The organism is Leifsonia sp. NPDC058292 (genome assembly GCF_042880955.1).
Taxonomy (GTDB): domain Bacteria; phylum Actinomycetota; class Actinomycetes; order Actinomycetales; family Microbacteriaceae; genus Leifsonia.
Genome location: NZ_JBHVYL010000010.1, coordinates 1 through 54,866 on the forward strand (window position 1 = coordinate 1; position 54,866 = coordinate 54,866).

General features: G+C 68.4%; 59 protein-coding genes (1 of these 59 running past the window's edge). 44 read left to right on the forward strand and 15 right to left on the reverse strand.

What is annotated here, in order from left to right; translation table 11 throughout:
* Positions 1–102: 102 nt before the first annotated feature.
* Entirely contained in the window at positions 103–1,959 is a 1,857-nt protein-coding gene (locus ACFVWR_RS07835) for an ABC transporter substrate-binding protein (RefSeq protein WP_387209772.1), read from the reverse strand.
* Positions 1,960–2,279: 320 nt separating this feature from the next.
* Between ACFVWR_RS07835 and ACFVWR_RS07840 the strand changes: the two genes are divergently transcribed.
* A complete protein-coding gene (locus tag ACFVWR_RS07840) occupies positions 2,280–3,398 on the forward strand; it encodes a peptidase C39 family protein (RefSeq protein WP_387209774.1) in 1,119 nt (372 codons plus the stop codon).
* Positions 3,399–3,427: 29 nt separating this feature from the next.
* Here ACFVWR_RS07840 and ACFVWR_RS07845 read toward each other — a convergent pair whose 3' ends face one another.
* Positions 3,428–4,561 carry a M20/M25/M40 family metallo-hydrolase gene (locus ACFVWR_RS07845; protein WP_387209776.1) on the reverse strand — a complete coding sequence of 378 codons (1,134 nt, stop codon included), beginning with the start codon at positions 4,559–4,561 and terminating at the stop codon, positions 3,428–3,430.
* Between the two features lie 108 nt (positions 4,562–4,669).
* On the opposite strand from ACFVWR_RS07845, the gene ACFVWR_RS07850 reads away from it, so the two are divergent.
* The 7 genes from ACFVWR_RS07850 (at position 4,670) to ACFVWR_RS07880 (ending at position 12,580) form a co-directional block, all read left to right on the forward strand.
* Positions 4,670–5,509 carry a GNAT family N-acetyltransferase gene (locus ACFVWR_RS07850; protein WP_387209778.1) on the forward strand — a complete coding sequence of 280 codons (840 nt, stop codon included), beginning with the start codon at positions 4,670–4,672 and terminating at the stop codon, positions 5,507–5,509.
* Complete coding sequence (gene menC / locus ACFVWR_RS07855) at positions 5,506–6,630, forward strand: o-succinylbenzoate synthase (RefSeq protein ID WP_387209780.1); 1,125 nt, start codon at positions 5,506–5,508, stop codon at positions 6,628–6,630. Before ACFVWR_RS07850 ends, menC begins: the two co-directional genes overlap by 4 nt.
* Positions 6,631–6,644: 14 nt before the next feature.
* The gene (locus tag ACFVWR_RS07860; RefSeq protein WP_387209782.1) at positions 6,645–7,526 is read left to right on the forward strand and encodes an aminotransferase class IV; all 882 of its coding nucleotides are present in this window, start codon (positions 6,645–6,647) and stop codon (positions 7,524–7,526) included.
* A 4-nt stretch (positions 7,527–7,530) separates the two neighbouring features.
* A complete protein-coding gene (locus ACFVWR_RS07865) occupies positions 7,531–9,381 on the forward strand; it encodes a membrane dipeptidase (protein WP_387209784.1) in 1,851 nt (616 codons plus the stop codon).
* Entirely contained in the window at positions 9,378–10,907 is a 1,530-nt protein-coding gene (locus ACFVWR_RS07870) for a serine hydrolase domain-containing protein (RefSeq protein ID WP_387209786.1), read from the forward strand. The genes ACFVWR_RS07865 and ACFVWR_RS07870 overlap by 4 nt, the downstream gene beginning before the upstream one ends.
* A gap of 11 nt (positions 10,908–10,918) precedes the next feature.
* Complete coding sequence (locus ACFVWR_RS07875) at positions 10,919–11,980, forward strand: P1 family peptidase (RefSeq protein ID WP_387209788.1); 1,062 nt, start codon at positions 10,919–10,921, stop codon at positions 11,978–11,980.
* Between the two features lie 87 nt (positions 11,981–12,067).
* Positions 12,068–12,580, forward strand: coding sequence for a hypothetical protein (locus tag ACFVWR_RS07880; RefSeq protein WP_387209790.1), 513 nt, complete (start codon positions 12,068–12,070; stop codon positions 12,578–12,580).
* Here ACFVWR_RS07880 and ACFVWR_RS07885 read toward each other — a convergent pair.
* Positions 12,564–13,235, reverse strand: coding sequence for a Pr6Pr family membrane protein (locus tag ACFVWR_RS07885; protein WP_387209792.1), 672 nt, complete (start codon positions 13,233–13,235; stop codon positions 12,564–12,566). The two genes, ACFVWR_RS07880 and ACFVWR_RS07885, sit on opposite strands and share 17 nt — an antisense overlap.
* 125 nt (positions 13,236–13,360) lie before the next feature.
* On the opposite strand from ACFVWR_RS07885, the gene ACFVWR_RS07890 reads away from it, so the two are divergent.
* Together ACFVWR_RS07890 and ACFVWR_RS07895 are read left to right on the forward strand one after the other, a co-directional pair.
* Positions 13,361–13,966: an HdeD family acid-resistance protein gene (locus tag ACFVWR_RS07890; RefSeq protein ID WP_387209794.1), complete on the forward strand. Its 606-nt coding sequence runs from the start codon at positions 13,361–13,363 to the stop codon at positions 13,964–13,966.
* A complete protein-coding gene (locus tag ACFVWR_RS07895; protein WP_387209796.1) occupies positions 13,963–14,265 on the forward strand; it encodes a hypothetical protein in 303 nt (100 codons plus the stop codon). The genes ACFVWR_RS07890 and ACFVWR_RS07895 overlap by 4 nt, the downstream gene beginning before the upstream one ends.
* A 42-nt stretch (positions 14,266–14,307) precedes the next feature.
* On the opposite strand, the gene purB is transcribed toward ACFVWR_RS07895, so the two are convergent.
* Both purB and ACFVWR_RS07905 read right to left on the reverse strand, forming a co-directional pair.
* A complete protein-coding gene (purB, locus tag ACFVWR_RS07900) occupies positions 14,308–15,687 on the reverse strand; it encodes an adenylosuccinate lyase (RefSeq protein ID WP_387209798.1) in 1,380 nt (459 codons plus the stop codon).
* Positions 15,688–15,740: 53 nt separating this feature from the next.
* The gene (locus ACFVWR_RS07905) at positions 15,741–16,130 is read right to left on the reverse strand and encodes a phage holin family protein (RefSeq protein ID WP_387209800.1); all 390 of its coding nucleotides are present in this window, start codon (positions 16,128–16,130) and stop codon (positions 15,741–15,743) included.
* 178 nt (positions 16,131–16,308) lie between these two features.
* On the opposite strand from ACFVWR_RS07905, the gene ACFVWR_RS07910 reads away from it, so the two are divergent.
* From ACFVWR_RS07910 to ACFVWR_RS07930, 5 genes are all read left to right on the forward strand, one after another.
* Positions 16,309–17,346 (forward strand): Fic family protein, encoded by a 1,038-nt coding sequence (locus ACFVWR_RS07910; protein ID WP_387209802.1) that lies wholly within the window; start codon positions 16,309–16,311, stop codon positions 17,344–17,346.
* Positions 17,347–17,397: 51 nt separating this feature from the next.
* Entirely contained in the window at positions 17,398–18,507 is a 1,110-nt protein-coding gene (locus ACFVWR_RS07915) for a histidinol-phosphate transaminase (protein ID WP_387209804.1), read from the forward strand.
* A 4-nt stretch (positions 18,508–18,511) separates the two neighbouring features.
* On the forward strand, positions 18,512–19,648 hold the full coding sequence (gene pdhA / locus ACFVWR_RS07920; RefSeq protein ID WP_387209806.1) for a pyruvate dehydrogenase (acetyl-transferring) E1 component subunit alpha: 1,137 nt from the start codon (positions 18,512–18,514) through the stop codon (positions 19,646–19,648).
* A 380-nt stretch (positions 19,649–20,028) separates the two neighbouring features.
* Complete coding sequence (locus ACFVWR_RS07925) at positions 20,029–20,994, forward strand: alpha-ketoacid dehydrogenase subunit beta (RefSeq protein WP_387209968.1); 966 nt, start codon at positions 20,029–20,031, stop codon at positions 20,992–20,994.
* A 34-nt stretch (positions 20,995–21,028) separates the two neighbouring features.
* Entirely contained in the window at positions 21,029–22,474 is a 1,446-nt protein-coding gene (locus tag ACFVWR_RS07930) for a dihydrolipoamide acetyltransferase family protein (protein ID WP_387209808.1), read from the forward strand.
* Between the two features lie 29 nt (positions 22,475–22,503).
* Here the strand turns inward: ACFVWR_RS07930 and ACFVWR_RS07935 are convergent, their stop codons facing one another.
* On the reverse strand, positions 22,504–23,682 hold the full coding sequence (locus ACFVWR_RS07935; protein WP_387209810.1) for a low temperature requirement protein A: 1,179 nt from the start codon (positions 23,680–23,682) through the stop codon (positions 22,504–22,506).
* A 44-nt stretch (positions 23,683–23,726) separates the two neighbouring features.
* Between ACFVWR_RS07935 and ACFVWR_RS07940 the strand changes: the two genes are divergently transcribed.
* The 10 genes from ACFVWR_RS07940 (at position 23,727) to ACFVWR_RS07985 (ending at position 30,935) form a co-directional block, all read left to right on the forward strand.
* Complete coding sequence (locus ACFVWR_RS07940) at positions 23,727–24,149, forward strand: GNAT family N-acetyltransferase (RefSeq protein WP_387209812.1); 423 nt, start codon at positions 23,727–23,729, stop codon at positions 24,147–24,149.
* 199 nt (positions 24,150–24,348) lie between these two features.
* Positions 24,349–25,263, forward strand: coding sequence for a metal ABC transporter solute-binding protein, Zn/Mn family (locus ACFVWR_RS07945; protein WP_387209814.1), 915 nt, complete (start codon positions 24,349–24,351; stop codon positions 25,261–25,263).
* Between the two features lie 59 nt (positions 25,264–25,322).
* Positions 25,323–26,138, forward strand: coding sequence for a metal ABC transporter ATP-binding protein (locus ACFVWR_RS07950; RefSeq protein WP_387209970.1), 816 nt, complete (start codon positions 25,323–25,325; stop codon positions 26,136–26,138).
* Positions 26,139–26,140: 2 nt separating this feature from the next.
* Positions 26,141–27,028 (forward strand): metal ABC transporter permease, encoded by an 888-nt coding sequence (locus tag ACFVWR_RS07955; protein ID WP_387209972.1) that lies wholly within the window; start codon positions 26,141–26,143, stop codon positions 27,026–27,028.
* A 9-nt stretch (positions 27,029–27,037) separates the two neighbouring features.
* Positions 27,038–27,430, forward strand: coding sequence for a Fur family transcriptional regulator (locus ACFVWR_RS07960; protein WP_387209816.1), 393 nt, complete (start codon positions 27,038–27,040; stop codon positions 27,428–27,430).
* Between the two features lie 187 nt (positions 27,431–27,617).
* Complete coding sequence (rpmB, locus tag ACFVWR_RS07965) at positions 27,618–27,854, forward strand: 50S ribosomal protein L28 (protein ID WP_055857759.1); 237 nt, start codon at positions 27,618–27,620, stop codon at positions 27,852–27,854.
* Positions 27,854–28,021 carry a 50S ribosomal protein L33 gene (gene rpmG / locus ACFVWR_RS07970; RefSeq protein ID WP_085367414.1) on the forward strand — a complete coding sequence of 56 codons (168 nt, stop codon included), beginning with the start codon at positions 27,854–27,856 and terminating at the stop codon, positions 28,019–28,021. Before rpmB ends, rpmG begins: the two co-directional genes overlap by 1 nt.
* Positions 28,022–28,025: 4 nt before the next feature.
* Positions 28,026–28,331: a 30S ribosomal protein S14 gene (rpsN, locus tag ACFVWR_RS07975; RefSeq protein ID WP_387209819.1), complete on the forward strand. Its 306-nt coding sequence runs from the start codon at positions 28,026–28,028 to the stop codon at positions 28,329–28,331.
* Positions 28,332–28,568: 237 nt separating this feature from the next.
* Positions 28,569–28,856, forward strand: a complete 288-nt coding sequence (locus ACFVWR_RS07980) for an HU family DNA-binding protein (RefSeq protein ID WP_387209821.1) — start codon at positions 28,569–28,571, stop codon at positions 28,854–28,856.
* 165 nt (positions 28,857–29,021) lie between these two features.
* Positions 29,022–30,935: a cytochrome c oxidase assembly protein gene (locus ACFVWR_RS07985; protein WP_387209974.1), complete on the forward strand. Its 1,914-nt coding sequence runs from the start codon at positions 29,022–29,024 to the stop codon at positions 30,933–30,935.
* Positions 30,936–30,988: 53 nt separating this feature from the next.
* Here ACFVWR_RS07985 and ACFVWR_RS07990 read toward each other — a convergent pair whose 3' ends face one another.
* Positions 30,989–32,062 (reverse strand): hypothetical protein, encoded by a 1,074-nt coding sequence (locus ACFVWR_RS07990; protein WP_387209823.1) that lies wholly within the window; start codon positions 32,060–32,062, stop codon positions 30,989–30,991.
* Between the two features lie 91 nt (positions 32,063–32,153).
* On the opposite strand from ACFVWR_RS07990, the gene ACFVWR_RS07995 reads away from it, so the two are divergent.
* Positions 32,154–33,440, forward strand: a complete 1,287-nt coding sequence (locus ACFVWR_RS07995) for an ATP-dependent RecD-like DNA helicase (RefSeq protein ID WP_387209825.1) — start codon at positions 32,154–32,156, stop codon at positions 33,438–33,440.
* 20 nt (positions 33,441–33,460) lie between these two features.
* Positions 33,461–33,820, forward strand: a complete 360-nt coding sequence (locus ACFVWR_RS08000; RefSeq protein WP_387209827.1) for an FHA domain-containing protein — start codon at positions 33,461–33,463, stop codon at positions 33,818–33,820.
* A 12-nt stretch (positions 33,821–33,832) separates the two neighbouring features.
* Here ACFVWR_RS08000 and ACFVWR_RS08005 read toward each other — a convergent pair whose 3' ends face one another.
* The 4 genes from ACFVWR_RS08005 to ACFVWR_RS08020 all read right to left on the reverse strand — a co-directional run bounded on the left by ACFVWR_RS08005 (position 33,833) and on the right by ACFVWR_RS08020 (position 36,029).
* Entirely contained in the window at positions 33,833–34,480 is a 648-nt protein-coding gene (locus tag ACFVWR_RS08005) for a heme oxygenase (biliverdin-producing) (RefSeq protein ID WP_387209829.1), read from the reverse strand.
* Positions 34,481–34,595: 115 nt separating this feature from the next.
* Positions 34,596–35,177, reverse strand: a complete 582-nt coding sequence (locus ACFVWR_RS08010) for a hypothetical protein (RefSeq protein WP_387209831.1) — start codon at positions 35,175–35,177, stop codon at positions 34,596–34,598.
* A gap of 37 nt (positions 35,178–35,214) precedes the next feature.
* Positions 35,215–35,628, reverse strand: coding sequence for a DUF4383 domain-containing protein (locus ACFVWR_RS08015; protein ID WP_387209833.1), 414 nt, complete (start codon positions 35,626–35,628; stop codon positions 35,215–35,217).
* Positions 35,629–35,732: 104 nt separating this feature from the next.
* Positions 35,733–36,029, reverse strand: coding sequence for a DUF2470 domain-containing protein (locus ACFVWR_RS08020; protein WP_387209835.1), 297 nt, complete (start codon positions 36,027–36,029; stop codon positions 35,733–35,735).
* Positions 36,030–36,116: 87 nt separating this feature from the next.
* On the opposite strand from ACFVWR_RS08020, the gene ACFVWR_RS08025 reads away from it, so the two are divergent.
* Entirely contained in the window at positions 36,117–37,400 is a 1,284-nt protein-coding gene (locus tag ACFVWR_RS08025) for a serine hydrolase domain-containing protein (RefSeq protein WP_387209837.1), read from the forward strand.
* A gap of 606 nt (positions 37,401–38,006) precedes the next feature.
* Here ACFVWR_RS08025 and fliW read toward each other — a convergent pair.
* From fliW to flgN, 4 genes are read right to left on the reverse strand one after another with little or no spacing between them, the layout of a single operon-like run.
* Positions 38,007–38,387, reverse strand: a complete 381-nt coding sequence (gene fliW / locus ACFVWR_RS08030) for a flagellar assembly protein FliW (RefSeq protein WP_387209839.1) — start codon at positions 38,385–38,387, stop codon at positions 38,007–38,009.
* Entirely contained in the window at positions 38,384–39,268 is an 885-nt protein-coding gene (gene flgL, locus ACFVWR_RS08035) for a flagellar hook-associated protein FlgL (protein ID WP_387209841.1), read from the reverse strand. Before flgL ends, fliW begins: the two co-directional genes overlap by 4 nt.
* A gap of 3 nt (positions 39,269–39,271) precedes the next feature.
* Positions 39,272–40,696, reverse strand: coding sequence for a flagellar hook-associated protein FlgK (gene flgK / locus ACFVWR_RS08040; protein WP_387209843.1), 1,425 nt, complete (start codon positions 40,694–40,696; stop codon positions 39,272–39,274).
* A gap of 12 nt (positions 40,697–40,708) precedes the next feature.
* Positions 40,709–41,200: a flagellar export chaperone FlgN gene (gene flgN / locus ACFVWR_RS08045; RefSeq protein ID WP_387209846.1), complete on the reverse strand. Its 492-nt coding sequence runs from the start codon at positions 41,198–41,200 to the stop codon at positions 40,709–40,711.
* Between the two features lie 391 nt (positions 41,201–41,591).
* Between flgN and ACFVWR_RS08050 the strand changes: the two genes are divergently transcribed.
* The 16 genes from ACFVWR_RS08050 to ACFVWR_RS08125 form a co-directional block, all read left to right on the forward strand.
* Positions 41,592–42,404 carry a sigma-70 family RNA polymerase sigma factor gene (locus ACFVWR_RS08050; RefSeq protein ID WP_387209848.1) on the forward strand — a complete coding sequence of 271 codons (813 nt, stop codon included), beginning with the start codon at positions 41,592–41,594 and terminating at the stop codon, positions 42,402–42,404.
* Between the two features lie 93 nt (positions 42,405–42,497).
* Positions 42,498–43,331 carry a flagellin gene (locus ACFVWR_RS08055; RefSeq protein ID WP_387209850.1) on the forward strand — a complete coding sequence of 278 codons (834 nt, stop codon included), beginning with the start codon at positions 42,498–42,500 and terminating at the stop codon, positions 43,329–43,331.
* A gap of 103 nt (positions 43,332–43,434) precedes the next feature.
* Entirely contained in the window at positions 43,435–44,820 is a 1,386-nt protein-coding gene (gene fliD / locus ACFVWR_RS08060) for a flagellar filament capping protein FliD (protein ID WP_387209852.1), read from the forward strand.
* The gene (fliS, locus tag ACFVWR_RS08065; protein WP_387209854.1) at positions 44,817–45,293 is read left to right on the forward strand and encodes a flagellar export chaperone FliS; all 477 of its coding nucleotides are present in this window, start codon (positions 44,817–44,819) and stop codon (positions 45,291–45,293) included. Before fliD ends, fliS begins: the two co-directional genes overlap by 4 nt.
* Positions 45,283–45,594 (forward strand): hypothetical protein, encoded by a 312-nt coding sequence (locus ACFVWR_RS08070; protein WP_387209856.1) that lies wholly within the window; start codon positions 45,283–45,285, stop codon positions 45,592–45,594. The genes fliS and ACFVWR_RS08070 overlap by 11 nt, the downstream gene beginning before the upstream one ends.
* 422 nt (positions 45,595–46,016) lie before the next feature.
* The gene (locus tag ACFVWR_RS08075; protein WP_387209976.1) at positions 46,017–46,358 is read left to right on the forward strand and encodes a flagellar basal body rod protein FlgB; all 342 of its coding nucleotides are present in this window, start codon (positions 46,017–46,019) and stop codon (positions 46,356–46,358) included.
* Positions 46,358–46,750 carry a flagellar basal body rod protein FlgC gene (locus ACFVWR_RS08080; protein WP_387209858.1) on the forward strand — a complete coding sequence of 131 codons (393 nt, stop codon included), beginning with the start codon at positions 46,358–46,360 and terminating at the stop codon, positions 46,748–46,750. Before ACFVWR_RS08075 ends, ACFVWR_RS08080 begins: the two co-directional genes overlap by 1 nt.
* Positions 46,750–47,064: a flagellar hook-basal body complex protein FliE gene (fliE, locus tag ACFVWR_RS08085; protein WP_387209860.1), complete on the forward strand. Its 315-nt coding sequence runs from the start codon at positions 46,750–46,752 to the stop codon at positions 47,062–47,064. The genes ACFVWR_RS08080 and fliE overlap by 1 nt, the downstream gene beginning before the upstream one ends.
* Positions 47,064–48,662: a flagellar basal-body MS-ring/collar protein FliF gene (gene fliF, locus ACFVWR_RS08090; protein WP_387209862.1), complete on the forward strand. Its 1,599-nt coding sequence runs from the start codon at positions 47,064–47,066 to the stop codon at positions 48,660–48,662. The genes fliE and fliF overlap by 1 nt, the downstream gene beginning before the upstream one ends.
* Entirely contained in the window at positions 48,659–49,678 is a 1,020-nt protein-coding gene (gene fliG / locus ACFVWR_RS08095) for a flagellar motor switch protein FliG (protein ID WP_387209864.1), read from the forward strand. The genes fliF and fliG overlap by 4 nt, the downstream gene beginning before the upstream one ends.
* Positions 49,668–50,264: a FliH/SctL family protein gene (locus tag ACFVWR_RS08100; protein WP_387209866.1), complete on the forward strand. Its 597-nt coding sequence runs from the start codon at positions 49,668–49,670 to the stop codon at positions 50,262–50,264. Before fliG ends, ACFVWR_RS08100 begins: the two co-directional genes overlap by 11 nt.
* Positions 50,261–51,667 (forward strand): FliI/YscN family ATPase, encoded by a 1,407-nt coding sequence (locus tag ACFVWR_RS08105; RefSeq protein WP_387209868.1) that lies wholly within the window; start codon positions 50,261–50,263, stop codon positions 51,665–51,667. Before ACFVWR_RS08100 ends, ACFVWR_RS08105 begins: the two co-directional genes overlap by 4 nt.
* Entirely contained in the window at positions 51,667–52,101 is a 435-nt protein-coding gene (locus tag ACFVWR_RS08110) for a hypothetical protein (protein WP_387209870.1), read from the forward strand. The genes ACFVWR_RS08105 and ACFVWR_RS08110 overlap by 1 nt, the downstream gene beginning before the upstream one ends.
* Positions 52,098–52,871 carry a C40 family peptidase gene (locus tag ACFVWR_RS08115; protein WP_387209872.1) on the forward strand — a complete coding sequence of 258 codons (774 nt, stop codon included), beginning with the start codon at positions 52,098–52,100 and terminating at the stop codon, positions 52,869–52,871. Before ACFVWR_RS08110 ends, ACFVWR_RS08115 begins: the two co-directional genes overlap by 4 nt.
* Positions 52,868–54,424, forward strand: a complete 1,557-nt coding sequence (locus ACFVWR_RS08120; RefSeq protein WP_387209874.1) for a flagellar hook-length control protein FliK — start codon at positions 52,868–52,870, stop codon at positions 54,422–54,424. Before ACFVWR_RS08115 ends, ACFVWR_RS08120 begins: the two co-directional genes overlap by 4 nt.
* Positions 54,425–54,470: 46 nt before the next feature.
* A protein-coding gene (locus ACFVWR_RS08125) for a flagellar hook capping FlgD N-terminal domain-containing protein (protein ID WP_387209978.1) crosses the window boundary here: on the forward strand, positions 54,471–54,866 show its 5' portion. 48 nt of this gene lie beyond the right edge of the window; 396 of the gene's 444 nt are visible here — the first part of the coding sequence; the start codon lies at positions 54,471–54,473; its stop codon lies beyond the right edge, outside the window.

Here is a 54,866-nt window from a genome sequence, read left to right on the forward strand (position 1 = left end):
CCCGCCGGGGTCCCGGTTTTTGTGTTGCACAACGCCCTACTCTTCGGGGTGGCGGGGTAACAAGGGGGGCCGGGGGTCTCCCCCCCGCGGCCACCTCAGTGATCACTCGACGTCGACGCTCTTGCGTCGGCGCACCACGAAGAAGATGATCGCACCGATCACGATGACGAGGATCACACCCCCCGTGACCAGGAGCCCGACGTTGGGCCCGGCATCGCTGCTCTTGCTGTCGCCGGCGGGGGCCACATCAATGAAGCCCCAGTAGCCGGACTGGTTCGCGATGATCCCGCCCTTCGACGGCATCATCTCGAAGCCGGTGAAGCGATCGGAGCGGTAGGCCTCCAGGCCGTTGGCGTACCAGTAGACGATCTGGGCGGTGTCGGTGAAGTTGAGCTCGAGCATCTTCTGCACGATGGCCTCACGCTTCTTCGCGTCCGTCTCGGTCTGCTGCTCCTTGTAGAGCTTGTCGTACTCCGGGTTGCACCAGCCGTCCTGCGAGGTCGCGCCGGTGCCGTCGGTCTTCGTCGGCAGGCTCGAGCAGGTGTTGATGCTGAGCTGGTAGTCGGGGTCGGGCCCGACGCTCCAGCCGCTGAAGTAGATGTCGTAGTTGCCCTTCAGCGTGTCGGCGTTGATCGTGTCCGTGTCGGTGGAGACGAGCTGGATGTCGATGCCGATCGCCTTCATCCACGGCTGGAAGTACTGCGCCGCGGTCTGCACGGTCGGGTCGGTCGAGTCGACGAAGAGCCGCAGAGACAGTCGCTGGCCGTCTTTGACGCGGATGCCGTCGGCTCCGGCCTTCCAGCCGTCGTCTTCGAGCTTCTGCTTGGCCTTCTCCGGGTTGTAGGCGAGAGCCTTCACTGCCGCCGAATCGGCCGGGAGCGTCCACTGCGGGTACGACGACGGGATGAAGCTGGTTCCCGGCTCGCCGAGGCCGTTCAGCACCTTCGACAGCAACGTCTTCGTGTCGGTGCCCATGCGGATCGCCTGGCGCACCTCGACGTCTTGCAGAGCGGGGTTCCCGTTGCCGAACGGCTGGCCGTCGACCGTCTTCAGTCCCGAGTTGAAGCTGAACGACGAGAAGCGGCGTCCGATGCCGGAGTGCTCGGTGATGCCCTCGGCGCCCTTCAGCGCCTGGAACTGCGTGGGCGTGAGGCCGGTCACGAAGTCGACGTCACCGGAGCGCAGGGCCTGCACCTGGGCATCCGAGTTCGTGTAGTAGACGTACTGGATCTTGTCGATCTTCGGGGCGCCCCGCCAGAAAGTCGGGTTCGCCTTCATGGTGATGAACTGGTTCGCCTTGTAGCTCTCGAGCAGGAACGGCCCCGATCCCACGACATCCTTGTCGTTGGAGTATTTCGCCGGGTCGGAGATCTTCTCCCAGACGTGCTGGGGAAGAATCGGAACCTCGATGCCCGGGTTCGGCGCCTGGGGTGCCTTCAGGTCGATGATCACGGTCTTCTTGTCGGGCGCCTGCACGTCCGCGAAGTTGGCGACGAAGTTGCCGTTCGCCACGGCGAGGTCGGGGTTCGTCATCATCTGGTCGAACGTGAACTTCACGTCTGCCGAGGTGATGGCCTTGCCATCGGACCACTTGAGGCCGTCTTGCAGGGTGTACACCCACTTCTTGCCGCCGTCTTCGATCTTCCAATGATCGGCGAGACCCTTGGTGGGTGAACCGTCGCCGGCGCTGTTCTGCACGAGGTTCTCGTACATGTAGCGGAAGAGGTTGGTGGGGAGGAGGTAGATCGAGGTCCACGGGTTGAAGCTGTCGACGAAGCCGGAGGTCGCGATCCGCATCGTCTTGGCATCTTTGCCCGACGAAGGGGACGACGACGGGTCGGCGGCGTGCACGCCGGTGGGCGTCGCGGCGTTGGCCGCGCCGGCCGGTGCGGCGATGATCGCTGCCGCCGCGACGAATGACAGCGCGCGGATCAGATGTTTGCGGTGTCTGGAGCGCATGAGAGTCCTTCCATCGGCCGAGGTCCAGAGCAGGACCACGAGGGTTGCAGTAATGGAACAGCATGGAACAGGTTCAGGTCAACGTATTCGTTCCAGATATTAATCAGACCGTAACGAGTTACAAGTGATTCTCGGGTCGCGGATGCGGTCGGTCGACGAGCACGGTTGCGCCGAGCATCCAGACATTCGGCTGATCAGACCGCATAAATCGATGCAGGCGTCGTTCTGTCGCGCCGCGCCCATTCTCGGATGCAGCTTGACGTCTCGATGGGCATGGGAAATGATCCGTATCGGATCATTCCTTTGCGGACGGAGACGCTGTGCTCTCGACACCGATGGGTGGCACGGCCTCCGAGCCGGCCGCATGGCAGACGCGGCTCGTGCGCGCCGACGTCTCTTCCGGATGGGACGGACGCACCTGGACGTCCGAAGTCTTGGAGCCCGGATTCCGCGCCGACCAGGCGGTGGCCTCGTGGAACCTCGAAGCCGACGCCGCCGCTCTCATCGAGCTCCGCGCTCGCACGCTCGACGGGACATGGCACCCCTGGCAGGAGGCGGCGTTCTGGGGAGGACCGGGTGGGCGCCGGAGCCCTGCGCCGCCGGCGGGAAGCGACGGCCAGGGCCCACAAGTCGACGGTCCGACGGTGCAGACCGACATCCTCACGGCCCGGTCGGGAGAGTTGTTCGACGCGGCGCAGCTGCGCATCACGCTGCTCGACGGTTTGCACGAAGCGACCGTGCCTCCCCCTCTTCATCTGGCCGCGCTGAGCTTCAGCGCGCCCGGCGGCTCAGACGGCGATGAGTCGGATGCCGACGAGCGCCGCGGTGCGGAACCGGTAGGTGCGGCGGCGGCCTTGCAGCCGCTCTCCCAGCGCGCCTACCCGAGTCGACCAGACCTCGGCGGCGGCGGACCCGCCTGGTGCTCGCCGACCTCGTTGACCATGGTGCTGACGGCGTGGGGCGCACAGCTCCCCTCGGCGGCGCCCACCGAGGTGCCCGCCGACGCCGACCCTCGCGTGCCATGGATGGCGCGCGCCGTCTACGACGCGGCATTCGACGGCACGGGCAACTGGTCGTTCAACGCCGCCCTCGCGGGAGAGTTCGGATTCGACGCGGTGGTCACCCGGTTGGCGTCGCTGCAGTCGGCACGCGTGCTCACGGAGGCCGGCATCCCGCTCATCGCGTCCATCGCGTTCGAGGCGGGGCGACTTCTGGGCGCCGACTACGACACGTCGGGGCATCTCCTGGTCATCCGGGGCTTCGATTCGCGGGGGGATGTGCTGGTGGCCGACCCGGCGAACCCGGGCGGACGAGAGGGGCTCCGCACCTACCCGCGCGAAGCGTTCGACGCCGCCTGGTCGCGGAGCCGGCGCACGGTTTACCTGATCACCCCGCGCGGACACGCGCTGCCTGCGGTGACGGATGACGGTGGCTGGTGAAACGGCCGATCCTCACGCCACCCGCGCCCTCAGGCGGTCGGCGCCGGGACGTCGGCCAGCACGGCCTCGAGCAGGTCGATCCGCTCGCCCAGCGAAGCGAGCGACACGTGTTCGGTGACCGCGTGCGCACCGCCGCCGCGAGGGCCGAACCCGTCGACGGTGGGGATGCCGAGGCTTCCGAGCAGGTTCGTGTCCCCTGCGCCGGCGGCAGGCCGGCCGGTGATGGTCTGCTCGACGCTTCGGCCCGCGGTGGCGATGAGTCCGAGAAGCTCGTCGTCGGCGCTCGACGGGTTCCAGGCCGGTCGATGGCTGAGCAGCTGTGTTTCGACCACGGCGCCGTCGCGTACGGGCGCGAGTGCGTGCAGTGCCGCGAGCACGGACTCCTCGGTCGCGGCATCCAGAAACCGCAGCCCGATCTCGGCATCGGCTTCGGCGGGCACCACGTTCGCTCGCCCGCCACCGCTGATGGTGCCGACGTTGCAGAGCACCTCGGAAGCGAGGGCCGTATCGGTCACGATGCCGCGCACGGCAACGAGCTGATCGACGAGTTCGTCGATCGCGGAGACGCCGCTGCCGGGGTCGAGCGCCGCGTGAGAGGCGCGGCCGCGAACGGCCAGTCTCACGCGAGTGCTGCCACGCCGGCCGACCTTGAGCGCGCCATCCGGATGCGGGGATTCGAAGCCGATCGCACCCGCGACACTGTGGGCGCAGGAGCGCAGCAGCGCTTGTGTGGTGGGCGAGCCGACCTCCTCGTCGCACACGATCACGGCACGCACGCTGCGGTGCCGCCGGTTTCGCAGGCGCTCGATCGCGGCCACCATGACGAGCAGTCCGCTCTTCATGTCGTAGACCCCGGGGCCGCGCACCGTGTCGCCGTCGACCGACCACGGCACGGTGGTCTCGATGCTGTCGTGCGGCCACACGGTGTCCGAATGCCCGACCAGCAGCAGAGGATCGCCGACCCCGTTCACCTCGGCGACGAGGTTGGCTCCCGCCTCGGTGCGCTCGAGGCGCACCGACGCGCCCGCGGCATCCCACCACTCCGCCAGAACTTCGGCCATGCGCTCGCTCGCGGGGGCGTCGAACGAGGGCGACTCGATGCGCGCGAGGCGTTCGAGCCGTTCCAGGGTGTCGCGCTGCGCGCCGTTCCCGGGCTGTGTCATGTCGCATCCTCTCGCCGTCTTACGAATCATATCGATTGCTTGCTCGTGGCAAACAGGACCGATAGCCTGGCGACTCGAGTTGTAAGCGCCAAACATAGGAAACGTATCGTGCCCCAGGCTCCCACCGCTCCGCTGCACGCCGAGACGTTGCGCACCGGTGACGAGTTCCGCGCGGCGGCCGCGCTGTACACCCGCGTGTTCGGGTACGAGCGGCCCGAGTTCTCCCTGAATCCCAACCTCCTCAGCGCGCTGGCGCGCAATGGCGGCTCTGCTGTCGGGGTGCGCACTGACGCCGGCGAGCTGATCGGCTTCGCCTACGGGTTCGCCGGCCGTGACGCATCCGGCCACGACTTCCACTACTCGCAGGCCGCCGTCGTCGACGCGGCCCACCAGGGCGAGGGCGTGGGGCGGATGCTGAAGGAACGCCAGCGCGAGGTGGCGCTCGGCTGGGGGCACCGCACCATGCGCTGGACGTTCGACCCTGTTCTCTCGCGCAACGCCCACTTCAACTTCTCGTCGCTGGGCGCCGACGGCGTCGGGTTCGTCGAGGACTATTACGGCCGCCCCGGCACCGATCGGGTGCTCGTCGAGTGGAACCTGACCCGCGACCACGACCCCTTCGCCGACCTGCGTCGCGCAGACCCGCCGCCTCTCGGCCGGGCGCACTGGGGAGAGGTGGTTCACCGCACCATCGAACGTGCCGACGGCTCGGTGCAAGATGCCGCGTGGGTCGCTGTGCCCGCCCAATCGCCCACCGTGTCCGTCGATGGCGAAGAGCGCGCCTCCCACGATCGGGTGCGCGTGCAGCTGCGGCGGTCGATCGCGACCCTGGTCGACGCGGGGCGCGTGCTGGTGGCCTGCCGACGGATCGACGACGGCACGGCCGCCTATCTCGCGGTGCACGCGCACCACTCCGAATCCGAATCCGACAAGGAGCCCACTGCATGAGGATCGACCGGCTGCGCGTCTTCGACGTGAACCTCCCTCTCGTCCACGGCTTCGAGACGAGCTCGCACCGGAAGACAGGGCTCAACCACCTGCTGGTGGAAGCCACGGGTGCGGATGGCCTGGTGGGCTGGGGCGAGATCGCGACGCCGTCCGACCCGTTCTACGGTTCGGAGACCACCCGCGCCGCCTGGGCGATCGCCGAACGATACCTCGTGCCGGTGGTGCTCGGCGCGACGTGGGAGGCACCCGAGGAGCTCGAGGCCACCTGGCGGCGCATCCGGGGGCACGAGTTCGCGAAAGCGGGCTTCTCGATCGCAGCGTGGGATCTGTATGCGCAGGCTGGCGACCGGTCGCTCGCGAGCGCGCTCGGCGGCACGCGCACGGAGGTGGTCGCCGGTGTCTCGCTCGGCATCGAGCCGACGCTGGACGAGCTGCTCACCCAGGTCGCTCGACAGGTGGACGCTGGATACGGTCGGGTGAAGCTCAAGATCGCGCCCGGCTGGGACGTCGAACCGGTGCGGGTCGTGCGGGCCGCCTATCCAGACCTCGACCTGCATGTGGACGCGAACGGCGCCTATCCAGAGTCCGACGAGTCCACCGCGGTGATGCGTGCCATCGACGCGCAGCGCTTGACGATGATCGAGCAGCCGTTCGCGCCGCGCGACTTCGTCGCCCACGCTCGCCTGCAGTCGGTGCTCGACACCCCGATCTGTCTCGATGAGTCCGTCGTCGATGTCGCCGACCTGCACACGATGCTCGCGCTCGACGCCGGTCGCGTGCTGAACATCAAGGTGTCCCGGATGGGCGGCCTCACCGCAGCGCGGCGTGCGCACGACATCGCCCGGGATGCCGGGGTGCCGGTCTGGTGCGGTGGCATGCACGAGTTCGGTGTGGGCCGGGCGGCCAACGTGGCGCTGTCATCCCTTCCCGGCTTCACCCTTCCCTCCGACGTCTCCGGTTCGGACAAGTACTACGCCCGCGACGTGATCGTGCCGCCCGTCATCGCGCGCGACGGCGTCGTACAGGTGCCGACCGGCCCGGGCATGGGCCACCATGTGGATGTGGACTGGGTGCTGCGCAATTCGTCCCGCACCCTCGACACCTCGGCCGCGGCCGCCTGAACGGGAGGATCACCGTGCACGCTCTCACTCTTCACCGCCTCGACCTCGGTTCCGCCGGGGAGCCGGCCGACTGCGTGACCAGCCTCGAACCGCAGGACGCGCTCCTGACCGCCACCGACCTGTCGGCGACGCGCGGCGACGGCATCTTCGAGACCGTCGTCGTCGTGCACGGGATCCCGCAGGCGCTCGAAGCGCATCTCGAACGGTTCGAACGCTCCGCGGCGATGCTCGACCTGCCCGCGCCGCGCCGTGACCTGTGGCGCTTCGCCGTTCTCGCGGCGGCGGAGGCACTGAGCGCCCACACTCCGCGCGGCGCTGTGAAGTTCGTGATGTCGCGCGGTGACGAGGCGGCAACCGGCGGCCCGACCGGCTGGGCGCTCGGGTTCGCGCCCGACAGCCGCCCGGGTGGAGCGACGCCCGAGATCGCTGTCGTGCTGCTCGACCGCGGGTACCGGCACGACGTGGCGCAGACCTCGCCGTGGTTGCTGCAGGGCGCCAAGACCCTCTCTTACGCGATCAACCTGGCGGCACTGCGCGAGGCCGAGCGGCGAGGCGCCCAGGATGTCATCTTCACGAGCATCGACGGGTTCGTGCTCGAGGGGCCCAACTCCACGGTGATCGCCCGGATCGACGACGTGTATGTGACGTCGCCGGCCGAGCTGGGCGTGCTGCCCGGCACGACGCAGGCCGACGTGTTCGCGGCGCTCGCCGATCAGGGTGCAGCGGTCGAGACGCGGCGGATCGACGTCGACGAGCTGCGCCGCGCGGATGCGATCTGGTTGTGTTCGAGCACGCGCGGCGCCGCCCCCGTCCGCTCCCTCGACGACATCCCCTGGGAGGTCGACATCCCGGTCACGGATCGGATGAACGACGCCCTGAACGCGCGGAAGGGCTAGAGCGATGATCCCTGTCATCGACGGTCATAACGACATCGCCTGGGCCCGCCGCGAACGGCACGGCTACCAGGCCGCCGGGATCGACGCATCCCTGCCCGACCTCCACACCGACCTCCCGCGTCTGGCGGCCGGCGGCGTCGGCGGCCAGTTCTGGTCGGTGTGGGTCGACCCTGTGCTGACGGGTGCCGAACAGGTGACGGCCACCCTCGAGCAGATCGATTTCGTGCACAGGCTGGTGGAGGCGCATCCGGATCGGCTGCGGTTCGCCCGCACCGCGAACGACGTGCGCGCCGCGATCGGCGACGGACGCATCGCGTCGCTCATCGGGGTCGAGGGCGGCGCCCAGCTCGACGGCTCGCTCGCGGTGCTGCGCCAGTACGCGCGGCTCGGAGCGCGGTATCTCACGCTCACCTGGTCGCGCACGACGGAGTGGGCGGACTCCGCGACCGACGAGGCGCGCCACGGCGGTCTGACCGACTTCGGGCGCGAGGTGGTGCGGGAGATGAACCGCATCGGTGTGATCGTGGACCTGGCCCACGTGGCGCCGTCGACGATGCGCGACGCGCTGCAGGTCAGCGAGCGCCCTGTCATGGTGAGCCATTCGTGTGCGCGTGCGCTGTGCGACCACCCGCGCAACGTGCCCGACGACGTGCTGCGCGACATCGGCGCCGGAGGCGGAGTGGTGATGGTGGCGTTCGTTCCCTCGTTCCTCTCCCCCGCCCGCAACGCCTGGGTGCGTGGCGGCGAGCACGGGGAAGCGCCGCCGGTCGGCATCGCCGACGTGGCCGACCACATCGAGCACATCCGCAGCGTCGCCGGCGTGCATGCCGTCGGGATCGGCGCCGACTACGACGGCACCGACGCGATGCCGACGGGTCTGGAGGATGTCTCCCGTTACCAAGACCTGCTCGACGAGTTGCGCCGGCGCGGCTGGTCGGAGCCGGAGCTCGTGGCACTCGCCAACGAGAACGTGCTGCGCGTGCTCCAAGCCTCCGACGCCGACCACCTGGCCTTCCTCGATGGCTCCGCTCCGCCGCCGAGCGCCGCGGCACTCGCGCCCGCGGTGGACACGGCGACCCGCGACGACAGGCGACGGTCGAGCGGCCCCCGCGTTCTCGTCGTGGTGAACGCGAAAGGGTCTCGGCCGCGTCGTCTCGGCACGTGGCTGGAGGAGAAGGGCATCGCCGTGGATGTCGCGGTCGGCGAGGATGGGCTGCCCCCCGACCTCGACGGCTATGCCGGGCTCGTGATGCTGGGCGGCGGCCTCATGCCCGACGACGACGCGCGTGCACCGTGGCTGGAGCGGGAGCGCTCGCTCGCCCGCGAGGCGATCGCGGCCGACCTGCCGACGCTCGGGATCTGCCTCGGTGGACAGATCCTGGCGCATGTCGCCGGGGGCGAGGTGCGCGCATCCTACGGTCCCAAGGAGCGCGGGTCGACCGTGATCTCGACGTCCGAGGCCGGCCGCCGCGACCCGGTGATCGGCGGGTTCGGCGATGCTGCACCCATGATCGAGAACCACCAGGACATGATCACCGCGCTGCCTCCCGCCGCGGTGCTGCTGGCATCGAGCGACGCGGTGGCGAACCAGGCCTTCCGGCTGGGCGACCGCGTCTACGGGCTGCAGTTCCACCCGGAGGTCTCCGCGGAAGACCTGTTGCGCTGGAAGGAGCCGACCTCGCCGTCTCCGGACGACAGGCCGGTGGCCGAGCTCGTCGAGGAGGCGCGCCGAGTCGACGAGCACAACACGCGAGCCAGCCGCGCCCTGGTGACGGGGTTCGCCGACGAAGTGCGGTCGTTCGCGGAGCTGTCGGCCGCCACCCGCGCGTCCGCTGCCCGACCGGGGGCCCGATGATCGGGGAGGCGGCGCTCGCTGGCCACGCCCGTGACGCGCTCGCCGCGCGACTGGACGACGCGACTTTGCGGCGTGCGCCCGCCTCGATCGCCGCCGTCACCGACCGCGGTCGCGTCGTCGCAATGAGCGCGCACGGCCGGCCCCGCCTCGACGGCCGACCCACCACCGAGAAGACGATCTTCAGGATCGCGTCGATGTCGAAGAGCTTTCTGGCCGCGACGGCGCTCGCGCTGCGAGACGAAGGTCAGCTCGACCTCCACGCTCCGGCCACGGAGTATGTGCCGGAGCTGGCGTCAGCCCGGTTCGACGACGGCACGGTCTCCCTCACGCTCGACGCCCTTCTCTCCAATCGCAGCGGCTTCGCCGAGGACAACCCCTGGGGCGACGCACACCTCGGGGCCTCCCGTGATGACATGGCGGCGGTCCTCGCCGCAGGGCCGAAGTTCGCCACCCGCCCCGGCGCCGAATATCAGTACTCGAACCTGGGCATCTCGCTCCTCGGCCGTGCGATCGAATCGGTCACCGGGCGTCCCGTTGAGGATGTCGTGCGCGAGAGGATGCTCGACCCGCTGGGCCTGCGCGACACGCGCGCATCCGCCGACCTCTACGGCGATGACGCCGACCTCGCCGCCGGCTTCCGCACCTTCGACGACGGCATGACCTTCGCGCCGGAACCGTTCGTCGGCACGGGCGCTCTCGGCTGCATCGGAAGCCTCTTCAGCACCGTGCACGACATCGCGCGCTGGGCGCACTTCCTCGGATCGGCCTTCGACGACGCCCCAACTGACAACGCCGCCGCAGACGTCGCCGTGCTCAGCGCGGCGTCCCGGCGCGAGCTGCAGACCGCTCGCACGCTGATCCCGATCGGATCGCGGCCGCCCGGCCGTGAGCTCGACGGCATCGGCTACGGGTACGGTCTCGTCGTCGAGCACGACAGGCGTTTCGGCCGCATCGTGCAGCACGCCGGTGGGCTCCCCGGCTTCTCGTCGCACATGCGCTGGCAGACCGCCACCGGCATCGGGGTGATCGTCTTCGGAAACTCCGACGCGTTCGGCGCGGGAGCGGTGGCCGCCGACGTGCTCGCCGACGTGCTGACCAGGGTGAACGCTCCCGCGGCCGTCGTCCGTCCGTGGCCGGAGACCCTGGCCGCCGCACGGCGCATCGACCAGCTCATCGCCGAGGGCCGGCCGCTCTCCGACGCATCCGGCCTCCTCACGGACAACGTGCTGCGTGACGTGCCGGAGGAGGTGCGAGAGCGCAGGCTTGCCGCGGCGCTCGCCGAGGTCGGCGATGTTCGGGCGGATGCGGGCCCCTTCACCGAGCGGATCGTCGCTGCCTCCGATCGTTCAGCCCTCCGCTGGGTGGTGCCCTGCGAGCGTGGAGCCCTGGTGTGCGAAGTGCACCTGGTCGGCTTGCGCGAGCCGCTGGTGCAGGAGTTCGCGATCCAGGTGGCCGACATCAGTGGCCGTAAGCCCCGCGAGGAATCCGCTCGCGTGACCGACCACCACCTGGTCGCGCTGGACTGAAGGGCGCACACATGGATTCCGACGAGACTCGCGTTCGCCTCGCCGACCTCGGAGTCGGCCCTGGCGCGTTCCTGCGCGGCCCCCGGAACGCGATCACCGACGTTCCCGGTGTGCTCGTGGGCCACGCGACCGTGCACACCGGGCGGCTCCACACGGGCGTGACAGCGGTCGTTCCGGAGCAGCTCGGAGCTGCGCGACGGTGGCTGCCCGCAGGCCTTGCCGTCGGAAACGGCTACGGGAAGCTGGTCGGCGCGACGCAGATACAGGAGCTGGGCGCCATCGAGACGCCGATCCTCCTGACGAGCACCCTCTCGGTGTATCGGGTGGCGGACGCGCTGCTGGGGCACATGCTCGCCCGGCCGGGCTATGAGGAGACGACGACCCTCAATCCCGTGGTCGGCGAGACGAACGACGGGTTCCTCTCCGACATCCGTTCGCGCCCGCTCGGCGAACCGGAGGTCGAGGCTGCGTTGGCGGCCGCCTCCGCAGGCCCCGTCGAGGAGGGCAGCGTCGGAGCGGGCGCCGGAACCGTCGCGCTCGGGTTCAAGGGCGGCATCGGCACATCCTCACGTTCGGTCCCCGTGGGCGACGGGCGGTACACGGTGGGCGCCGTCGTGCAGACCAACTTCAGCGGAACGCTCTCGATCGCCGGGGTCGGGATGCCGGCGAGCGAGCTCGTGCCGGGTCCGATCGCGGAGACCGTGGGCAACTCGTGCATGATCGTCGTCGCGACGGACGCACCGCTCGACAGCCGCCAGCTCGCGCGGTGCGCACGGCGCGCGGTGTACGCGATGCGAGGCGCCGGTGCGGATTTCGCGCAAGGCAGCGGCGACTACGCGATCGCCTTCTCGGTGGGAGAAGGACGGGTGCCGGATGACGCGGCCCTCTCGCCGCTGTTCCTGGCGACCATGGATGCGGTCGAGGAGTCGATCGTGAACTCGATCCTCGCCGCCACCACGCAAGTGCACGACGACGGCAGGGTCGCCCACGCCATCCCGATCGCCGCCGTGCGACAGCGCCTCGCCGCCGCGGGCATCGGCTCGGCCGGTCCGACGACCGCTCCCACCCGCTGACTCCGCCGGGGCGAATCGGCCTGGAGGATGACATCCCTCCCTCCGTCGTACGATGCGTTCGCATCGAAAATGGGGTGGAATGGCATCATGAACGTCACTCTTCTCTCCCTGGTCCAGGGCGTCGGCGTCGTGGTTCTCGCGACGGTGGCGTTCACCCTCGCCCTCACCTGGCCGACCGTGATCGCCTCGATCTCGGGGATGCGCTCCGAGCGTTCGCGGATGCTGACCTTCGCCGGTCTCGGCTTCGGGCTGCTGCTCACCACCGTGCCGCTCTACCTGGCCCCCGGCCTGCTCCTCCGTGACGGCTTCGAGCCCGCCTTGGCTCTGATGCTCGCGGTGACGTGGCTGATCGCCGTCGCATCCCTTGTGGTCCGCGGATTGCTGCTGAGCGGTTTCCAGCGCGTCGTGTCTTTCGCGTTCGCCGTGATCGCCGGGTCGGGACTGATCGCCGGCTTCATCTCGGCGGTGTGCGCGCAGCACCGCATCGCGGACACCATCACTCCGACCGGCGCTTTTCTGCTCGTGGTGGCCGCGATCGCCGGCATCGTGTTCTGGTCGAGCTCCGACCTGGAGACGCCTGCGGTCAGCGGGCGCGCCTGAACCTGCGCGACCACCAGACCACGCCGAATCCCGCGCCGAAGATCACCACGGCGATCAGGATCACGTAGAACGACACCGAGAGGTAGCCGTTCGCCGAGGTCGCCGGGTTGAGAAAGGGATAGGGGTACCAGGGCATCACACCGGTCACCGGATCGATGCCGACCGGCCCACGGATCAGGGTGTACACCGCCCAGACGATGGGGAACCCGACGATCCACCACAACACCTTGTTGCGGAGGGGTGCGCGGCCGGGCGCGAAGAACCAGTCGAGCAGGATGTACACCGGGCCGACAACGTGGAGCACCTCGTTCGCCCACTCGACCGTCGTGCCCTGGGGCAGTGCGATGTTGCGCAGCAAGAGGTTGTAGACGATGCCGGTGACAGCCATGTAGGTCGTGGCCACGGCACGCAGCACGGTGAACCAGTGCGGGTCGTCCCCCTTGCGCGCGAAGAGGATGACCGCGCCGATCAGCAGCACCACGACGTAGAGCACGTTCGAGTCGATGGTGAAGAAGCTGAAGAAGTTCAGCACGAAAGCGCCGACGTCGCCATTCTTGTTCACGACGTTGTTCACGCTGGTCGCGAACTGCGCCCCCACCGCTGCGATCGTGAGCGCCGCCATCAGCACGCGCACGATTCCGAACCCGATCCGCATCCGTTTCTCCCCTGCCGAACCGTGGTGCGCCGACGTCTGACATCGCCGAGCATAGTGAAGCGGCGTGGTCCGCGCGCGGCAAACGCGCAGCAAGGGCGCGACTAAACTGGAACGGATTCCCTGTCGTGAGAGAGGTCGCCGCCGTGGCACCCGCTGTTCCAGCCCAGAAGTACGCACGGTACTGGGTCGTACCCGTCGTGCGCGCCGTGCTCGCCCTCGTGGCGGCGGCCGTGATCACGTTCACCCGTGACGCTCACACGGCCGAGTTCGGGCTCATCGTTTTCGGCGTCTTCGCTGTGATCGACGGCGCTGTGGTCGCCGTGCTCAGCCTGCGGATGCTCGCCGACCGCGTCACCGGCAGCGTGTTCGCCGTACAGGGCGCCATCGGGGTCATCGCCGGTGCCCTCGCGCTCTCGCTCGCCGGCAGCGGTCTCGGACTCTACCTCTTCGTGGTGAGCGTCTGGGCGGCCCTCACCGGCTTCCTCGAGCTCTACAGCGGTTTGCGCAATCGCTCGAAGCACCCCGCATCCCGAGACTGGATCATCACCGGTGCGCTCACGGCGCTGCTCGCCGTCATCTTCTTGCTCATCCCCTCCGATGCGATCCTGGCGATCGGGCTCTTCGGCGCGTGGGCTGTGCTGGTCGGTGTCTTCCAGGCGATCGGCGGCGTCTCCCTGCGAGGGAGCGCGAGCGGCACGCCCGCAGAACAGAACGTGGAGAGTGGATCGTGAGCAAGCGCGACAAGAAGGCCACCGCCGGTGCCGGCGCTGCCGGGCCGAGCCGTCGGGACAGGTTCTTGCCCGCCGAGCTGCTCGGCATCTCCGGCGCGCTCGGCGTCTTCGTCGGCCTCATCGTGCTCATCGCGACGCGTGAGTTCGTTCTCGCCGGTATCTCGCTCGGCCTGGCGTTCATTCTCTCACTCGTCTTGATGGCGCTGTTCGCGCTGGCGTTCAAGCCGAATGCCGCCGAAGTGCACGACCTCGAAGAGCAGAACGCCGCCCACCCCGACGATCGTCCCGCCCCTCACTGAACCCGCGCCTGACCTTCGGGCTCGCAGGCTGGCCGGCAGGCGTCAGAGGTAGGTGAGGAGGTCGGAGGCCAGCCCCGTGTAGGTCTGCGGCGTGAGGTCGAGCAGCCGGCGCTTCGCGGCCTCCCCGATGTCGAGGCCGTTCACGAACTCGGCGAGGCCCTCGGCGTCGACGCGCTTTCCCCGGGTCAGCTCCTTGAGCATCGCGTAGGGGTCGGTGATCTGCGAGCGCCCTGCGGTGACCTCGGCACGGATGACCGTCTGGATCGCCTCGCCGAGAATCTCCCAGTTGGCGTCGAGGTCTGCCGCGAGCAGGTCGCGGTCGACGGCGATCTGACCGAGGCCGCGCTGGATGTTGTCGAGCGCGAGCAGTGAGTGGCCGAGCCCGACGCCGATGTTGCGCTGAGTGGTCGAGTCGGTGAGGTCGCGCTGCAGCCGGCTGGTGACCAGGGTCGCGGCGAGCGAGTCGAGCACGGCAGAGCTCAGCTCGAGGTTGGCTTCGGCGTTCTCGAACCGGATCGGGTTCACCTTGTGCGGCATCGTCGACGAGCCCGTCGCGCCGGGTTCCGGCGTCTGACGGAAGTAGCCCAGCGAGATGTACGTCCAGATGTCGGTCGCGAGGTTGTGGAGCACACGATTGGCGTGGGAGATGCGGTTGTAGAGCTCGGCCTGCCAGTCGTGGGATTCGATCTGGGTGGTGAGGGGGTTCCAGTCGAGCCCGAGACTGGTCACGAACTCGCGCGAGATGCGGGGCCAGTCGGCTTCCGCATCCGCGACCCGGTGAGCCGCGAACGTGCCGGTCGCGCCGCTGAACTTGCCCAGGTATTCGCTCTGCGAGATCTGCTTGCGGATGCGGTCGAGCCGGTAGACGAACACGGCTAGCTCTTTGCCCATGGTGGTGGGGGTGGCGGGCTGGCCGTGCGTGCGTGCCAGCATCGCGTCGTCGCGGTATTGGAAAGCCTGGTCGCGGAGTTCGTCGATGACCGCTCGGAACTTGGGCAGCCAGACCTCGTTGACGGCGGCGCTCACCGTGAGGGCGTAAGAGAGGTTGTTGATGTCTTCGCTCGTGGCGGCGAAGTGGGTGAGCTCGGCGATGTGGTCGAGTCCGAGGGCTTGCAGCCGCTCGCGAACCAGGTATTCGACGGCCTTGACGTCGTGCTTGGTGGTGGCCTCGAGCTCGGCGAGCCTGTCGATCTCGGGCTGGCCGAACTCGGTGACGAGAGCGCGCAGCGAATCGACCTGCTGGTCGGTGAGGGGGGACGACCCGAACATCCGGTGGCTCGTCAGGTAGATGAGCCATTCGACCTCGACCTGCACGCGCGCCCGGTTCAGACCGGCCTCCGACAGGTGATCGCCGAGGCCGAGCACGGCCGAACGGTAGCGGCCGTCGAGCGGGCTCAGGGGCTGGGGAGGCAGGGCGGTCATGAGGCTCCTTGCGAGTGGGGTACCCCGCTATTCTCCCGCATCCGCCGGGCTGCTCAGGAGCGTCGGGTGAGCGGGCGCAGGATGAGCCCGATCAGCCAGGCGATCACGGCGAGCACGAGGGCGCCGAGCACGCCCCACCAGAAGCCGTCGATGAAGAGCCCGAAGCCCATCGCCCCGCTGATCCACGCCACGATCAGCAGCAGCAGCCCGTTCACGATGAAGGAGATGAGGCCGAGGGTGAGAATGTAGAGAGGGAAGGCCACGATGCGGATGACCGTTCCGACGAGCGCGTTCACCACGCCGAAGATCAGCGCCAGCAGCAGATACGTGAGGATCGTCGGGAACTCGCCTTCGGCGTAGGGCCGAACCGTCACACCGGCGACGATGAGCGTCGTGAGCCACAGGGCCAGGGCGTTGATGATGAGCCGCAGAAGGAATCTCATGGCTCCATGATGGCAGGGGCTCCCCGCTTCAGCGATGGCAACTTTAATTGCGCGGGTGTAATTTAAAGAAACAGCGCCGAAACTGGACACCCGAAAGCAATTCGAACATTTCGCGTTTGCTGCGTATCCACTCGGAGGGCAACCCGATCTCTCCAGCCGTACATGGAACGCAATTGCAATGGCCAGTCATGCGCTCGGACGACTCGAACAAGGTGCCCGGCTTGTACCCAATCCAGCTCTTCTTCGCCGCCCCACCCTGCAACGCGAGGCGCAGAGCACCTCGGCGCTGGAAGGAACATATGCACCTATCGAAGAGGTCATGGCTGCAGATCTCATCGACTCGCACTCACGTTCTTCTGCCCTGCGCGAAGTCATCAACTACATCGTCGCTGCGGAGCGGGCGTTCGACTGGATCGATTCGGGAAGAACCTTGACGATCGGCCTTTTGGGCGAGCTTCACCAACTCTTGGTGAGCGGAACAGCCGCAGATACCGAGGAAGCCGGCCGAATTCGAAAGATTCAGGTCGTAATCGGTTCGCGCGGCGGCAGCGTCTATGACGCAAGGTTCATCCCCGCTCCGACTGGTACGACGTTGCATGCAAGCGTCCAGGACCTGATCGATTGGATGCGTCCAGATGGGGGCGAGGGCATCAACTCCATCGTCAAGGCCGCAATGGCCCATTACCAGTTCGAGACTCTGCATCAGTTCAATGATGGAAATGGGCGAATCGGTCGCCTACTGATAGTTCTGCAACTGGTCACAGACGGCCTCATAGGCCAGGGGCTGCTGAGCGTGTCGCCTTGGTTCGAGCGCCGTCGAGAGCAGTACCAAGATCTCCTGTCGGAAGTGAGCGCTTCGGGGGACTGGGACTCGTGGATCGACTTCTTCGCGCGAGGGATCGAGTCATCTGCACGCGACACCGCTTCCCGCATGTCCGAACTACTTGAAGTCCAGGCTCACTATCACGCGATCATCACGGAGAGCGGGACTCGGGGCGTGGTCAGGGATATCGCCGACGTGCTCATCGGAAGCCCGTACGTGACGATCCCCTTCCTCGTCAGCCAGACGGGTAAGACCTACCCAGCCGTGAAGACTGCAGTAGCGCGACTCATTGAACTCGGAGTACTGGAGGAGCGACCAGGTGCGAGCCCCCACCTCTTCCGCGCCCCGCTCGTGGTGGCCGTAACATCGCGTCCGTCGACGGCGGAGGGCTAAAGAAGGGAAGGAATTCTCCCGGAGGAATGCACCCGCCGGTAGGTTGGGTCTGTGAATACCGAGGATGCAGGCGGCGTGAAACTGCGCCCTGAGATCGTGGCGGTTCCCGCCTACAAGCAGGGCAGAGCCGCGCCGGCCGACGGCTTCAAGCTGTCGAGCAACGAGAACCCTTTCCCGCCCCTGCCGGGTGTGGTGGAGGCGATGACCGCGGTGCTCGGTGAGCTCAACCGGTATCCGAACGCCGGAGGGCTCGATCTGCGGGAGCGTCTGGCCGAGCGGCACGGGGTCTCCGCCGATCAGGTGCACCTGGGCAACGGATCCGTTTCCCTGCTCGCCCAGCTCATCTCGGCGGCGGCCGGCGTCGGCGACGAGGTCGTCTACTCGTGGCGCTCGTTCGAGGCCTACCCCGGGCTCGTGACCGTGACGGGCGCGACGAGCGTGCAGGTGCCGAACCGGGCAGACGGCGGCCACGACCTCGACGCGATGGCGTCGGCGATCACCGATCGCACCAGGGTCGTGATCGTGTGCACCCCGAACAACCCCACCGGCGCGATCGTGACGGCCGCGGAGTTCGAAGCGTTCATGGCGTCCGTGCCCTCCTCGCTGCTGGTGCTGCTCGACGAGGCCTACTACGAGTTCGTCACTGACGACGCGTCGGTCGACGGCATCCCACTGCTGAAGCGCTACCCGAACCTCGTCGTGCTGCGAACGTTCTCGAAGGCATACGGCCTCGCGGCGGTGCGGGTCGGCTACGCGGTCGGCCCGGTGGCCGTGCTGAACGCGGCACGGTCGGCCGCCATCCCGCTCTCCGTCACCGACGTGGCCCGGGCGGCCGCTCTGGCCTCGATCGACGCGGAGGAAGAGCTCATGGAGCGCGTGGCCCGCATCGCGATGCGCCGGGACAGGCTTCGGGATGCGCTGATCGCGCAGGGCTGGAACCTCCCGCAGGCGCAGGGCAATTTCGTCTGGCTGGCGACGGGCGAGCACACCGCCGCGGCCAACGACGCGTTCTTCGACGCCGGGCTGACCGTTCGCGCATTCGCCCCTGAGGGAATCCGAGTCAGCGTTGGCGAGGAAGAATCTGTGGAGAAACTCCTTGAAGTCGCCGGGGATATTGTGCGGAACCTACCAAATGGGCACCCCGCCAAGCGGTTAGGTTAGTACGGTGGCTGCCACGAACGATACCCAGCGCCCGACCGACACCGTTCAGCTCCTGACGGCCGATGGCCGTTTTCAGCCGAGCGATCCGGCGGCGGAATACCTCCCCTACCTCGAGCGTCTCACCGAGAGCGACTACCGCCGGTTCTACCGCGACATGGTCGTGGTGCGGCGGTTCGACCACGAGTCCGCCAACCTTCAGCGGCAGGGCCAGCTCGCGCTGTGGGTGCCGAGCCACGGCCAGGAGGCCGCGCAGGTCGGCTCGGCCTACGCCGCGCGCCCGCAGGACCACATCTTCCCGTCCTACCGCGAGCACGTCGTCGGCATGATCCGCGGTCTCGACCCGGTCGACATCCTCCGGATGCTCCGCGGTGTGACCCTGGGCGGCTGGAACCCCGCCGAGAACGGCAACTTCCACCTCTACTCCCTGGTGCTCGGAACGCAGAGCCTGCACTCCACCGGGTATGCCATGGGCATCCAGCTCGACGGCAAGGCCGGCACCGGAGACCCGGACAAAGACGAGGCGGTGATCGTCTATTTCGGTGACGGCGCCTCGTCGCAGGGCGATGTGAGCGAAGCCCTCGTCTTCGCGGCGAGCTACCGCACACCGCAGGTCTTCTTCCTGCAGAACAACCAGTGGGCGATCTCGGTTCCGGTCGAGCGTCAGTCGCGCACACCGTTGTACCTGCGCGGCAGCGGCTTCGGCATCCCCGGCACACGCGTCGACGGCAACGACGTTCTCGCGTGCTACGCGGTGACAGCCAAGTGGCTCGACGAGGCGCGCGCGGGCGAGGGCCCTGCCCTCATCGAGGCCATGACCTACCGGGTGGGAGCCCACACGACGGCCGACGACCCGACCAAGTACCGCACCGAGGAAGAACTGCAGTCGTGGATAGCGCGCGACCCGATCGCCCGCTACCGCGCCTACCTGGCCGACCTCGGCGTTGGTGAGTCGTTCTTCTCCTCGGTCGACGAAGAAGCGGCCGACCTCGCCGCCGACGCCCGTCGGCGACTGCTCGAGGTCACGCCGCCGCCCATGGACATCATCTTCGACCACGTGTATGCGGAACCGCATCCGCTCGTCGCGGAGCAGAAGGAGTGGGCGCAGCGGTATGAGGCGTCCTTCGACGAGGAGCGCGCATGAGCGACCTGGACCACCGTTTTCCCGTGATCGACGATCGCCCGGCGCACGACGACGAAGCCATCGAGGTGCACGAGGCCGAACTGATCGACGAGCCCGCCGCCGCTGAAGACGAGATCGTGGTCGAAGACGCGGTGGTCGTCGACGACGAGCCCGCGACCGACATCACCGCCGCGTTCACCGTCGACGCCGACCCGGATGCGCTGACCGGCGACGTTCCCAAGAGCGAGTTCGAAGAAGAGGCGGCCGCCGAGGCGAACGACGCCGAGCCCGGCCAGGCCGAGCCAGACGCCGTCGAACCGAGCGGGACCGAGGGCGAGCCCGCGGCCGCTGTGCCCGCCCCGCCGGCGGAGCCCGCCGCGCCCGCGAACCCCATCGTCTCGATGCCGCTCGGCAAGGCCATCAACAAGGGTCTGCACGACGCCCTCGCCAACGATCCCAAGGTGCTGCTGATGGGCGAGGACATCGGCCCGCTCGGCGGCGTCTACCGGGTGACCGAGGGGTTGCACGCCGAGTTCGGGCCCCAGCGCGTGCTCGACACGCCCCTGGCGGAATCCGGCATCCTCGGAACGGCGATCGGGCTCGCGATGCGCGGCTACCGGCCGGTGTGCGAGATCCAGTTCGACGGCTTCATCTTCCCCGCGTTCGACCAGATCACCACCCAGCTCTCCCGGATGCGCAACCGGCACGAGGGCACTGTCACGATGCCCATCGTGATCCGGGTGCCGTACGGCGGCCACATCGGCTCGATCGAGCACCACTCGGAGAGCCCGGAGGCGTACTTCGCGCACACTCCCGGTTTGCGCGTGGTCAGCCCGAGCAACTCGCACGACGCCTACTGGATGATCCAGGAGGCCATCGCCTCCGACGACCCGGTGCTGTTCTTCGAGCCCAAGAGCCGGTACTTCGTGAAGAGCGAGATCAACCTGGCCGAGAACGCCTCACCGCTGCACTCGGCGCGGGTCGCGCGGGCCGGCACGGATGTGACGGTCGTCGCCCACGGCGCCATGGTCTCGACCCTGCTGCACGCGGCCGACCTGGCCGCCGAAGAGGGCAAGAGCCTCGAAGTGATCGACCTGCGGTCCATCTCACCGATCGACTACGCGCCGGTGCTCGACTCCGTGCGCAAGACCGGGCGTCTCGTCGTCGTGCAGGAGGCGGCGGGCAACGCGAGTGTCGGCTCCGAGATCGCCGCGACCGTCGCCGAGCGAGCGTTCTACTCCCTGGAGGCCCCGGTCATCCGGGTGTCCGGATTCGACACGCCGTACCCGCCGTCGAAGGTCGAGGGGATGTACCTCCCCGACGCCGACCGCGTGCTCGAGGCCGTCGACCGCAGCCTCTCCTACTGATCTCGACTTCACCCGTACCGAAAGAAGTAGCACCATGAGCGATTCCAAATTCCTCCTCCCCGACGTGGGCGAAGGCCTGACCGAGGCCGAGATCGTCTCCTGGAAGGTCGGCCCTGGGGATGCGGTGGCTGTCAACCAGGTGCTGGTCGAGATCGAGACGGCCAAGTCGCTCGTCGAGCTGCCATCGCCGTTCGAAGGTGTGGTCGGCGAACTCCTCGTCTCGGAGGGCCAGACCGTCGACGTCGGAACGCCCATCATCACCGTGTCGAACGCCGGCGACGACGCAGCCCCGCCGGCGCCCGAGCCCGTCAGCGAGGTGGAGCAGGCGGCGGAGGACACGGCGGCGAGCGTGTCGCACGAAACGGATGCGGTTCCCGCCGCCGAGAACGCGCCGCTCGTGGGCTACGGTGCCAGCGGTCATGGCACGAGCCGCCGTCGGCGTGTGACCCACCCGGGCACGAACGCTGCCCCGGCTGCTGCCGCCCCCGCGTCTTCCGCGGTTGCCGCCGCGCCGGTCGGGCCCCCCGCCACGGCGCCGGCCCCCGCGCCGGCCGCTGCCCCCGCGACACCGACCCCCGCGCCGCTGACGGTGCGCCACGAGGTCGCCGTGGTGCCGAACATCCCGGTGATCGCGAAGCCGCCCATCCGCAAGCTCGCGAAAGACCTCGGCGTCGACCTGAGCCAGGTCACGCCCACCGGCCCCATCGGCGATGTCACTCGCGACGACGTGCTGCGGGAGGCAAACCAGGCCAGCGTGTTCCGCAACATCCAGACGCCGGAGTGGCCGAACGACCGCGAAGACCGCATCCCCGTCAAGGGCGTGCGCAAGGCGATCGCGAACGCGATGGTGTCGAGCGCGTTCAGCGCTCCGCACGTCAGCCTGTTCGTCGACGTCGACGCCACCCGCACGATGGAGTTCGTGAAGCGTCTGAAGAACTCCCCCGACTTCGCCGGCGTGAAGGTCTCTCCGCTGCTCATCATGGCCAAGGCGATGATCTGGGCGATCCGCCGCAACCCCACCGTGAACTCGTCGTGGACCGACGAGGAGATCATCGTGCGGCACTACGTGAACCTCGGCATCGCGGCCGCGACGCCGCGAGGGCTCATCGTTCCGAACGTCAAAGAGGCGCAGGACATGTCGCTGCTGCAGTTGGCGGCGGCCCTCGAGCAGCTCACGCTGACCGCCCGTGACGGCAAGACTCCCCCGGCCGACATGGCGGGCGGAACGATCACCATCACGAACATCGGCGTGTTCGGCATGGACACGGGAACGCCCATCCTGAACCCCGGCGAGGTCGGCATCGTCGCCCTCGGCACGATCAAGCAGAAGCCGTGGGTCGTCGACGGCGAGGTGCGTCCGCGCTTCGTCACGACGCTCGGCGCATCCTTCGACCACCGGGTGGTGGATGGCGATGTCGCCTCCCGCTTCCTCGCCGACGTCGCCTCGATCATCGAGGAGCCCGCGCTGCTGCTCGACTGAGCGAAGGCGGGTCGGCTCCGAGCCCGCGGTCAGTTCGTGCGGTACCAGACGATGGCGCCGTACGTGGCCGGAACCGCGAGCGCCGCTAACGCCACGACGAACCCTTCGGTCGCGGTGAGCGGTGCCCCGGCCGCAGCGAGCGCGACCATGATGAGGCCGACGCCGGCTTTCAGGGCGGGGCTGATCACGGCGTTCGTCGGCTCATCGGGTGCGCGCATGAGAGTCGTCTCGATCGCCGCGATGGTGACGAGGGTGAGGCCGAGCCCGCCGAAGAGGAGGAGCCGTGGGAAGGGCTCCATCGGGTCGCCCGGAGCGTGCAGAGCCAGCGCGATCCCGACGCCGACGACCACGATTCCGAGCAGCATCGCCATGTGCAGGTACACCCAGCCCAGCGCGATGAAGAAGCGCGGGCGAACGGGCCGTCTGGCGATGAAGTCGTAGTAGACCCACCACATCCCAAAACCGATCGCCAGCCCGAGAACCGCGTCGGAGATCGTCAGGGCCGAGAGGCGTTCGACGGCGTTGGCGGTGGCGACGGACTGGATGATCTCGGCGACCGTCTCGCCGAGCACGATCATGGTGAAGAGGCCGAACCGTTCCGGAAACTTGTCTTCCGTGATGGGTGGGAGGCCGACCTGGAGCCTGCCCGTGATCGCCGGGGTCACGATCTCGACGAGCACCGCGGCCGCCCAGAGCGTCAACCGGGTCTCCGCCGGAACGAAGAAGCTGACGATGAGGAGAGCAGCGGCGACGAGGAAGCCGCCCAGAAAGCCGAGCGACGCCCGGCGGAACCGGGAAACGTAATAGCCGGCTCGCAGCCAGAGCGCGATGTTGAGCACGCGAGCCAGCAGGTATGACGACGCGAACCCGATGTAGTTCGTCCCCAGGCCGTCGTGACCCCAGACCGCGAGTCCAGCCACGGCGACGATCCCCACGAAGGTGAAGAGCCGGCCCTCGATGCCGTCGGACTCGAAACGCTCGGTGTAGTAGGTGAAGGCGTTCCACACCCAGAAGACGGCGAAGAACTGGAGGGAGAAGGCCAGCAGGTCGTGGGTCTCGTCGAGGTCTGCGGCGAGCACGGCCACGATGACCACGAAGACGAGGTCGAAGAAGAGCTCCAGCCAGCCGACGCGGTGCGGCTCGCGGCCGTCGTCGCGCAGTTCGGGTGTGCGCCAAGCGCCCCGTCTCCGCCTCACCGCCTCGGCCATGGTTCATTGTGCACCGCGCCGCGGCACGCGCATAGGCTGGACGGATGACCGAGATCTCGCTGCAGTCGCCTCAGTCGCTCGGCCACGACGAGGTCATCGCGCTGTACGAATCGGTGGGGTGGAGCGCGTACACGAAGGATGCGGACCAACTGCTCCGAGCGCTGGCCGGGTCGACCGCGCTGGCGACGGCGCGTGACGGCGGGCGGCTGGTCGGGCTGGCCCGGGTCGTGACGGACGGGGCGAGCATCCTCTACCTGCAGGATGTGCTCGTCGCCCCCGACGCGCAGCGCACCGGCCTCGGCCGCCGGCTCGTCACCGCGCTGCTCGACGAGTATCCCGGCGTTCGCCAGAAGGTGCTCCTCACCGACGACGAGCCCGGCCAGAAGGCGTTCTACGAGTCGCTCGGCTTCGGCGACACGCGTGAAGCGCACGGCGGAATGCTCCGCGCCTTCGTGCGGTTCGACTGACCACCGGTGCTCTCTCCGTTACCGGTTCGCCTGTGTCGTCGGCGAGGGGCGGGTTGTTGCGGGCTAGCGGCCCGCCCCGGCCACAACGAGTTGCCCCTCGCCGGTAGTTCGCGGTTTTGACAATCATTATCAATAAGCCGTATGGTCGTACTCGTGCCCATCTTGGGCCGACACTTCCCGACTTAGACAGGCCCCCTGTATGAAGACGCGATACCTCGTCTCGCTCCTCGCCCTCTCCGCCGCTGCGGCGCTGGCGCTCACCGGATGTTCGGCCGACGCCGCCGGCTCCCCCGCATCCTCGACCGACGGGCTCTCCGTCGTCGCGAGCACAAACGTCTACGGTGACATCGCCAAAACCGTCGCCGGCGACGCCGTGACCGTCACCTCGATCATGGACAATCCCGACCAGGATCCCCACTCGTTCGAGGCGAGCGCCCAGAACCAGCTGGCGATCTCGAAAGCCGACATCGTGATCGAGAACGGCGGCGGCTACGACGACTTCATGGACACCATGCTGAAGTCTGCGAAGAGCAAAGCCGCCGTGCTGAACGTCGTCGACATCTCGGGCAAGAAGGCTCAGAGCGGCGGCGAGCTGAACGAGCACGTCTGGTACGACCTGCCGACCATCGGCAAACTGACCGGCGAACTGGTCGACGCGCTCTCGAAGGCCGACTCCGGACAGGCGGCGACGTTCAAAGCCAATGGTGACGCCTTTCTCGGTGAGCTGACGAAGCTCCAAGGGCGCGAAGCCGACCTCAAGCAGAAGTACGCGGGCGAGGGCGCAGCCATCACCGAGCCGGTTCCGCTCTTCATGCTCGAGGCGATCGGTCTCGAGAACAAGACGCCGAACGCCTTCAGCGAGGCCATCGAGGAGGGCACGGATGTGTCCCCCGCCGTGCTCAAGCAGACCATCGACCTGTTCGCCTCCGGCGGCGTGAAGCTGCTCGCCTACAATGAGCAGACCAGCGGCCCGGAGACCGAGAAGGTGCTCTCCGCCGCCAAGAGTTCCGGCGTCGCGGTGGTGCCGGTGACGGAGACTCTCCCGAGCGGCAAGGACTACATCAGCTGGATGAGCGGCAACCTCGACGCGATCGCCAAGGCTCTCGGCGAGTGACAGACAGCGCACCAGGGCGGGAGCCGCTCGACCGCGTACCAGCGCCGGCCGAGCGGCCCGTGGTGTTGCGGCTGCGGGATGCCGACCTCGGCTTCGGCGACCGCACCCTGTGGAGCGGGCTCAGCATCGACGTGCACGCCGGCGAGTTCGTGGCCGTGCTCGGGCCGAACGGTTCGGGCAAGACGAGCCTGCTGAAGACGATCCTCGGCCAGCAGCAGCTCGACGCCGGAAGCATCGAGTTCGACGGGCATCCGGTGCGCCGCGGCGATCGTCGTATCGGCTACATCCCTCAGCAGAAGCTGATCGCGGCCGGAACCCCGATGCGCGCCCGCGATCTCGTGGCGCTCGGCGTCAACGGGCATCGCTGGGGCCTTCCGGTTCCGACGCGCTCCGACCGGGCGCAGGTGGACAGGCTCATCGACGCCGTTGGCGCCCGGCGCTACGCCGACGACCCGGTCGGCTCCCTCTCCGGCGGCGAGCAGCAGCGGCTGCGCGTCGGCCAGGCGCTCGCCGGAGACCCTGCGTTGCTGCTCTGCGACGAGCCGCTGCTCTCCCTCGACCTGCAGCACCAGCGGGGTGTGAGCGAGCTGATCGACCGCAGGCGCCGGGAGCACGGGAGCGCCGTCGTCTTCGTGACGCACGACGTGAATCCCGTGCTCGGAATGGTCGACAAGGTGCTCTACCTGGCCGGCGGCCGGTTCCGTGAGGGCGCTCCCGACGAGGTGCTGCGCAGCGACGTGCTGACCGACCTCTACGGCACTCCGGTCGACGTCATCCGCAGCCGGGGCCGCATCGTGGTCGTCGGCATCCCGGATGCGGAGACTCACGACCACCACCATCACGCGAGCACGCCGCACGAGGAGCCCCGCGCATGATCATGCATCTCGCCTCCTCCTCCCCCGACCTCTGGTCGCAGTTGTTCAACTTCGCCAACTACGGCGAGCTGCTCGCGCTCGTGAAGAACTCGATCCTCGCGGGCGCCGTGCTGGGCGTCGTCGGCGGGCTGATCGGGGTGTTCGTGATGCAGCGCGACATGGCGTTCGCGGTGCACGGCATCAGCGAACTCTCGTTCGCGGGTGCGGCGGCAGCCCTGCTGTTCGGAGCCAACGTGGTGCTCGGCTCGCTCGCCGGTTCGCTGGTCGCCGCGATCCTGATCGGGCTGCTCGGGGCCAAGGCCAGAGACCGCAACTCGATCATCGCCGTGCTCATGCCGTTCGGCCTGGGCCTCGGCATCCTCTTCCTCGCCCTCTACCCGGGGCGCAGCGCCAACAAGTTCGGCCTGCTGACGGGGCAGATCGTGTCGGTCGACGACCCGCAACTCGGCTGGCTGCTGCTGATCGGCGCCGTGGTCGTGATCGGTCTGCTCGTGGTCTGGCGGCCCCTCACATTCGACAGCCTGGATGCGGATGTCGCCGCCTCCCGCGGCGTGCCGACCCGCTTCGTCTCGCTCGCGTTCATGGTGCTGCTCGGCCTGGCTGTCGCCGTCTCGGTGCAGATCGTCGGCGCGCTGCTGGTGCTGTCGCTCCTCGTCACCCCGGCCGCCGCGGCGATGCGCATCTCGTCGTCGCCGTTGGCCGTGCCGCTCTGGAGCGTCGGGTTCGCGCTGGTCTCGGTGGTCGGCGGAATCATGCTGGCACTCGGCGGTTCACTGCCGATCAGCCCGTACGTGACGACGATCTCCTTCCTGATCTACGTGGTGTGCCGCCTGGTCGGCGCTCGCCGTGGTTCGCGCCGCTCACGGCATCCCGTGAGCCTGGCGGGCTAGGTTGGTGCCGTGAAGCGGAACACCTGGCAGAGAGAAGCCGTTCGCGAGGCGTTGACCTCGACGGAGGGCTTCGTCAGCGCGCAAGGGCTGCACATGACACTGCACGAGACGGGCTCCCCCATCGGCCTGGCCACCGTGTACCGCGCGCTGGCCGATCTGGCCTCCGAAGGCGACGCCGACTCGCTGCAGTCGCCCGACGGCGAGAGCCTCTACCGCGCGTGCACCACGGGCCACCATCACCACCTGATCTGCCGCAACTGCGGCCTGACCGTCGAGATCGAGGCGGATGCGGTCGAACAGTGGGCCCAGGCCGCCGCGGCCGCGCACGGCTTCACCCAGGCACAGCACGTCGTCGACGTGTTCGGCCTCTGCGCGAACTGCTCGCGCGTCGCCGCCGGGTGACCGCGCCGTATGCCCGGCACGGCATTTGGCGGGATGCGCATCCGTCGCGTAGTATTGATGTTTGGCTGAGTGGGCCTCTCCCATTCAGATCGTACGCAAACACCCCCATCCTCGGAAAAAGGGTGTTGAGCGTGCCGACAAGTGACCTTGGGCGGAGCATTCGGCTCCGCGGTATTGGAGAAAAACAATGGCAGCAGTGTGCCAGGTGACTGGAGCCGTTCCCGGCTTCGGACACAACATTTCGCACTCGCACCGGCGCACCAAGCGTCGTTTCGACCCGAACATCCAGAAGAAGACGTACTTCGTTCCGTCGCTTCGCCGTAACGTGACGCTGACCCTGAGTGCCAAGGGCATCAAGGTCATCGACGCCCGTGGCATCGAGTCCGTGGTCAAGGACCTCCTGGCCCGTGGGGAGAAGATCTAATGGCAAAGCAGCAGGACGTACGTCCGATCATCAAGCTTCGTTCGACGGCTGGCACCGGTTACACCTACGTGACCAAGAAGAACCGTCGCAACAACCCCGACCGTCTCGTGCTCAAGAAGTACGACCCCGTAGTGCGCAAGCACGTCGACTTCCGAGAGGAGCGCTAAACACATGGCTAAAACGTCAAAGATCGCCAAGAACGAGCAGCGCAAGGTAATCGTTGAGCGCTACGCCGCGAAGCGCCTCGAGCTCAAGAAGGCCCTCGTCGACCCGAACGGCACCGACGAGTCGCGTGAAGCCGCTCGCGTCGGCCTGCAGAAGCTCCCCCGCGACGCTTCGCCGATCCGCGTGCGCAACCGCGACGCGGTCGACGGCCGTCCGCGCGGAAACCTCAGCAAGTTCGGCATCTCGCGCGTGCGTTTCCGCGACATGGCGCACCGTGGCGAACTGCCCGGCATCACCAAGTCGAGCTGGTAACCCAGCGCGAAAAGCTCTCGAAGGGGCGCACGGCTACGGCCGGGCGCCCCTTTTGCTGTTCTGCACAGATTCGGCCCGAGTCTGAGTAATTCCAGAAATGATGCGGGAATCCGCGTGTTTCCGCGGGTTTCTGATACATTCAAGGCGGTCAAACCGACCAGACGTTACGGCCCGCGTGGCCTCAACCGTTCCACAGAAAAGCTGTAGAAACAGCACAAGGTCCGAGGAGGACACTCAATGGCTGACAAGTCGCTGAACAAGACCGAGCTCGTTGCCGCTATCGCCGCGTCGTCGGGTCAGAGCCAGGCTGCCGTCGGTGGCGTGCTCGACGCTTTCTTCGCCACCGTCGCGGACACCGTCGCCAACGGCGGCAAGGTCACCATCCCGGGCTGGCTCGCCGCCGAGCGCACCGAGACCGCCGCTCGCACGGGCCGCAACCCGCAGACCGGCGCCGAGATCAAGATCCCGGCCGGCCACCGCGTCAAGCTGACCGCCGGCTCGAAGCTCAAGGCTGCCGTCAAGTAGTCTCACCTGCTTCAGAAGGGGACATCGCCGTCGGCGGTGTCCCCTTCGTCGTTCCCCCCTTCCGCTGTGTGCGGCCTCCCAGCGCGCCCCGCGTAGGCTTGGCTGGTGCCCCGAATCGTCCGCGTAGCCGGCCCCGCCGTGCTGCTCATCGTCGCCGTTCTCGCGATGATCGCAGCGCTGGCCTTCGGTGGCGGCGCGGCGGCGCCACTGCTCGCCGATCCCGGTGCTCTTGTGCGCTGGGGCCTGCCGGCGTCGACACTGATCGTGAACCTCAGCGTCGCCGGCGTGATCGGCAGCCTGGTGCTGGCATGCTTCGCCTTCACGCCTGATCGTGAGGAGTACGGCAAGGCGCTCGACTTCGCCGCCGGCGCGGCCGCGGTGATGACGGTCGCTAGCGCGGTCACCGGTCTGTTCACCTTCGTCAGCGTCTCCAACGTGCCCCTCTCGTTCGACGAGACATTCACCAACGGCCTGAGCTCCTTCATCACCAGCGTGTCCATCGGTCAGGCCTGGCTCGGCATCACGCTCATCGCGGCAGCGGTCACGGTGCTCTGCTTCGCCGTGCGCAACCAGACCGCGCTGGTGTTCGTCGCCGCGCTGGCCATCGCATCCATCGTCCCCATGGCTCAGCAGGGGCACAGCGCCGACGCCGCCGGCCACGACGCCGCTGTCACCTCGTTCGGCCTTCACGTTCTTTTCGCCGCGCTCTGGCTGGGCGGTCTGCTCACTCTCGTGATCCTGCGCAAGGCCCTCGACGGTCAGCGGCTGGTCGTCGTTCTCGAGCGCTATTCGTCGATCGCGCTGATCTCCTTCATCGTCGTGGCAGCTTCGGGATACGTGAACGCCGAGCTGCGCGTCGGAACGCTCGCGCAGTTGGCGACACCGTACGGAATACTCGTGCTCGTCAAGGTCGCAGCTCTCGGCGCGCTCGGCCTGTTCGGTGTGCTGCAGCGCCGCTACCTGATCGGCCGGCTGAAGACCAGCCAAAACCGAACCGCGTTCTGGTGGCTGGTGACCGCCGAGCTCGGCTTCATGGGGGTTGCCTCCGGGGTCGCCGCCGCCCTCGCCCGCACCGCCACGCCGGTGGCCGAACAACTGGGTGCCACTCCGACGCCTGCGGAGATCCTCACCGGCCAGAAGCTTCCTCCCGAGCTCACGTTCGACCGCATGTTCCTGAGCTGGAACTTCGACCTGCTGTGGGTTCTCGGATGCGCGTTCGCGCTCTTCTTCTACCTGGCCGGCGTTCACCGTCTGCGCAAGCGCGGCGACAAGTGGCCCATCCACCGCACCATCCTGTGGGTGGCCGGGCTCGTGCTGCTGTTCTACATCACGTCGGGTGGCATCAACGTCTACGAGAAGTACCTGTTCTCGCAGCACATGCTCGCGCACATGGTGCTCACGATGATGGTTCCGCTGCTGCTCGTTCCGGGCGCGCCGGTGACCTTGGCCGCACGCGCGATCCGCAAGCGAACCGACGGCTCCCGCGGCGGCCGCGAATGGATTCTGCTGGCCGTGCACTCGCGCTTCGCCGGCGTCATCTCGAACCCGATCGTGGCGGCGCTGCTCTTCGCCGGCTCGCTGTGGCTCTTCTACTACACGCCGCTGTTCCGCTGGGCGACGACCGACCACATCGGTCACGAGTGGATGGTCACCCACTTCCTCATCACCGGGTACCTCTTCGTTCAGTCGCTCATTGGCATCGACCCGGTCAAGTACCGGCTCGCCTACCCGTTCCGGCTCCTGCTGCTGCTCGGCACGATGGCGTTCCACGCGTTCTTCGGCCTCTCCATCATGACCAACCAGGGTCTGCTGCTCGCCGACTGGTTCGGCGCGATGGGGCGCGTCTGGGGCGCCACGCCGACCGTGGACCAGCAGACGGGAGGGGGCATCGCCTGGAGCGTCGGCGAGATTCCGACGGTGATCCTCGCCATCGTCGTCGCGATCCAGTGGAGCCGCAACGACGACCGCGAGACGAAACGCAGCGACCGCAACGCCGACCGCACCGGTGAGGCGGAGCTCAACGCCTACAACGAACGGCTCGCGAAGCTCGCGCAGCGCGACGGAGCCGGCTCGCGCTGAGCACGGCGCCGTGTGCCGTGGCGCCGTGCCGGGCGCCGTCCCGCTCGGCCGGCTCAGTCCGCGACAGTGATGTCGAGGGCGCCGTCGGGGCGCACGACGATCTTCGACAGCGAGACGGCGAACGGCTCGTCGCTCTCCCGCTGCTCGACCGTGCCGTCGAACAGGGATTGCACGGTCACCGACAGGTGGGCGGCGCCGTCGGCCGCCGGCATGGTCCAGCCGGTCTCCCCAGCCACGATGGTCACCGGCGGGTAGCTCGCGATCTTCCAGGCGGGCTCGCCCTGCACCCGGTCGTCGATGGTGACGCCGAACGGGCATCCGGCCGGCTGAAGCACCCGCTGTTCGGCGCAGGTGTCGAGATAGGAGTCGAGCTGCTTTTCGATCTTCGAGGCGAAGGCGGCGGTCGGGGTCGCCACCACGTTCACCTCGACGGCGCGCCCGGGTGCAGATGCGGTGAGGGTGACGTCGTCCGCCTTGGTGAGGGGGGCGTCGTGACCGAGACGGTAGATGCCCGGGGCGAACACGAGGTAGTCGGCGCTCACAGTGAAGGCGTCCGCCGGCTGGGGCCGAGCGGCCCGCGGCTCGAGCGTGTGGCCCGCGAGAGTGAAGGTGTCCGCGTGCTCGACCGTCACGTGAGCGACGGTGAGAGGCGTCTGGGCGAACCGCCAGGTCGGCAGGATGCCGAGCACCGAGCCGGTCTGCTTCAGGCTGAAACGCGCGGTGATGGGCTGGCCGTCGGCGATGGCGCGCACTTCGACGAGGTGCACGCCGGTGCCGAGGTCGTCGTCGGAGACCAGACGCACCGCCTCGAGCTTCGGCAGCACATCCGTTCGCAGCAGCTCGCGCGACGGTTTCGAGGGCAGCCCGGCGGCCTTCAGGTAGGCGGCTGTCGGGTCGGCCCCGGGCATCCCCATGGCCGCCGAGAGGTCGTGGCGCGCCAGCGACTGCACGTAGGCGGTCGCGAAGCCGCCCGCGCTGTAGAAGGTGCGCTGAACGGCGCCGAGCGCCGCCAGAAAGGCCAGGATCAGAAGAACCGCAAAACCCGACCAGATGAGCAGACCGCGGGTGCGCTCGGAGAGAGCGCCGAGGGGATGCGTCGGCCGACCGTCCTGCTCATCCCCAACCATGAGGCCATCCTATGGGCCTGTGGAGAACGCCTCCTGGCACCCTCGGCCGAGTTAGAGTAGTTCGGCAGGTCGCGCGAGGGAAGGGACTCGGATGAGCCGACTCACCCTCACACCGGAGCAGCAGGCGGTGTTCGATCTCATCGAGCACACGCGCGAGCACGTGTTCGTCACCGGCCGTGCCGGCACGGGAAAATCCACGTTGCTGAACCACCTCGCGTGGAACACCGACAAGTCGCTGGTCATCACCGCCCCGACGGGTGTGGCAGCGCTCAACGTCGGCGGGCAGACGGTGCACTCCCTGTTCCGGCTGCCGATCGGCGTCATCGCCGACCACGACATCGAGCAGAGCGCCGAGCTGCGCAAGGTGCTGAACAGCATCGACACGCTCGTCATCGACGAGATCTCGATGGTCAACGCCGACCTCATGGATGCGATCGACCGCAGCCTCCGGCAGGCCCGCCAGCGCCCGAAAGAGGTGTTCGGCGGCGTGCAGGTCGTGCTCTTCGGCGACCCGTACCAGCTGGCGCCGGTGCCGGGCGATCCGGAGGAGCGGGCGTACTTCACCGACACCTACCGGTCGATGTGGTTCTTCGACGCGAAGGTGTGGGAGCAGGCCGACCTGAAGATCGTCGAGCTGGTGGAGGTGCAGCGCCAGCACGAGGCCGACTTCAAGTACATGCTCAATGCGGTGCGTCATGGGCAGGTCACGAAAGAGATCGCCGATCGTCTCAACGAGACCGGCGCCAGGCCCGCCCCGGAAGACGGCACGATCACACTGGCCACCCGCAACGACACCGTCAACCGCATCAACGCCAGCGCCCTTGCACGGCTCCCCGGTCGCGCCCTCACGGCGAAGGCCGAGGTCAGTGGCGACTTCGGCGGCCGGGCCTTCCCCGCAGACGAGAAACTGGAACTGAAGGTCGGAGCCCAGGTGATGTTCCTGCGCAACGACTCGGGCCAGCAAGACGGCCCGCGCTGGGTGAACGGCACGATCGGCACCGTCACGCGCATCGACTCCAACGTCTACGTCGACGTCGACGGCGAGATCCACGAGGTCGAGCCGGCCATCTGGGAGAAGTTCAAGTACTCATACTCCCCTGCCACCAAGAAGCTGACGAAAGACGTCGTCGCCGAGTTCACCCAGTTTCCGCTGCGCCTCGCCTGGGCGGTGACCATCCACAAGTCGCAGGGTAAGACCTACGATTCCGCGATCGTCGACCTGGGCCATCGCGCGTTCAGCCCGGGGCAGACGTATGTGGCGCTCAGCCGGATCACGTCGCTCGCTGGGCTCTATCTCACGCGTCCTCTCCGGCCGAGCGACATCATGGTCGACCCGGATGTGGAGCGCTTCATGCGCGTGCAGGCACGGCAAAGCTGAATCGATCGATCGGAGAACAGATGGCGCAGACCTTCGTGCTGGACTTCAGCGACGGCCGGCGGATCGAGACGAGCGGTGAGGGCGTGGTGGGGCGCATCCCGTCGGTGCACACGCCGGGAACCGAGTTCGACGATCCGGCGCACATCCAGCTCATCACCGTCGACGACGACACGAAATCGGTCTCCCGCGCTCATCTCGCGTTCGGTCAGTACGACCGAATCTTCTGGGTGATGGACCTCGGCTCGGCGAACGGCACCACGATCGAATATCCCGGCGACGGTGCGTACGCGTGCGATCCGAAGACGCGTCACGAGGTCGAGCCGGGGTCGGTCGTGCGCTTCGGGCGGGCATCCTTCGCCCTCAGCGCCCGCACGGCCTGAGGTCGGCAGCTGTCAGGCGGCGGCCTTCGCCAGGGCGAGGTCTTCGAAGAGCTCGGTGTTGAAACGGTAGGCGAGGATGACCTCGTCGATCACGCGCTCGCGCTCGGCTTCCGACCAGTCGACGGCGTCGAGCTGCGCCCGGTAGACGTCTTTGAACTCGCGGGGTTTCGCGATTTCGGCGAACAGGTAGAACCCGACCCCGTTGGTCTCGAAGCCGAACTGTCGCTGCATGAGTGTGCGGATGATCTGGCCGCCCGACAGGTCGCCGAGGTACCGCGTGTAGTGGTGAGCGATGAACCCGCCGGGCCACGTGGCGCCGACCGTGCGGATGCGGTCGACGTAGCGCACGGTGGTGGGCAACGGGGTGACCAGGTCGCGCCAGTCCGGCCCGAGCAGAAACTCGAGATCGGCCACGATTGCGGGCAGCCGGGTGAGCTTGGGGGTGATGAAGGTCGCCGCGACCTCGTTGTCGCGCATGAGCGCCGCCGCGGCCTCGAGAGCCTCGTAGATGAAATAGTGCTGCGCGACGAGGGCGATGTAGTCGTCGCGGGTTCCCTTGCCGCTCATCAGGTCTTGCATGAACTCGGCACCCTCGCTCGATCCGTGGTCGGTGCGGGTTCGTTCGCGCAGAGCTTGCGAGAAGGGGATGATGTCGGCCACGATGCTCCTGAGGTCGATGAGGTAAGGCTTGCCTAAGTTCGGTTCACCTCAGCATAGGGGAGCGGCGTGAAAAAGCGAACCCCCGCCGGCGACCGGGAAAGCATCGGCCTGAGGATCAGTGGTGACCGCCGTGCTGCAGGTGCACATCGACGGCGGCGACCCCTGCATCCGTCACTCCGAGGGCCGGGATCGTCACGCCGCACACCACGGCTGCGCTCAGGGCCAGAGAGAGCACGAACCGCCCGGCGCCGGTGTTCTGCGGTGCGGGCCGGTTGCGGCGCAGCAGCACCGCGACCGTGAGTGAGATCGCGACGTCGAGGAGCGAGGCCACACCCAGAGGGAGCGGTGGGAGTGCCAGAACCGTTCCTGCCTCGGTTGTGGCGCCGACGGTTGCGATCGCCGCCCAGGCGCCGACGGGCACCAGGGCGAGAAACAGCGAAGCCTTGAGCGCCGGCGGCTGATCGCGGGCGAGGGTCGCGGCGGCCCAGGCCAGCTCCGCGGCCCCGATCGCCAGCAAGACGATCAGGGCCGGGAGAGGGGCGCTCGCCGCGAGAGCTGCGTGCAACAGCGCCGCGCCGAGTGCCGCCACGGCGAGCCAGGCCCGCGCGGCCGGCGGCACGATCGACGTCGTCGGCAACGACTTCGCTCGTGCGACGTCGGTCGCGGCTACGGGCGCCCCCAGGGATGTCCCCAGCATGGTGTTGTTCCTCCGGCTCGCCGTGGTGGTCAGGTGGCTAGGCGACGGCGGACTTGGCGCGAACCGTGCGGTCTGCGCCGAGGCCGACACCGAGCAGCACGATGGCGCTCACGAGGTGCAGGAAGTGGTCGGGCGTGTTGAGTGCGAGGATGTTCGCGCCCGTGCCGACCAGGAAGAACCCGACGATGCCGAGCAGCAGGTACACGGCGCCGACGGTGGTGTTCGTCGCCTTGGCCGCGGCGACGCGGGTGAGGCCGGCGATCAGCAGTGCGGCGCCGATCAGCAGGTGCGCGATGTTGTGCAGCGGGTTGACCTCGAAGATTCCGAGGAGCAGGCCACCCTTCGTGGCGACGAAGCCGACCCCACCGGTGACAGCGAAGCCCAGCAGGCCGACGAGGATGTAGACGGCGCCGAATATCGTGGCGACCAGGCGATTCGGTGAAGTGCTCATGGCAGGTTCCCTCCTAGTGGATGAGCGCGACGGTCGTCGTGTTCATCAGATAATTCGGAGGATGGCCCGCATCGGATTGGATGGGAAGGCCATTGAACGCGGCCTCAGTCTGTGCGTGGCTCGACACCCAGCTGTCTGCAGGCTGTGCGGTAGAGAACGACGACCGCTTTGCGGATGTCGGCGCGCTCGGCCACCGGGATCGGCCACTCGACCTTCAGCTCCGAATCCTCGGCGCCCGAGCGCACCGCCCAGACACCGCCCACCGAGTCGAGCGCGGTCATGGTGGCGTCGGTCGCATCCGGAGCGCCGTTCGCACGCACGATCACCAGGTTGTCGTCGCGGTGATCGGTGTTCATGTGCCGCAGCACGGCATCGATGATCTCGGGGCTGAAGTTCTGCATGATCTCGATCGTAAGGGTGACGAGGTGCGCCCGGGGCAGCGGTTAGAATCCTTGAACAGGGCACCACGACCATCGGGGGATGGCTTCATGCGACAACGGGCAGGCGGAAAGAGGCGGGCGACCGTCGCCGTTCTGGCGAGCGTGATCGCACTCATCCTCACCGGCTGCACGCCTTACGCGAATGCCGGCACCAAGCTGCCGGATCAGGTGGCGGGGAGCTTCTCGGCCGACGTCAAGGGCAGACTCGACGCCGCGGTCACGGATGCGATGACCCAGTCGGGGTCGTCGGCAGCGATGGTGGGCGTGTGGGCGCCGTGGGCGGGTAGCTGGGTGGCCGGCAAAGGCACCACGGCGGTGAAAGGCGGCACCAAAGTCACCCCCGACATGTCGTTCCGCATCGCCGAGAACACCATGCCGATGACCTGTACCGTGCTTCTCGGCCTTGTGGACGACGGCACAGTCAAGCTCGATGACCAGGTGCTCAAATACCTTCCCGGGTTCGTGGGAGTGGACGGCGTGACCTTGCGCGAGTTGTGTCAGAACACGTCGGGTCTCGGTGACTACGGGCCCATCCTGAACCGCATCTTCGTGAACAACCCCACGCGCCAGTGGCCCGCGCTCGAGCTGGCGAGCGACGGGATCGCGGCGCCGGCCGTCGGCAAACCCGGCGAGAAGTTCGGCCTGGCCGCGACCAACTACATCCTGCTCGGAATGGCGCTCGAGAACGCCTCAGGGTCGAGCTGGCAGGAGCTCTACAAGAAGTACATCTTCAGCAGGCTCGGGATGTCGTCGACGTACCTGCCGGCCTCCAGCGACCTGACACTGACCGGTGCGCACCCGGTGGGCTACGCCACCGCCATCGACGCCTCCGGGCACGCGATCTGCGGAACCGTCACCGACGTCAGTGCTCTCTCGCCCTCGATGGGATGGACGGCTTTCGGTGCGGTCTCGACGGTCTCCGACCTCAAATCGTTCTCACAAGCGCTCGCCACGGGCTCCCTGCTGTCGAAGCAATCGGCGAAGGCGCAGGTCGACGGCATCTCGGTGGGTGCGGCCTGGCGCGAATACGGTCTCGGCGTGTCGATGCTGGGGCCGATGCGAGGAAGCGTCGGCGCCATCCCCGGATACCTGTCCGCAGCGTTCAGCGACCCGGTCTCAGGGTTGACCGTCGTGGTGGCGCTCAACAACTCGAGTTCAGGCGAAGTCTTCATCCAGTCGCTCGCCCAGCGGTTGATCTCGATCGCGGCCAAGGCGCCGGCCAAGCAGAAGGGCGCGAAAGTCGTCGCCGGGCTGCCCTGGTCGGAAGAGCAGGCCGTAGCGGAGCTGAAGCGCTCCACGGTGTGCGCGCCGGCGGCGGCACCGGCGAAGTAGGCGGAGGCGGGGCTTCCGCCGCGCGCTCGCGGCCTGTTTCGGCTCGTCCCAGCTTGTTCCGGCTGCCGAGCGTGGCACTTTCTGCCGACTGTGGCCACTCCGGTCGAGCGTGGCCGCTCTGCCAGCCACACTCGACCGGATCGGGCACGTTCGATCGCAAGAGCATCCCTCGATGCGAACGGGCACGCCCGACCGGAACGGCCGCGTTCGATCAGCGGGAGCGCGTCGATGTGTGTCGCGCTGGTGGGATGCCCGGTCGGCGAGAGTGGCACTCCGACCGAGTGTGGCTGGTGCGGTCGAGTGTGGCCGCTGTGCCTGGCACATTCGACCGGAACGGGCACGTTCGATCTGAAGGGGCACGCTCGGTCGGAACGGCCACTCTCGATCGAGGTGAGCAGTCTCGACCGGAACGGATGGGCCCGATTGGGAGGGTGTGCCGATACGAGTCGCGCTGAGAGGATGCCCAGTCCAGTGAATGTGGCACATCCGACCGAGTGTGGCTGGTGCGGTCGAGTGTGGCTGCTGTGCCTGGCACATTCGACCGGAACGGGCACGCTCGATCTGAGCGGCGCGAGCGGCGCGAGCGCGGCGGCGGCGGCGGCGCGGCTAGACGCCGGCGAGGGCGGCGAGCTCGGCGCGCACGGGGAAGTCGTCGTCGAGCACGAGCTGGAGGCTCGCGCCGGTGTGGCGGTTGATGAGCACGGGGGCGAGGAGGTTCACGGTGCTGCCCTCGCGTGACGGGCTCACGACCACGAGTGCGAGCACGTCGTCGGCGGTGGCGACGCCGATCTCGGCGGCCCGGTCGTCGGGGACCTCGGGGGAGTAGCCCGGGAGGTGCTGGGCGACGTCGATCGCGAAGATGCGGATCTCGGGGCGCTCCAGCGACTGCAGCGTGTAGAGGCCGGTGGCGCCGTCGACGGCGGCCAGCTCGAACTCTCGCAGGGGCTCGAGTCCGGGCGGCGGGGTGACGAAATCGAGTGCGGTCATCGGAGGAAATCCATCAGGGTCGGCTGAAGAACGCGGGCCGTCACGGCGATCGCGGTCTGGTAGTTCACGTCTTGCGTCTTGAGGTCGAGCAGCACTTTGCTGAGATCGACGTCTTCGAGGCTGGAACGCTGGGCTTCGAGAGAGTTGGCGCTCACGGCGATGGTGTCCTTGGCCTTGTCGATGCGGGTCTGCCGCCCGCCGATCTCTGCGTGCTCTCCCACGATTGCCTTCATCCGGTCGTCGATCTGCGCAAGACGCGTCCCGACGTTGACTCCCGAGCGCAGGTCGCTCGAGATGTTGTCGATGAGGGCGAAGACAGACGACGCGCCGGTTCCGAAGACCGCCGCACCGTCGGCATCCACTCGCACCGTGGTGTCGGGGCCGATTCTGCGTTCGACTGTACTCCCGACTGCGCCGGTGAAACTGTAGTCGGGCTGGAACGCCACGCCGGCATCCGAGTTGCCCGCGAAGATGTTGCGTCCGAGCAGGCTCGTGTTCGACAGGGAGAGCAGACTCTGCTTGAGGCCGTCGAGCTCGGTCGCCAGAGCTTCCTTCGCCTCGGGGGAGAGGGATCCGTCGCTGGCGCCCTGCACGGTGAGGTCGCGCACGCGCTGCACGATGCTCTCCACCGAACTGAGCGTCGAGTCAGCCGTGGTGAGCCAGGCGTCGCCGTTGTCGGCGTTGCGGGCGTACTGCGTGGTGGCACTCTGGTCGGCGCGCACACCGAGGGCGCTCGCCGTGGCCGTGGGGTCGTCGGACGGCTTGGTGAGCTGCCGGCGACTCGTGGCCTGGTCGTAGAGCAGAGCCTGGCGTTGCAGGTTCGCCTGCAGGTTGTGTTGCGCGTTGAGCGCCTGCGTTGCGTTGGTGACGCGGGTGAACACGGGTTACCTCCCGACCAATCCGGTGTGGTTGATGAGTACGTCGAGAGCTTCGTCGACGGCGGTCATGACTCGGGCGGCGCCCTGGTATGCGTGCTGGAAGGCCAGCAGGTTCATGTTCTCCTCGTCGAGGTCGACGGAGGAGTTGGCCAGCTGCGAGTTCACGGCCGAGGTCGTGGCCAGGTCGGCGAGATCGGACTGCTGGTTCTCTGTCTTGCTGGCGACGCCGACGCGCACCACGAAAGACGACCAGAGCTTGTCGACCGCACCGGGCCCGGTGCCGAGCTGGGAGATGGCGTCGGCGACGCTGCCGTTCTTGCCGCCGGCTCCGGGGGTGCTCGCAGCGATCTGGTCCACCCCGGTGGGCACCACCGAGATGCCGAGCGCCGCAGGCTTTGAGGCGTCGATCGCGAAGAAGTCGAGCCCGGTCGCCCCCGACGGGGTGGCGCCGGTGCGGTGCACGTCGTTCACCTTCTGGGCGAGGGTGACCGCGAACGTGTTGTAGCTGGCGGCGGCCTCGGCGAGAACCCCGCCGGTTCCGGATGCGTCAGCCGGGGCGAGCGTCGAGAGGGCACCGGAGATGGCTCCGCCCTCCATCGCGATGGCCGTTCCGGGTCCCTTCGCCCATTCGAGGCGCACCGGGTCGCCGGTCGCGTCGGCGAGCTGGCGGGAGCCCGCGGCCTGCACGGCGTTGAAGTCGGTGCCCGAGACGATGGCGTTGCCGCCGATGAGCACATCCACGGTGCCGTCCTGCTTCGGAACGACCACGCCGCCGGAGAGGTTGGCGATGCTGGTGGTGAGCAGGTCGCGGCGGTCGATGAGCTCGTTCGCCGAACCTCCCGCGGCGAGCGTCGACCGGATGCGACCGTTGAGGTCGGCCACCTCGCTGGCGGCGGTGTTCAGGTCGGAGACCATTCCGTCGACGCTCGTGCGCAGCGCGGACCACTGGCCGTCGACGGCGCGGTACCCCTGCGACAGCTGGGTGACCAGCGTCGCCGCCTGCCCGAGCAGCGCGCCGGCCGGGGCGGACTCGCCGGCCTGGTTGGAGACATCCGACCAGGCGCTCCAAAACTTCTGCAGCTGGGTGGAGAGGCCGTTGGTTCCCGGCTCGTTGAGCGACGCTTCGAGGGTGGCGAGAGCGGTCGCGCGGGTTCCGGAGTAGCCGGAGAGCGCGGTGGTGGTGCGAACGCGGGCGTCGAGGCCCGCATCCCCGAGCCGCTGGATGCCGTCGACGCTGACGCCCTGACCCGGGCGCACTCCGCCGGTGAAGAGTCCGGCGTTGCTCAGTGCGGTGACGCCCGAGGTCACGACGCGCTGGCGGGTGTAGCCCGCCGTGCCTGCGTTGGCGATGTTCTGGCCGACCACGTCGAGGCCGGTCTTGGCCGCGACGAGGCCGGTGTACGCGGTGTTCAGGCCGCTGAAAGTGCTCATTCGGTGTTCGACCTACGCTTCCGTGTCGAAGAATCGGGCGCCGGATGTTCCGGGCCGGCTCTCGCCGCCGGCTCCGTAGATGCCGGGGTCGCCGCCGGTGGACAGACCGCTCAGCGTCTCCTGGGTGGAGCGCGCGGCTTCGCGGAGCAGGCGTTCGTTGATGTCGCGCACCTCGGCGATCTGGCCGGTGAGCTCGGTCATGGCGGTGAGGTGCGAGGAGAAGATGTCGGCCCAGATTCCGTCGGGGGCGGCAGCGGCGAGCTCACGGAGGGTCGAGTCGGGGCTGATGCCCCACTCGTCGGCGAGGGATGCGACCTCGACGGTGCGGGCGAGGCCGACGGAGCGCATCCGCTCCATGACCTGTTCCACCTCGCGGGTGGCGTGCGAGATCCAGCGCGACTTGCCGGCGGTGAGCAGCAGCTGCTCCTCCTCGAGCTTGAAGAGCAGCAGCTCCAGCAGCTCGCGTTCCTTCCAGAGTTGCGCTGACAGTTCGCTCGCGGCCATGTCGCTACCAACTTCCTCGTGAGTAGAAGTGCGCACCTGGTCCCCTCGGGTTCTTCGAACGAGCAGAACGCTCGCTGTCGAAGGGAACAATCGGCACCGTTGGGCACGATGTTAGGGCTCCGAGCCCGTGAAATCACTGAAGTCCTTATCGCTTTTCGCAGGAGGGCTGATATCCCCGGTACTGGGGGTAGGGACAGCCCCGTAGTGGGGGCACCGGATACAAGTATTCGTGGGCCGGGGATTGTTACCGTGAACACCGAGAAAGACCCCTAGCGCCTGTTCGACACCCGATCCCAGTCGAACATCCACAGAACCACCCGAGCCCACCCGCGTGACGTCGCATTCCGGACGAATCGTGGACGCTCGGCGAATCCAGACAGGGGTCGCTCGCGTGAACCGCACAGAACGCAACACGCTCGTCGTAGAGAACCTGCCGCTCGTCGGCTACCTGGTCTCCGACCTTTGCGCGCGGGCGACGCACCTCTCCCGCGACGACCTCGCCTCGGCCGGCGCCGTGGCCCTCGTGACCGCCGCCAACGCCTTCGACCCGACCCTCGGCATTCCGTTCGGCGCTTACGCCCGCACCAGGATCGTCGGAGCGTTCGCGGACGAGATGCGTGCGAGCGACTGGGCGACGCGCTCGGCCCGCAAGCGCATCAAAGAGACCATGGCCGTGCAGGAGAGCCTCACCGCCGGCCTCGGCCGCACGCCCACGGTCGAGGAGATCGCGAACGCTCTGGGCGTCGACAGGGAGACGGCCGTCGCCGGGCTCTCCGACGCATCCCGCACCGTGACGACCATCGACGAGACCACGGAGGCCTTCTTGGTCTCCGAGGCGGCCTCGCCCGAAGAGGCGTTGCTCGCCGGTGAGCAGACGGCGTACATCCGGGCGGCCGTCGAGGCTCTGCCGGAGCGGATGCGCTACGTCGTCGAGGCGATCTACTTCGACGACCGCACCGTCACCGAGATCGCCGGCGAACTGGGCATCACCCACTCGGCCGTGTCGCAGCAGCGGTCGGAGGCCATCCGTCTCATGCGTGAGGGCATGGCCACCCACTACGCCGACGAGGGAGACCCCGCGGTCATCGAAGCCAAGACCTCGCAGGCCCGCCGCAGCGCCTACCTCGCCCGGCTCGCGCAGCACGCGGTCGCCAATGTCGCCCGGCTCTCGTCGCAGCCGACGAGCGCGCGCAACGCATCTTGAGAACGTCCTAACGGCCACGCAGAAACGGCCGATAGGCATTGATGTCGCCCACGGATGGGCGGCGCAAGAACCCAATCATGGAGGAAAGCAATCATGGGTATGCAGATCAACACCAACATCACGGCCAACAACGCCTACCGCAACCTGAACAACACGCAGAGCGATCTCTCGAAGTCGCTCGAGAAGCTGTCCAGTGGTCTCCGCATCAACCGTGCGGCTGACGACGCGGCCGGTCTGGCCATCTCCGAGGGCCTGAAGTCGCAGGTCGGCGGTCTCACCGTCGCCGCCCGCAACGCTCAGGACGGCATCAGCGTCGTGCAGACCGCTGAAGGCCAGCTCACCGAGGTGCACTCGATCCTGCAGCGCGTGCGCGACCTGGCTGTCCAGGCAGGTAACGACTCGAACAACACCGACTCGCGCGCGGCGATCAAGACCGAGGTCGACCAGCTGCAGAAGGAGCTCACCCGCATCTCGGGCGACGCGAACTTCAACGGCATCAAGCTGCTCGACGGCTCCAACGCGACGCTGACCTTCCAGGTGGGCGCCGGCTCCGTTGCCGCCAACGACCAGATCGCGGTCGACCTCTCGGGTGCCAACGTCGCGACCGTCGCCACCGCGGTGGGCGCGCTCACGTTCGACACCGCGGCCAACGCGCTCACCTCGATCGCTGCTCTGGACACCCAGATCACGAACGTGTCGACCGCTCGCGCCAACCTCGGTGCCGTTCAGAACCGCTTCGAGAGCACCATCCGCAGCCTGAACGTCTCCAAGGAGAACCTGTCGGCCGCGTCGTCGCGGATCACCGATACCGACATGGCGGAGGAGATGGTGAAGTACACCCGCTCCAACATCCTGTCGCAGGCAGGCACGGCGATGCTCGCTCAGGCGAACCAGTCGGGCCAGGGCGTTCTGCAGCTGCTCCGCTAGTAGTCGGGTGGCCGGGATGCGGAACCCCAAAACGCATCCCGGCCCCCACCATCCGGCGCGCTGAGCGCGCCATCCGCACCACCGGCCGAGGAGGGAGACCCGCATGGGCATGGCTGTCGACGGGCTGATCAGTGGGCTCAACACCACCGACCTGATCAACCAGCTGATGCAGGCGGAGGCGATTCCGCAGACGCTTCTGAAGAGCAAGGTCACCGACTCCACCACCTACATCACGGCGATGCAGGCGCTCAACTCGAAGATCGCGGCTCTCACGGATGCGGCCGGCAAGACGGCGAAGCCGGCCGGCGTCGACCTGCACACCGCCACCAGCAGCTCCACCTCCGTCACCGTCACCGCGGGCGTCGGGGCCACCGACGGGACCATCGACTTCACCGTCGACAAGGTCGCCCAGTCGCAGGTCACAGTGAGCGGTCCGCTCACCCAGTGGCCCGACCAGCCTCCCGTTCTCACGTTCGTCGCCGCCGACGGAACGATGAAGCAGGTGACGGCCAGCAGCTCGTCCATCGCCGACGTCGCAGCGGCCATCAACAAGGCCGGCGTCGGTGTCAGCGCTACACGCGTCGCGGCCGGTCTCGACCCGGCGACGGGCGATCAGCTGTATCGGCTGCAGCTCTCCTCCGCGAAGACCGGAGCCGCCGGCGGGTTCACCGCCTACCGCGGCACCACGGCCGACGTCACGGCCGGAACCGCCACCGATCTCCTCACCGAGCCGGGCGCTGCGCAGGTGCGGGCCGCGCAGGATGCGCAACTCACCCTGTGGGCGGGCACCGGCGCCGCGCAGGTCGTCACCTCGGCGACCAACACGTTCACGGATGTGCTGCCGGGCGTCTCGCTGAGCGTCTCCGCCGCATCCACCACTCCGGTCACGCTGACCGTGGCGCGCGACGACACCGCGCTCGCGGCCGTGGCGAGCTCGCTCGTCAGCACCCTGAACGACATCTTCACCTACATCGACCAGAAGCAGGCCGTGTCGACCACGACCAACGCCACCGGCGGAACGGTCGTGACCGCGGGGGCGTTCACCGGCGATTCGACCGTGCGCGACGCGACCTCGAAACTGACCGCTGCCGCCCAGGCCCCGCTCGACGGTGTGTCGCCGTCGACCTACGGCATCGTCGTGGCGAGCGATGGGTCCATCTCGCTCGACAAGGACAAGTTCGCGGCCGCGCTCGCCGCCGACCCGGACAAGACCAAGGCCGCGTTGCAGGCCATCGCGGGCCGGGTCGCCGACGCCGCCGGCATGGTCAGCGACAAGTACGACGGCACCATCACGACCAAGATCGCGGGCGAGCAGAAGACCGTCAAGGGTTTGAACGGCCAGATCAGCGATTGGGATCTGCGGCTGTCCGACCGCCGCGCATCCCTGGAGAAGACGTATGCCACCCTCGAAGTTAACCTGCAGAAGCTGCAGTCCCAGTCGTCGTGGCTGACCGGCCAGCTCGCCTCTCTCTCGACGAGTTCGTCATGAGCCTTCTGAACGGCGCCGCCGCCAAGCTCTCCCAGTACAACCGGGATGCGGTGCTCTCCGCCTCGCCCGCCCGCCTGCTCACCATGCTCTACGACCGTCTCGTGCTCGACCTCGAACGCGCCGCCGGCGCCCTCGGCGAGCAGAACTGGTCGACGGCGTGGGAGAACCTGCGTCACGCCGACCAGATCGTCGCCGAACTGGCGTCGTCGCTCCGGCTCGACGTGTGGGACGGCGCGGATGGGCTCCTCCAGCTCTACACCTACGTGGCGGAGCTCATCGTCTCCGGCAACATCGACCGCGACGCCGGCAAGGTGCGCGAGGCGATCGAACTCATCGAACCGCTGCGTCAGACCTGGCACGAGGCTGCGGCTCAACTGCCTGCCGCCGGCGCGAAGGCGGCCGGGGGATACGGCGCATCCGGATACGCGGGGGCTTCGTCCGCACTCGGCGAGAGGGATCTCGGTGTCGCTTGAGGCGGCTGTCGACGACGGCGATCGCGTGCGCGACTGGCAGGATGCGCTGAGCCGCGTCGAGGAGGACCTGCAGCTCGCGGTCGCCCAGGCGGACCCGCTGCCGTGGCATCCGCCGTCCGCACTCGGCCCGATTCCGGCCGAATTGGTGGAGCGCGCAACGCGCCTGCTCGAGGCTCAGCAACACACGATCCGCTATCTCGAGGATGTGCGCCGCACCACCGCGAAGCATCTCGCCGCGGTGCGCTCGACGGCGCAGGCCGACGCGAACGCGCATCCGGTGTACTTCGATCTGATGGGTTGATCCGCCTGTATTCACAGGGCCGTCTCCGGCCTGTGGATAACGTTGTGAACAACTCGTGGATGAGAAGCCCCCGGGTGTGGAGGACACGCGCGGGATGCCGATTCCCCGCCGGGCGCGTCGCTGCGAATCTACCCCCTGACCAGGCATAATTTCTCCAACGCTCGACTTTCGAACGCGCGTTCGAAATTACCACCGTGTAATTCGCACCGTGTAATGAGCTGTGGATGACTCTGTGGGTAAACCGGTCACGTCACTGGAAAATCGCCCCTGATATCGCGGCGCTCCGAGCGCCCGCCGCAATTGATTCGCACCGGTCGCTAACCGACCGGGGGAGTCGGCCGATAACACTCAGTGAGCACGGATCGCTCGACGAACTGGCCATGGACGGGCCGAACGCCATTGACGACCCCGATGAGGTGCCTGTGCTCGAATCCGTGACCAGTGCCGCGCTGTCGAGCGCGCTGGACGGCCTCGCCGCTCGCCAGCGCGCGATCGCGAACAACATCGCCAACGTGAACACCCCGGGCTACACCGCGGAGCGCGTGTCGTTCGAGGATGCTCTCGCCCGCTCCGTCGCCGACGGCGACGGTCACGCGGCCTCCAGCACCGGGCGTTCGCTCGAGCCGACGAGACTCGACGGCAACAACGTGAACCTCGACACCGAGACGCTCTCCAACGTCGATACGGTGCTGCGGTTCCAGTTCGCCTCGCAGGCGGCCGGCAGCCAGTTCTCCACCCTTCGAGCGGCGCTGAGGACGAGCTGATGACCTTCGACGCGATCGGGATCGCGGGCACCGGACTCACCCTGCACCGCAAGTGGCTCGACGCCATCTCCGACAACATCGCCAACATCAACACGGCGAAATCCGCCGACGGTGATGCGTTCCAGGCGCGCTATGTCGTCGCCCAGGAGGGCGAAGGCGTCAGCGGCGCGTATGTCGCCGGCGCCGCATACGGCAGCGCCGAGGGCCGCATGGTCTACGAGCCCGACAATCCCGTCGCCAATGAGGACGGTTACGTGCGCTACCCCGACATCGACCTCGGGTCGCAGATGGGCTCGCTCATCATGGCGCAGCGCGGATACCAGGCGAACGCGGCGGTCGTCGACCGCGCGAAAGAGACGTACCAGGCAGCCCTCGAGATCGGACGCAACTGATGCCCATCCCCGCAATCGGAGCCATCGGCGGCGTCGACGCCGCATCCGCCACGAGTGCCGCGGCCGGCGCGACCGCAACCACCGGCACGGGCGGTGTCGCCTTCGGCAACGCGCTCACGGGCGCCGTCGACAACCTGCAGCAGTTGCAGTCCACCTCGGACTCGCTGGCGATCCAGGCCGTCACCGGCAACCTCGACGACATCCACGACGCCACCATCGCCTCCTCGCGCGCCCAGGTCACCATGGAACTCGTCGCGGGTGTTCGTAACAAGGCGGTCGACGCGTTCAACGAGATCATGAGGATGCAGGCCTGATGCCTCAGCAGGTCACGAGCTTCTTCCGACGGATCGGCGACACGATCCGCGGCTTCTCGTTCGCCCAGCGCACGATCGCGATCATCGGTGTCGCCGTCGTCGCGCTCGGCATCACGGGGCTCACGATGTGGGCGGCGCAGCCGTCGTACACACCGCTGTTCTCCGGGCTGCAGGCCACGGATGCGTCGAGCATCGTCGACCAGCTGAAGACCGACGGCGTTCCCTACGAGATCACCGACGGCGGCAGCACGATCATGGTGCCGCAGCAGAAGGTCTACGACGAGCGCCTGAAGGCGGCATCCGCGGGTCTGCCGACGGCGAGCACAGGCGGGTACTCGCTGCTCGACAAGATGGGGGTCACCTCGTCGGAGTTCCAGCAGTCGGTCACCTACAAGCGTGCGATGGAGGGTGAGCTCGGAGCGACGATCGGCGCGATGAAGGGCGTCAAGACCGCATCCGTTCGCCTCGCCATCCCCGAAGACACCGTGTTCGTGTCGGAGAAGAAGGACCCGACGGCGTCGGTGTTCGTGGAGACGCAGAACGGCGTGACGCTCACCGCCGACCAGGTGCAGGCGATCGTGCACCTCACGAGCGCGGCCATCACCGGCATGCAGCCGACGGATGTCGCCGTCATCGACGCTTCGGGTACCGTGCTCAGCGCGGTCGGCACAGGCGCGGTCGGAGGAGCGGACAAGCAGGCGAGCGACTACGAGACGCGGGTTCGCTCCGCCGTGCAGGCGATGCTCGACAAGGTCGTCGGCGCGGGCAACGCGACGGTCGTCGTGGCCGCCGATCTCAGCAGCGAGTCGGCCCAGCGCACCGAGGAGACGTACACCACTCCCACGAACGCACCGTCGCTGAGCGAGACCACGAACAAGGAGACCTACACCGGCTCGGGCGGCTCGGCGGCCGGGGTGCTCGGACCGGACAACATCGCGGTGCCCGACGGCGCCAACGGCAACGGCACGTTCAACTCCGAGTCGGCGACGAAAGACAACGCCGTCGACAAGGTCACCGAGCAGCGCACCATTCCCGCCGGCGCAATCAACCGTCAGACCGTCTCGGTCGCGCTGAACAAGGATGCGGTGACCGGTGTGAGCGAGACCGAGGTGCGCAACCTCGTGAACGCGGCGGCGGGAATCGATCTGAAGCGCGGCGACTCGGTGAGTGTCGAGATGGTCAACTTCAGCCAGGCCGGCGCCACGGAGGCGAGCAAGGCCATCCAGCAGGCGAAGGATGCGGCAGCGGCCGACCAGCTCAGCGGCATCATCCGCACGTCGATCATCGCGGTCGCCGTGCTCGCCGCCGCGATCATCGTGTTCGCCCTGTTCCGGCGCGGCCGCAAGCGCTCGGCCGAGCAATCGGCGCTCGAAGACGACGCCGACACGCTCGCGCTGGACACGCTTCCGTTCCCGCTGTCGATCGACCAGACGCCGACCGTGCCGATGCAACTCGACCCCGTGCCGGAGCCTCCCGTCACGTCGGCCGAGGTCGAAGCCGACCGTCGCCGCTCCGAGATCGAGTCGCTCGCCGAGCGCGATCCGCAGAAGACCGCTGAGTTCCTCCGCAGTCTCATGGAGGATCGGCAGAGCGTATGAACGACCTCAAGACCCCGCTGACCGGGGCCCAGAAGGCGGCCGTCGTGCTGATGAACATGGATCAGCAGCGTGCCGCTCAGGTGATGAAGCAGTTCTCGGAGGCCGAAGCCGACGAGATCACCGCGGAGATCCTGCGGCTGCGCCGGGTCGACCCTGCGGTGGCCGAGAAGGCGCTCAGCGAGTTCCACGAGCTCACCGTTCGGGGCGGCATGTCGACCCGCGGTGGGCGTGACATCGCCGTGGGCCTGCTCGAAGCGTCGTTCGGTGCGGAAAAGGCCGTCGGTGTGATGAACCGTGTGGCGTCGACGATGGCCGGCAAGCAGTTCGAGTTTCTCGACTCGGTCGAGCCGGGACAGATCCACATGCTGCTCGCCGGCGAACTGCCGCAGACGATCGCGCTCGTGCTCGCCCACCTGAGGGCAGACCATGCCTCGCGCGTGCTCTCCGGGCTCGACGAGGACCTGCGCACCGAGGTCGCGCATGCGATCGCCACGATGGGGAGCGCGAGCCCGGACGCCGTCCGCGTCGTCGCCGACACTCTGAAGCAGCGGGCGAGCGCGGTCGTCTCGTCCCGCGAGGCGTCGGACGTCGTGGGCGGCGTCCAGCCGCTCGTCGAGATCATCAACAGGGCCGACGCCAGCACCGAGAAGGCGCTGCTCGAAGCCCTCGAGCGTCGCAACCCGGAGCTGGCAGAAGAGGTGCGGTCGCGCATGCTGACCTTCGCCGACATCGTGAAGCTCGAAGCGCGGGATGTGCAGCAGGTGCTTCGGGGTGTGGACGCGGCGATTCTCGCGGTGGCGATGAAGGGCGCGAGCGAGCCCGTGGCCGAGATCATCACGGGCAACCTCTCCGAGCGCAACCGCGAGATCCTCGAAGACGAGATCCGGGTGCTCGGCCCGGTGCGGATGTCGCAGGTCGAAGACGCCCGCGCCGAGATCGTGCGCGCGATCCGCGACCTCGAAGCCGAGGGCGCGATCACCGTGCAGCGCACCGACGAGGACGCTTATGTCGAGTGACGTCGCCTTCTCCCGCCTCCCGATCCCGGTGCTCGCCGAAACGGAGCAGTCGCACGCCGCCGCGCAGTCCGCGCGTGCGCGGGGGTACGCCGCCGGCTACGCAGAGGGGCTGCGGGTCGCCGCGACCGAGCAGTCCGCCTGGCTGGCCGCGGCCGAACAGGACCGCGCGCAGCGGGCAGACCTCGCGACCCAGCACACGGTCCGCGCGCTCGCCGTGCTGAGAGCGGCCGCCCTCGAACTGACCGAGAGCACGCTTCCCGTGGTCGAGGATGCTGAGGGGACGCTCGTCGCCGCGGCGTTCGAACTCGCAGAAGCCGTCGTCGGCCACGCGCTCGGCGACCGGCTCGCCGCCGCAGAGGCCGCCGTGGCGAGAGTGCTCGGCGACGATCTCGCCGGGCAGGTGAGCGTCATCCGCCTGAACCCCGACGATGCGGCGGCCATCGCCGAGACGGCGACCGAGCTTCCGGTGCGACTCGTGGCCGACCCCGCCGTCGCCGCGGGAGACGCGATCGGCGAGCTCCCCGACGGGTGGCTGGATGCGCGCATCCGCACCGCCCTCGACCGGGCTCGCGAGGCGATCGCATGAACGCCACCGCACCCACGGTCACCCGACCCACGACACCCGCCCTCGGCTCGCGTGCCGTATCGGACGCGTCGACCGGGCTCGGCCGCCGCATCCGGTCTGCCGCCTCGGCCGCACGCCCCGAGCGCGTCGGACGCGTGGCGAGCGTCGTCGGTCTCGGCGCCGAACTCGTGGGTGTCGACGCGGCGATCGGCGACCTCGTGACGATCGGCGAGAATCCGGGCGTTCACGCCGAGGTCGTCGCCACGACGAGCGACCGCATCCGGTGCATGCCCTTCGGGCGCCTGACCGGGATAGCCGCCGGGGCGCCGGCCCGCGCGGTGCGGACGCCCCTGCTGGTTCCGACCGGGCACGGTCTGCTCGGTCGGGTGATCGACGCGCTCGGGCGCCCGGTGGACGGCAAGGGCCCGATCGACGTCGACACGTACGTGCCGATCGACCACCGCGCTCCCGAAGCCATGCGCCGGGCGCGCATCGACACCCCGCTCGGCCTCGGTGTGCGCGTGCTCGACACGCTCATCACTGTGGGCCGAGGGCAGCGGCTCGGTCTCTTCGCCGGTTCTGGCGTCGGCAAGTCGTCGCTGCTCTCGATGATCGCGCGCGGCACGGAGGCCGAGGTCTCGGTGATCGCGCTGGTGGGGGAGCGGGGGCGTGAGGTGCGGGAGTTTCTCGAAGACGACCTCGGTGCCGCCGGCCTCGCGCGGTCGATCGTCGTCGTCGCGACCTCGGACGAACCCGCGATCATGCGTCTGCGCGCGGCGTTCGTCGCCACGCGGATCGCCGAGTCGTTCCGCGACGAGGGTGCGCACGCGATGCTCATGATGGACTCGCTCACCCGGGTCGCGATGGCGCAGCGGGAGATCGGCCTCTCGGTCGGCGAACCTCCGGCGACCCGCGGGTATCCGCCGTCGACCTTCTCCCTGCTGGCGCAACTGCTCGAACGCGCGGGCACGGGCGAGACCGGTTCGATCACCGGCATGTACACGGTGCTGGTCGACGGCGACGACCACAACGAGCCGATCGCCGACGCGGCACGGTCCATCCTCGACGGCCACGTCGTCATGGACCGCAGGCTTGCGGTCATCGGTCACTTCCCCTCCGTCGACGTTCTCGGCTCGATCTCGCGCCTGGCGTCTCGCGTGACCACGCCGCAGCAGCGTGAGGCCGCGGTGGCGTTGCGCAGCATCCTCGCCGCCAAGGTCGCTGCGCAAGACCTGCTGGATGTCGGCGCGTACAAGCCGGGAAGCAATCCGCGGGTGGATGCGGCGGTGGAGCACGAAGACGCCATCAACGCGTTTCTGCGCCAGCGCCTCGGCGACCCCGCGAGCGCCGCAGAATCCTGGGCCCGGCTCGACGCGCTCGACGCGCTGCTCGGGCGAACGACCGCGACGCTCGGAGGTGCCTGATGGCCCGCGCTTTCCCCCTCGCCGGCCTGCTGCGGCTGCGGCAGATCGAGAAGGACCACGCGGCGAGCGACCTCGCCGCCGCCAATGCTTTCCGGCGCGACGCCGACGACCGTCAGGTGCGAGCGATCGCCGCGCTGCACAACGTGTCGGTCGAGGCCACCGACGCCGCCTCGCTGTTCGCGCTCGCCGCAGCGCGCGCCTCCAGCCGCAGCATGCTCGCCGACCTTGCGGCCCTCACCGACCGCGCCGAGCGCGAGGCCGCAGAGGCACAGGCGGCGTTCGGGGACGCGAAAGCGCGGGCCGTCGGGCTTGAGAAGCTCGAGACCCGGCACAACGACGGCGTCGCGGCGCACGATCTCTCCACCGAACAAGCGGCCATCGACGAAGTGGCCACGGGCGCCTGGGTGCGCGAACGCGAAGGAAGTGAATCATGACCGTGACGGATGCCCTCAGCAGGATCGCCCAGATCCAGTCAACTCTCGTGCAGCTCGACAACCCGGCCAAGGTCTCGACCGCGACGGCATCGACCTCCTCCACCTCTGCGACTGACTTCGCCGGCGCCCTCGCCGGAGCGGTCGGCACCACGGATGCGGGCACTCTCGGCGACGGCACCGTGACCGGAGACGACGTGGTCGCCGACGCGAAGAAGTACCTCGGTGTGCCCTACGTCTTCGGCGGAACCACCTCGAGCGGACTCGACTGCTCGGGTCTCGTGCAGCGGGTCTACAAAGATCTCGGCATCGACGTGCCGCGGCTCGTCTCGGGGCAGGCGAAGCTCGGCACCGAGGTTGCGTCGCTCGCCGAGGCGAAGCCGGGCGACCTCATCGTGACCGGCGGAGGCGAGCACATCCTCATCTACGCGGGCGACCACAAGGTGATCCATGCGCCGCGCGAGGGCAAGAACGTGAGCCTCGTGGAGGCGTACATGGACGACTCGGAGATCGACACGATCCGCCGCGTCGTGCCGCAGGCGTCAACCGTAACGGCCTCTGTGGGGTCGGGCTCGGCTTCGGCGCTGTCGGCCCTGTCAGCGATGTCGGGGATGTCCGGTCTGTCGGGTCTGTCGGGGATGTCCGGCTTGTCCGGCTTGTCCGGCTTGTCGGGTCTGTCGGGCTTGTCGGGCTCGTCGAGCAGCGCTGCGGCGTCGCAGGCCGCCATGCTTCGGGGGCTGCTGCAGTCGATGCTGTCGGGGAGCTCGCTGTGAGCCCGCTGGTCGCGGCGGGCGCACCCGCATCCGTCATCGCACAGGGCCCGTCGACGGCACGTAAGTCATCGGCGGGCGGAGACGCGTTCGGTCAGTTCCTCGCTGGCGCGACCGAGAGCGCAGCGGCGACGCCCGACAGGCATCGCTCGGCGACTCGGGACGCGCGCCGGGATGATCGGGTGGCGCACGCGGCGTCGTCGGCCGGTACTCGTGCAGACGCCCCGGCCGACGCGCGCGCGCCGGGGGAGTCGGATGCCTCCGCTTCTCAGTCCGCGGACTCGGAGACACCCGCCGCCATGGCCGGCGTCGCTCCCGCGCAAGCCGTTCCGGTCGAGCAGGCCGCCGCATCCGCATCCACCGCTGCCGCGGTGGCGCCGGCGGTTCAGCCAGCCGAAATCGCCGCCTCGTCGACCGCGCCCGTCGCACCAGCCGCCTCGGGCGCGACGCCGCCTTTTGTGCCGACCCCCGCATCCCCAAGCCCCAGTCAGGCGGCGGCGCCAAGCGGTGCCGGGTCGCCGTCCCTCGCCGCGGCCGGCCCGCTCGCTTCGACGGCGGATGGTGCAGGCCAGGAGGCTTTCGGCGCAGCGGCGTCGGCTGCAGCGGGCGCCTCGAGCACAGCCGGGCAGACGGGCCGCAGTCTGCGCGGCGGCAACCCGGTCGGACAGGGTCTCGCTGGGGCGGGCGCCGCTTCGGTGGGGCGTGAACCGGCCACCGGCGACGACGCTGTCGCTGCCCTCGGGCGGCTCAACGGAACGCAGTCGGCCTCCGCGGCCGCTCACTCCGCAGCCGCTCCACCAAGTATCGCCGGGACCACCGCCGCAGCGGCACCGACCGCGGGCGTGGCTCCGGCCACTGCCGCACCGGCACCGACGGCCACCGCGCTCTTGCCGGCACAGACAGCAGCAGGTTCGGCCGCGATCACCGGAGCACCAGCCGGCGCAAACCCCAGCGCGCCGAGTCGTGCAGCATCCGTTGCCCCGTCGGATGCGACCGCTCCCACCGTCGCGCCCCCCGCCTCCGCCTCGATCGCGGCGCCCGCACTCGCAGCGCCGACGGCCGCGGCATCCTCGACCCCCGCATCCGCACCCGCCCCGACCCCGACCAACACGGCGGCCGACCTGCCCTCGCAGCTCGCCCGCCCGCTGTTCACCCTGGCTTCCGCCGGGCGCGGCGAGCACGTGATGACGGTGCACGTCACGCCCGACACCCTCGGACCGGTCACGGTTCGGGCGCACGTCGGAGCCGAGGGCGTTCGGGTCGAACTGTTCGCGCCGACCGACACGGGCAGGGATGCGTTGCGGGCGATCCTGCCCGACCTCCGCCGCGATCTCTCGGGCGCCGGCCTCAACGGATCGCTCGACCTGTCGTCGCAGAACCAGCCGTCGCAGAGCGGGGACGGACGCCCCGGACAGCCGCAGAACCCCGCCCAGAACGCCTCCCGTCAGCCGGGCGAGGATGCACGCGCCCGCGCGCGCGCATCCGTCGAGCCTGACCAGTCTTCGCCCGGCCACCGGCTCGGCGATCCCGTGCACACCATCGATCTCGTCGTCTGACCTCACGGCAGACGAACGACACAACAGTTCAGGAAAGAAGGGAGCCATCATGGTCGACTCCGTGACCGGTAACGACTCTGTGACAGCCACCGGCATCTACACGACCCAGCCGACCCGGGTGCCCAAACAGAGCCTCGACGGCGAGGCGTTCATGAACCTGCTCGTCACGCAGCTGCGCAATCAGGATCCGAGCTCGCCGATGGACACCAACCAGATGATCTCGCAGACGACGCAGCTGGCGATGATGGAGAAGCTGACCAACATGGACAGCACCAACCAGGAGAACTTCGCCCTGCAGATGCGCATGGCCGCCGCGAATCTCGTCGGCCACACCGTCAGTTACATCGACAAGGACGGCGCCACCAAGACCGGCCTCGCCTCCTCCGTCTCCTACGAGGGCTCGGTTCCCGTCGTCACCGTCGGCGACCAGAAGATCAACCTC

What these genes read in the sequence shown, in the direction of transcription:
- ACFVWR_RS07835 (WP_387209772.1), bottom strand. Translation starts at nt 1,959, where the DNA reads ATGCGCTCCAGACACCGCAAACATCTGATCCGCGCGCTGTCATTCGTC.
- ACFVWR_RS07845 (WP_387209776.1), bottom strand. Translation starts at nt 4,561, where the DNA reads ATGACACAGCCCGGGAACGGCGCGCAGCGCGACACCCTGGAACGGCTC.
- menC (WP_387209780.1), top strand. Translation starts at nt 5,506, where the DNA reads ATGAGGATCGACCGGCTGCGCGTCTTCGACGTGAACCTCCCTCTCGTC.
- ACFVWR_RS07865 (WP_387209784.1), top strand. Translation starts at nt 7,531, where the DNA reads ATGATCCCTGTCATCGACGGTCATAACGACATCGCCTGGGCCCGCCGC.
- ACFVWR_RS07870 (WP_387209786.1), top strand. Translation starts at nt 9,378, where the DNA reads ATGATCGGGGAGGCGGCGCTCGCTGGCCACGCCCGTGACGCGCTCGCC.
- ACFVWR_RS07875 (WP_387209788.1), top strand. Translation starts at nt 10,919, where the DNA reads ATGGATTCCGACGAGACTCGCGTTCGCCTCGCCGACCTCGGAGTCGGC.
- ACFVWR_RS07880 (WP_387209790.1), top strand. Translation starts at nt 12,068, where the DNA reads ATGAACGTCACTCTTCTCTCCCTGGTCCAGGGCGTCGGCGTCGTGGTT.
- ACFVWR_RS07885 (WP_387209792.1), bottom strand. Translation starts at nt 13,235, where the DNA reads ATGCGGATCGGGTTCGGAATCGTGCGCGTGCTGATGGCGGCGCTCACG.
- purB (WP_387209798.1), bottom strand. Translation starts at nt 15,687, where the DNA reads ATGACCGCCCTGCCTCCCCAGCCCCTGAGCCCGCTCGACGGCCGCTAC.
- ACFVWR_RS07905 (WP_387209800.1), bottom strand. Translation starts at nt 16,130, where the DNA reads ATGAGATTCCTTCTGCGGCTCATCATCAACGCCCTGGCCCTGTGGCTC.
- ACFVWR_RS07910 (WP_387209802.1), top strand. Translation starts at nt 16,309, where the DNA reads ATGGCCAGTCATGCGCTCGGACGACTCGAACAAGGTGCCCGGCTTGTA.
- ACFVWR_RS07925 (WP_387209968.1), top strand. Translation starts at nt 20,029, where the DNA reads ATGCCGCTCGGCAAGGCCATCAACAAGGGTCTGCACGACGCCCTCGCC.
- ACFVWR_RS07930 (WP_387209808.1), top strand. Translation starts at nt 21,029, where the DNA reads ATGAGCGATTCCAAATTCCTCCTCCCCGACGTGGGCGAAGGCCTGACC.
- ACFVWR_RS07935 (WP_387209810.1), bottom strand. Translation starts at nt 23,682, where the DNA reads ATGGCCGAGGCGGTGAGGCGGAGACGGGGCGCTTGGCGCACACCCGAA.
- ACFVWR_RS07940 (WP_387209812.1), top strand. Translation starts at nt 23,727, where the DNA reads ATGACCGAGATCTCGCTGCAGTCGCCTCAGTCGCTCGGCCACGACGAG.
- ACFVWR_RS07945 (WP_387209814.1), top strand. Translation starts at nt 24,349, where the DNA reads ATGAAGACGCGATACCTCGTCTCGCTCCTCGCCCTCTCCGCCGCTGCG.
- ACFVWR_RS07955 (WP_387209972.1), top strand. Translation starts at nt 26,141, where the DNA reads ATGCATCTCGCCTCCTCCTCCCCCGACCTCTGGTCGCAGTTGTTCAAC.
- rpmB (WP_055857759.1), top strand. Translation starts at nt 27,618, where the DNA reads ATGGCAGCAGTGTGCCAGGTGACTGGAGCCGTTCCCGGCTTCGGACAC.
- rpmG (WP_085367414.1), top strand. Translation starts at nt 27,854, where the DNA reads ATGGCAAAGCAGCAGGACGTACGTCCGATCATCAAGCTTCGTTCGACG.
- rpsN (WP_387209819.1), top strand. Translation starts at nt 28,026, where the DNA reads ATGGCTAAAACGTCAAAGATCGCCAAGAACGAGCAGCGCAAGGTAATC.
- ACFVWR_RS07980 (WP_387209821.1), top strand. Translation starts at nt 28,569, where the DNA reads ATGGCTGACAAGTCGCTGAACAAGACCGAGCTCGTTGCCGCTATCGCC.
- ACFVWR_RS07985 (WP_387209974.1), top strand. Translation starts at nt 29,022, where the DNA reads ATGATCGCAGCGCTGGCCTTCGGTGGCGGCGCGGCGGCGCCACTGCTC.
- ACFVWR_RS07990 (WP_387209823.1), bottom strand. Translation starts at nt 32,062, where the DNA reads ATGGTTGGGGATGAGCAGGACGGTCGGCCGACGCATCCCCTCGGCGCT.
- ACFVWR_RS07995 (WP_387209825.1), top strand. Translation starts at nt 32,154, where the DNA reads ATGAGCCGACTCACCCTCACACCGGAGCAGCAGGCGGTGTTCGATCTC.
- ACFVWR_RS08000 (WP_387209827.1), top strand. Translation starts at nt 33,461, where the DNA reads ATGGCGCAGACCTTCGTGCTGGACTTCAGCGACGGCCGGCGGATCGAG.
- ACFVWR_RS08010 (WP_387209831.1), bottom strand. Translation starts at nt 35,177, where the DNA reads ATGCTGGGGACATCCCTGGGGGCGCCCGTAGCCGCGACCGACGTCGCA.
- ACFVWR_RS08015 (WP_387209833.1), bottom strand. Translation starts at nt 35,628, where the DNA reads ATGAGCACTTCACCGAATCGCCTGGTCGCCACGATATTCGGCGCCGTC.
- ACFVWR_RS08020 (WP_387209835.1), bottom strand. Translation starts at nt 36,029, where the DNA reads ATGCAGAACTTCAGCCCCGAGATCATCGATGCCGTGCTGCGGCACATG.
- ACFVWR_RS08025 (WP_387209837.1), top strand. Translation starts at nt 36,117, where the DNA reads ATGCGACAACGGGCAGGCGGAAAGAGGCGGGCGACCGTCGCCGTTCTG.
- fliW (WP_387209839.1), bottom strand. Translation starts at nt 38,387, where the DNA reads ATGACCGCACTCGATTTCGTCACCCCGCCGCCCGGACTCGAGCCCCTG.
- flgK (WP_387209843.1), bottom strand. Translation starts at nt 40,696, where the DNA reads ATGAGCACTTTCAGCGGCCTGAACACCGCGTACACCGGCCTCGTCGCG.
- flgN (WP_387209846.1), bottom strand. Translation starts at nt 41,200, where the DNA reads ATGGCCGCGAGCGAACTGTCAGCGCAACTCTGGAAGGAACGCGAGCTG.
- ACFVWR_RS08055 (WP_387209850.1), top strand. Translation starts at nt 42,498, where the DNA reads ATGGGTATGCAGATCAACACCAACATCACGGCCAACAACGCCTACCGC.
- fliD (WP_387209852.1), top strand. Translation starts at nt 43,435, where the DNA reads ATGGGCATGGCTGTCGACGGGCTGATCAGTGGGCTCAACACCACCGAC.
- fliS (WP_387209854.1), top strand. Translation starts at nt 44,817, where the DNA reads ATGAGCCTTCTGAACGGCGCCGCCGCCAAGCTCTCCCAGTACAACCGG.
- ACFVWR_RS08080 (WP_387209858.1), top strand. Translation starts at nt 46,358, where the DNA reads ATGACCTTCGACGCGATCGGGATCGCGGGCACCGGACTCACCCTGCAC.
- fliE (WP_387209860.1), top strand. Translation starts at nt 46,750, where the DNA reads ATGCCCATCCCCGCAATCGGAGCCATCGGCGGCGTCGACGCCGCATCC.
- fliF (WP_387209862.1), top strand. Translation starts at nt 47,064, where the DNA reads ATGCCTCAGCAGGTCACGAGCTTCTTCCGACGGATCGGCGACACGATC.
- fliG (WP_387209864.1), top strand. Translation starts at nt 48,659, where the DNA reads ATGAACGACCTCAAGACCCCGCTGACCGGGGCCCAGAAGGCGGCCGTC.
- ACFVWR_RS08100 (WP_387209866.1), top strand. Translation starts at nt 49,668, where the DNA reads ATGTCGAGTGACGTCGCCTTCTCCCGCCTCCCGATCCCGGTGCTCGCC.
- ACFVWR_RS08105 (WP_387209868.1), top strand. Translation starts at nt 50,261, where the DNA reads ATGAACGCCACCGCACCCACGGTCACCCGACCCACGACACCCGCCCTC.
- ACFVWR_RS08110 (WP_387209870.1), top strand. Translation starts at nt 51,667, where the DNA reads ATGGCCCGCGCTTTCCCCCTCGCCGGCCTGCTGCGGCTGCGGCAGATC.
- ACFVWR_RS08115 (WP_387209872.1), top strand. Translation starts at nt 52,098, where the DNA reads ATGACCGTGACGGATGCCCTCAGCAGGATCGCCCAGATCCAGTCAACT.